The 57671-nt window shown below is 43.0% G+C and carries 57 protein-coding genes, 2 tRNA genes and 3 pseudogenes (2 of these 62 running past the window's edge); 28 read left to right on the top strand and 34 right to left on the bottom strand.

The features are described from left to right. From HWN40_RS08200 to HWN40_RS08180, 5 genes are all read right to left on the bottom strand, one after another. Positions 1-242, bottom strand: the start of a protein-coding gene (locus HWN40_RS08200) for an NAD(+)/NADH kinase (RefSeq protein WP_176965278.1). 592 nt of this gene lie to the left of the window's left edge; 242 of the gene's 834 nt are visible here — the first part of the coding sequence; the start codon lies at positions 240-242; the stop codon falls past the left edge of the window. 1 nt (position 243) lies between these two features. Then, positions 244-1047 (bottom strand): bifunctional fructose-bisphosphatase/inositol-phosphate phosphatase, encoded by an 804-nt coding sequence (locus HWN40_RS08195; protein ID WP_176965277.1) that lies wholly within the window; start codon positions 1045-1047, stop codon positions 244-246. A 16-nt stretch (positions 1048-1063) separates the two neighbouring features. Further along, the gene (locus tag HWN40_RS08190) at positions 1064-2071 is read right to left on the bottom strand and encodes a type II glyceraldehyde-3-phosphate dehydrogenase (protein WP_176965276.1); all 1008 of its coding nucleotides are present in this window, start codon (positions 2069-2071) and stop codon (positions 1064-1066) included. A 98-nt stretch (positions 2072-2169) separates the two neighbouring features. Then, positions 2170-2358, bottom strand: coding sequence for a CooT family nickel-binding protein (locus HWN40_RS08185; RefSeq protein WP_176965275.1), 189 nt, complete (start codon positions 2356-2358; stop codon positions 2170-2172). A gap of 16 nt (positions 2359-2374) precedes the next feature. Beyond that, on the bottom strand, positions 2375-3250 hold the full coding sequence (locus HWN40_RS08180) for a damage-control phosphatase ARMT1 family protein (protein WP_176965274.1): 876 nt from the start codon (positions 3248-3250) through the stop codon (positions 2375-2377). 157 nt (positions 3251-3407) lie between these two features. Here HWN40_RS08180 and HWN40_RS08175 point away from each other — a divergent pair, with 157 nt between their 5' ends. From HWN40_RS08175 to HWN40_RS08155, 5 genes are all read left to right on the top strand, one after another. Continuing rightward, positions 3408-3932 (top strand): VIT1/CCC1 transporter family protein, encoded by a 525-nt coding sequence (locus HWN40_RS08175; protein ID WP_176965273.1) that lies wholly within the window; start codon positions 3408-3410, stop codon positions 3930-3932. A gap of 112 nt (positions 3933-4044) precedes the next feature. Next, the gene (locus HWN40_RS08170; RefSeq protein WP_176965272.1) at positions 4045-4686 is read left to right on the top strand and encodes a PEF-CTERM sorting domain-containing protein; all 642 of its coding nucleotides are present in this window, start codon (positions 4045-4047) and stop codon (positions 4684-4686) included. Between the two features lie 124 nt (positions 4687-4810). Next, entirely contained in the window at positions 4811-5758 is a 948-nt protein-coding gene (locus HWN40_RS08165) for a calcium/sodium antiporter (protein ID WP_176965271.1), read from the top strand. Positions 5759-5812: 54 nt separating this feature from the next. Further along, entirely contained in the window at positions 5813-6280 is a 468-nt protein-coding gene (locus HWN40_RS08160) for a hypothetical protein (protein WP_176965270.1), read from the top strand. Between the two features lie 107 nt (positions 6281-6387). Continuing rightward, positions 6388-6945: a CBS domain-containing protein gene (locus HWN40_RS08155; RefSeq protein WP_176965269.1), complete on the top strand. Its 558-nt coding sequence runs from the start codon at positions 6388-6390 to the stop codon at positions 6943-6945. 6 nt (positions 6946-6951) lie between these two features. Here the strand turns inward: HWN40_RS08155 and HWN40_RS08150 are convergent, their stop codons facing one another. The 4 genes from HWN40_RS08150 to HWN40_RS08135 all read right to left on the bottom strand — a co-directional run bounded on the left by HWN40_RS08150 (position 6952) and on the right by HWN40_RS08135 (position 9736). Next, a complete protein-coding gene (locus HWN40_RS08150; RefSeq protein ID WP_176965268.1) occupies positions 6952-7743 on the bottom strand; it encodes a helix-turn-helix transcriptional regulator in 792 nt (263 codons plus the stop codon). Positions 7744-7834: 91 nt separating this feature from the next. After that, positions 7835-8434, bottom strand: coding sequence for a transcriptional regulator FilR1 domain-containing protein (locus HWN40_RS08145; protein ID WP_176965267.1), 600 nt, complete (start codon positions 8432-8434; stop codon positions 7835-7837). Positions 8435-8517: 83 nt separating this feature from the next. After that, the gene (locus HWN40_RS08140; protein WP_176965266.1) at positions 8518-8658 is read right to left on the bottom strand and encodes a hypothetical protein; all 141 of its coding nucleotides are present in this window, start codon (positions 8656-8658) and stop codon (positions 8518-8520) included. Between the two features lie 148 nt (positions 8659-8806). Continuing rightward, complete coding sequence (locus tag HWN40_RS08135; protein WP_176965265.1) at positions 8807-9736, bottom strand: 1-phosphofructokinase family hexose kinase; 930 nt, start codon at positions 9734-9736, stop codon at positions 8807-8809. Positions 9737-9972: 236 nt separating this feature from the next. Here HWN40_RS08135 and HWN40_RS08130 point away from each other — a divergent pair, with 236 nt between their 5' ends. The 11 genes from HWN40_RS08130 to HWN40_RS08080 all read left to right on the top strand — a co-directional run bounded on the left by HWN40_RS08130 (position 9973) and on the right by HWN40_RS08080 (position 21494). Further along, positions 9973-12813, top strand: a complete 2841-nt coding sequence (locus HWN40_RS08130; RefSeq protein ID WP_176965264.1) for a type I restriction endonuclease subunit R — start codon at positions 9973-9975, stop codon at positions 12811-12813. A gap of 3 nt (positions 12814-12816) precedes the next feature. Continuing rightward, positions 12817-13974, top strand: a complete 1158-nt coding sequence (locus tag HWN40_RS08125; RefSeq protein WP_176965263.1) for a restriction endonuclease subunit S — start codon at positions 12817-12819, stop codon at positions 13972-13974. 67 nt (positions 13975-14041) lie between these two features. Next, positions 14042-14263, top strand: a complete 222-nt coding sequence (locus tag HWN40_RS08120) for a type II toxin-antitoxin system HicB family antitoxin (protein WP_176965262.1) — start codon at positions 14042-14044, stop codon at positions 14261-14263. After that, positions 14264-14506 carry a type II toxin-antitoxin system HicA family toxin gene (locus HWN40_RS08115; RefSeq protein WP_176965261.1) on the top strand — a complete coding sequence of 81 codons (243 nt, stop codon included), beginning with the start codon at positions 14264-14266 and terminating at the stop codon, positions 14504-14506. A 53-nt stretch (positions 14507-14559) separates the two neighbouring features. Then, the gene (locus tag HWN40_RS08110; protein WP_246275873.1) at positions 14560-16053 is read left to right on the top strand and encodes a type I restriction-modification system subunit M; all 1494 of its coding nucleotides are present in this window, start codon (positions 14560-14562) and stop codon (positions 16051-16053) included. A 163-nt stretch (positions 16054-16216) separates the two neighbouring features. Beyond that, positions 16217-17242 carry a hypothetical protein gene (locus tag HWN40_RS08105; protein ID WP_176966342.1) on the top strand — a complete coding sequence of 342 codons (1026 nt, stop codon included), beginning with the start codon at positions 16217-16219 and terminating at the stop codon, positions 17240-17242. Further along, positions 17229-17984 (top strand): hypothetical protein, encoded by a 756-nt coding sequence (locus HWN40_RS08100; RefSeq protein ID WP_176965259.1) that lies wholly within the window; start codon positions 17229-17231, stop codon positions 17982-17984. Before HWN40_RS08105 ends, HWN40_RS08100 begins: the two co-directional genes overlap by 14 nt. 233 nt (positions 17985-18217) lie before the next feature. Further along, entirely contained in the window at positions 18218-19369 is a 1152-nt protein-coding gene (locus HWN40_RS08095; protein ID WP_176965258.1) for a pyridoxal-phosphate-dependent aminotransferase family protein, read from the top strand. 26 nt (positions 19370-19395) lie between these two features. Then, positions 19396-19860, top strand: coding sequence for a riboflavin synthase (ribC, locus tag HWN40_RS08090; RefSeq protein ID WP_176965257.1), 465 nt, complete (start codon positions 19396-19398; stop codon positions 19858-19860). A gap of 44 nt (positions 19861-19904) precedes the next feature. After that, positions 19905-20309, top strand: coding sequence for a 6,7-dimethyl-8-ribityllumazine synthase (gene ribH, locus HWN40_RS08085; RefSeq protein WP_176965256.1), 405 nt, complete (start codon positions 19905-19907; stop codon positions 20307-20309). A 42-nt stretch (positions 20310-20351) separates the two neighbouring features. Beyond that, on the top strand, positions 20352-21494 hold the full coding sequence (locus tag HWN40_RS08080; protein ID WP_176965255.1) for a pyridoxal phosphate-dependent aminotransferase: 1143 nt from the start codon (positions 20352-20354) through the stop codon (positions 21492-21494). Here HWN40_RS08080 and HWN40_RS08075 read toward each other — a convergent pair. Continuing rightward, on the bottom strand, positions 21487-21939 hold the full coding sequence (locus tag HWN40_RS08075) for an FAD synthase family protein (protein ID WP_176965254.1): 453 nt from the start codon (positions 21937-21939) through the stop codon (positions 21487-21489). The genes HWN40_RS08080 and HWN40_RS08075 overlap by 8 nt on opposite strands. A 275-nt stretch (positions 21940-22214) precedes the next feature. Here HWN40_RS08075 and HWN40_RS08070 point away from each other — a divergent pair, with 275 nt between their 5' ends. Next, positions 22215-25139, top strand: a complete 2925-nt coding sequence (locus HWN40_RS08070) for a CHASE4 domain-containing protein (RefSeq protein WP_176965253.1) — start codon at positions 22215-22217, stop codon at positions 25137-25139. A 60-nt stretch (positions 25140-25199) separates the two neighbouring features. Here HWN40_RS08070 and HWN40_RS08065 read toward each other — a convergent pair whose 3' ends face one another. The 4 genes from HWN40_RS08065 to HWN40_RS08050 all read right to left on the bottom strand — a co-directional run bounded on the left by HWN40_RS08065 (position 25200) and on the right by HWN40_RS08050 (position 27236). After that, the gene (locus HWN40_RS08065) at positions 25200-25436 is read right to left on the bottom strand and encodes a cytochrome b5 domain-containing protein (RefSeq protein WP_176965252.1); all 237 of its coding nucleotides are present in this window, start codon (positions 25434-25436) and stop codon (positions 25200-25202) included. A 106-nt stretch (positions 25437-25542) separates the two neighbouring features. Continuing rightward, positions 25543-26046 carry a peptide-methionine (S)-S-oxide reductase MsrA gene (gene msrA, locus HWN40_RS08060; protein ID WP_176965251.1) on the bottom strand — a complete coding sequence of 168 codons (504 nt, stop codon included), beginning with the start codon at positions 26044-26046 and terminating at the stop codon, positions 25543-25545. Between the two features lie 139 nt (positions 26047-26185). Continuing rightward, positions 26186-26998, bottom strand: a complete 813-nt coding sequence (locus HWN40_RS08055) for a DUF1638 domain-containing protein (protein WP_343044075.1) — start codon at positions 26996-26998, stop codon at positions 26186-26188. Between the two features lie 64 nt (positions 26999-27062). Beyond that, complete coding sequence (locus HWN40_RS08050) at positions 27063-27236, bottom strand: DUF8147 domain-containing protein (protein ID WP_176965250.1); 174 nt, start codon at positions 27234-27236, stop codon at positions 27063-27065. Between the two features lie 158 nt (positions 27237-27394). On the opposite strand from HWN40_RS08050, the gene HWN40_RS08045 reads away from it, so the two are divergent. Then, positions 27395-27892 carry a GNAT family N-acetyltransferase gene (locus HWN40_RS08045; RefSeq protein WP_176965249.1) on the top strand — a complete coding sequence of 166 codons (498 nt, stop codon included), beginning with the start codon at positions 27395-27397 and terminating at the stop codon, positions 27890-27892. Between the two features lie 138 nt (positions 27893-28030). On the opposite strand, the gene HWN40_RS08040 is transcribed toward HWN40_RS08045, so the two are convergent. The 5 genes from HWN40_RS08040 to HWN40_RS08020 form a co-directional block, all read right to left on the bottom strand. Then, positions 28031-28309: a hypothetical protein gene (locus HWN40_RS08040; RefSeq protein WP_176965248.1), complete on the bottom strand. Its 279-nt coding sequence runs from the start codon at positions 28307-28309 to the stop codon at positions 28031-28033. 266 nt (positions 28310-28575) lie between these two features. Continuing rightward, positions 28576-29475: a glycine betaine ABC transporter substrate-binding protein gene (locus HWN40_RS08035; protein ID WP_176965247.1), complete on the bottom strand. Its 900-nt coding sequence runs from the start codon at positions 29473-29475 to the stop codon at positions 28576-28578. Next, on the bottom strand, positions 29438-30271 hold the full coding sequence (locus HWN40_RS08030) for an ABC transporter permease (RefSeq protein WP_176965246.1): 834 nt from the start codon (positions 30269-30271) through the stop codon (positions 29438-29440). The genes HWN40_RS08035 and HWN40_RS08030 overlap by 38 nt, the downstream gene beginning before the upstream one ends. Beyond that, entirely contained in the window at positions 30271-31404 is a 1134-nt protein-coding gene (locus HWN40_RS08025; RefSeq protein ID WP_176965245.1) for a quaternary amine ABC transporter ATP-binding protein, read from the bottom strand. Before HWN40_RS08025 ends, HWN40_RS08030 begins: the two co-directional genes overlap by 1 nt. A 431-nt stretch (positions 31405-31835) precedes the next feature. Next, positions 31836-32378, bottom strand: coding sequence for a pyruvoyl-dependent arginine decarboxylase (locus HWN40_RS08020; RefSeq protein WP_176965244.1), 543 nt, complete (start codon positions 32376-32378; stop codon positions 31836-31838). A 255-nt stretch (positions 32379-32633) separates the two neighbouring features. Here HWN40_RS08020 and HWN40_RS08015 point away from each other — a divergent pair, with 255 nt between their 5' ends. Both HWN40_RS08015 and HWN40_RS13725 read left to right on the top strand, forming a co-directional pair. After that, entirely contained in the window at positions 32634-33344 is a 711-nt protein-coding gene (locus HWN40_RS08015) for a queuosine precursor transporter (RefSeq protein WP_176965243.1), read from the top strand. Positions 33345-33379: 35 nt separating this feature from the next. Then, positions 33380-33526: pseudogene (locus tag HWN40_RS13725) on the top strand (DUF72 domain-containing protein); the annotation flags it as partial. Between the two features lie 25 nt (positions 33527-33551). Here the strand turns inward: HWN40_RS13725 and HWN40_RS13545 are convergent. The 3 genes from HWN40_RS13545 to HWN40_RS07995 all read right to left on the bottom strand — a co-directional run bounded on the left by HWN40_RS13545 (position 33552) and on the right by HWN40_RS07995 (position 38782). Continuing rightward, positions 33552-37031, bottom strand: a complete 3480-nt coding sequence (locus tag HWN40_RS13545) for a nitric oxide reductase activation protein NorD (protein WP_246275872.1) — start codon at positions 37029-37031, stop codon at positions 33552-33554. A gap of 9 nt (positions 37032-37040) precedes the next feature. Beyond that, entirely contained in the window at positions 37041-37871 is an 831-nt protein-coding gene (locus tag HWN40_RS08000; RefSeq protein ID WP_176965242.1) for a CbbQ/NirQ/NorQ/GpvN family protein, read from the bottom strand. 119 nt (positions 37872-37990) lie between these two features. After that, positions 37991-38782: a ribonuclease HI family protein gene (locus HWN40_RS07995; RefSeq protein ID WP_176965241.1), complete on the bottom strand. Its 792-nt coding sequence runs from the start codon at positions 38780-38782 to the stop codon at positions 37991-37993. 153 nt (positions 38783-38935) lie between these two features. Here HWN40_RS07995 and HWN40_RS07990 point away from each other — a divergent pair, with 153 nt between their 5' ends. Beyond that, positions 38936-41740: a DEAD/DEAH box helicase gene (locus tag HWN40_RS07990; RefSeq protein ID WP_176965240.1), complete on the top strand. Its 2805-nt coding sequence runs from the start codon at positions 38936-38938 to the stop codon at positions 41738-41740. 84 nt (positions 41741-41824) lie between these two features. On the opposite strand, the gene HWN40_RS07985 is transcribed toward HWN40_RS07990, so the two are convergent. Then, positions 41825-42250 carry an FKBP-type peptidyl-prolyl cis-trans isomerase gene (locus HWN40_RS07985; protein WP_176965239.1) on the bottom strand — a complete coding sequence of 142 codons (426 nt, stop codon included), beginning with the start codon at positions 42248-42250 and terminating at the stop codon, positions 41825-41827. A 176-nt stretch (positions 42251-42426) separates the two neighbouring features. On the opposite strand from HWN40_RS07985, the gene HWN40_RS07980 reads away from it, so the two are divergent. From HWN40_RS07980 to HWN40_RS07970, 3 genes are all read left to right on the top strand, one after another. After that, on the top strand, positions 42427-43122 hold the full coding sequence (locus HWN40_RS07980) for a 4Fe-4S binding protein (RefSeq protein WP_176965238.1): 696 nt from the start codon (positions 42427-42429) through the stop codon (positions 43120-43122). A gap of 73 nt (positions 43123-43195) precedes the next feature. Then, a complete protein-coding gene (locus tag HWN40_RS07975) occupies positions 43196-43399 on the top strand; it encodes a CDGSH iron-sulfur domain-containing protein (RefSeq protein WP_176965237.1) in 204 nt (67 codons plus the stop codon). Positions 43400-43497: 98 nt separating this feature from the next. Beyond that, on the top strand, positions 43498-45420 hold the full coding sequence (locus HWN40_RS07970) for a sensor histidine kinase (protein WP_343044106.1): 1923 nt from the start codon (positions 43498-43500) through the stop codon (positions 45418-45420). A 45-nt stretch (positions 45421-45465) separates the two neighbouring features. Here HWN40_RS07970 and HWN40_RS07965 read toward each other — a convergent pair whose 3' ends face one another. Then, the gene (locus HWN40_RS07965; RefSeq protein WP_176965235.1) at positions 45466-46482 is read right to left on the bottom strand and encodes a GNAT family protein; all 1017 of its coding nucleotides are present in this window, start codon (positions 46480-46482) and stop codon (positions 45466-45468) included. 541 nt (positions 46483-47023) lie between these two features. Between HWN40_RS07965 and HWN40_RS07960 the strand changes: the two genes are divergently transcribed. Continuing rightward, the gene (locus tag HWN40_RS07960) at positions 47024-48076 is read left to right on the top strand and encodes a polysaccharide deacetylase family protein (RefSeq protein ID WP_176965234.1); all 1053 of its coding nucleotides are present in this window, start codon (positions 47024-47026) and stop codon (positions 48074-48076) included. A gap of 248 nt (positions 48077-48324) precedes the next feature. Continuing rightward, positions 48325-48462, top strand: coding sequence for a hypothetical protein (locus HWN40_RS07955; RefSeq protein WP_176965233.1), 138 nt, complete (start codon positions 48325-48327; stop codon positions 48460-48462). Positions 48463-48930: 468 nt separating this feature from the next. Here HWN40_RS07955 and HWN40_RS13540 read toward each other — a convergent pair. Next, positions 48931-49143, bottom strand: a pseudogene (locus HWN40_RS13540) (IS5/IS1182 family transposase); the annotation flags it as partial. After that, a pseudogene (locus HWN40_RS13720) lies at positions 49143-49298 on the bottom strand (IS5/IS1182 family transposase); the annotation flags it as partial. The pseudogenes HWN40_RS13540 and HWN40_RS13720, both read right to left, overlap by 1 nt. A gap of 304 nt (positions 49299-49602) precedes the next feature. Between HWN40_RS13720 and HWN40_RS07950 the strand changes: the two are divergent. Next, positions 49603-49902: a nucleotidyltransferase family protein gene (locus HWN40_RS07950; RefSeq protein WP_176965232.1), complete on the top strand. Its 300-nt coding sequence runs from the start codon at positions 49603-49605 to the stop codon at positions 49900-49902. A 10-nt stretch (positions 49903-49912) separates the two neighbouring features. After that, a complete protein-coding gene (locus HWN40_RS07945) occupies positions 49913-50251 on the top strand; it encodes a HepT-like ribonuclease domain-containing protein (protein WP_176965231.1) in 339 nt (112 codons plus the stop codon). 530 nt (positions 50252-50781) lie between these two features. On the opposite strand, the gene HWN40_RS07940 is transcribed toward HWN40_RS07945, so the two are convergent. The 8 genes from HWN40_RS07940 to HWN40_RS07905 all read right to left on the bottom strand — a co-directional run. Continuing rightward, complete coding sequence (locus HWN40_RS07940) at positions 50782-51552, bottom strand: alpha/beta fold hydrolase (RefSeq protein WP_176965230.1); 771 nt, start codon at positions 51550-51552, stop codon at positions 50782-50784. Continuing rightward, positions 51530-52798, bottom strand: a complete 1269-nt coding sequence (locus HWN40_RS07935) for a radical SAM/SPASM domain-containing protein (RefSeq protein WP_176965229.1) — start codon at positions 52796-52798, stop codon at positions 51530-51532. The genes HWN40_RS07940 and HWN40_RS07935 overlap by 23 nt, the downstream gene beginning before the upstream one ends. 29 nt (positions 52799-52827) lie before the next feature. Next, on the bottom strand, positions 52828-53562 hold the full coding sequence (locus tag HWN40_RS07930; protein ID WP_176965228.1) for a hypothetical protein: 735 nt from the start codon (positions 53560-53562) through the stop codon (positions 52828-52830). Between the two features lie 436 nt (positions 53563-53998). Then, positions 53999-54073, bottom strand: a tRNA-Ile gene (locus HWN40_RS07925). A gap of 22 nt (positions 54074-54095) precedes the next feature. Next, positions 54096-54168, bottom strand: a tRNA-Asn gene (locus HWN40_RS07920). A 242-nt stretch (positions 54169-54410) separates the two neighbouring features. Next, entirely contained in the window at positions 54411-55424 is a 1014-nt protein-coding gene (gene amrS, locus HWN40_RS07915; protein ID WP_176965227.1) for an AmmeMemoRadiSam system radical SAM enzyme, read from the bottom strand. Between the two features lie 108 nt (positions 55425-55532). Continuing rightward, complete coding sequence (locus HWN40_RS07910; protein ID WP_176965226.1) at positions 55533-56432, bottom strand: hypothetical protein; 900 nt, start codon at positions 56430-56432, stop codon at positions 55533-55535. 8 nt (positions 56433-56440) lie between these two features. Further along, positions 56441-57671, bottom strand: the 3' portion of a protein-coding gene (locus tag HWN40_RS07905) for a type II secretion system F family protein (protein ID WP_246275870.1). The gene runs 716 nt beyond the window's last position; only the last 1231 of its 1947 coding nucleotides appear in the window; its start codon lies beyond the right edge, outside the window; it ends in the stop codon at positions 56441-56443.

The following is a 57671-nucleotide window of genomic DNA, read 5'->3' as shown; positions in this document are numbered from 1 at the left end:
TCCATCTTGGAAATGCTGCGAAGTACTGTACCGTCGCCTCCCACGGACACAATGAGCTCCACACCCGCATCACGCATATCTTCCACAGGCATGCACTTATCATCTATATCAAGGTGCTGTGCGGTTCCCGGGGACAGGACGATGTCGACTTTGTCCTCAAAAGCCTCCATGATATTTTTGACCATATCCAGGGCTTCCTGGTTATCAAAGCGTGATACAATGCCTATCTTTTCAACCCTCATCTTAATCTTCCTTTGAAATGTTTAATATTGTTTCGTGCACATGTCCGTTGGAAGCTACCATGTATACTCTGTTAAGGATACTGTCTTCAAGCTCAAGAGGCTCACCAAGGCTGTCGGTAACTTTTCCTCCTGCCTCTTCGACCATCAGCTTTCCTGCAGCTACGTCCGTCAAACGCAGGGATCCCCTGACATCGACAAATGCGTCAAACTTCCCGGCTGCGACATAACAAAGTTCAAGTGCAACGCTTCCCAGGACCCTGATTCTTCTGACATTCCTGCAAAGTATAGCGGTTGCTTCTATGTGGGGCCTGTAACCATAGACACTTATACATAACTTGTTAATTTCTTCTCTACCGGATATTTGTATTCTCTGATTATTTAGGAATGCCCCTTTCCCCCTCACAGCATGGAATGTATCTCCTGTTGCGAGGTTTCTGACATATCCGAAACATATGTCCTTCGGACCGTTGGTTGATATTGCAAGGGATATGCTGTAGAAGGGAATCCCGAAGGATGCATTGTAGGTTCCGTCTATGGGGTCAACGATTATGGTGAATTCAGGATAACTGCCTATTAGTTTCTCGCCGCATTCCTCACTGAGTACCCTGACAGACCGTCCTTCCTTTTCAAGCACATCCAGTATAACTTTCTCGGATATGTCATCTATCAGCTTAGTGGGAGTACCGTCGGCACCCATATACACCACGTCATTTGCATTGAAGGTCCCGACAATATCCTTTATTCTTTCATAGACAGCATCCGCTATCCTGTTACTGAGTTCAAGAAAGTAACCATTTTGCGGCATAAAAAAAGTATGGGTATCAGATACCCATTGTCTTGTTTGTCTTTGCTATGGATTTTGCGCCATCGCTCTCAAGTTCCATCATGGCACGGATAGCATCGACATTGTCAGGAATCACGATTGATTCCTGGTGGATTCCCTGGAAGAAGTAGAGTTCGCCTTCATACATGGTGACTGAATCCTTCCAGACACAGTTCTCCCACATGTCTCCTCTTGGACGTCCGAGGTCTCTGCCAAGCTCCATTATTTCAGCAGTTGAGCCAATTCCTTTTTCGATGAGCATTATACGGGACTGCTTCTCGAACAGTTCCTTCACATCATCCGTACTGCAATCCTTTTCAAGCTCCATGTTCACCGTGTGCACGTGCATCAATGTTGTCGGAAGCTTGACTGCGGTGGTTGCAATGTCTATGTGTGGCATAACGGTCTTGATGTCCGGACCGTGGTGTGATGGCAGGGTTATAGGGTTTGGTACGATCGCGTTGATCGGTCCCTTCTTAACATCATTGGGGTCCGCTGCCCTTCTCATAAGTGTGACCCTGACCTTCTTTACTCCATATTCCTGGTCCACAGGGTAGATCACCCTGGAAAGACCTGTTGTGTTACAGGAGACGACCCTTACGAAGTCTTCACCAAGAGCTTCTTCGTAGTTGGCGGATGCGTTGAATGAAACACCTGCAAGCTCGTGGTCCTCGCCACCCTGCCAGATAGCCTTGACCCCTGCCTTCTCATAGAGTGGTTTGTTCTTCTCCCCTATGCCACCGGGAGTACAGTCCACAACAATATCCGCACTCTCCACCATGTCTTCAACGGTACCTGCGGCAGATATTCCGCCCTTTTTCATTGAATCCACCTTTTCTGCAGGTGCGTATACCGCATAGCCCTTGTCGACTGCGATGGATGCTTCGAAGTTAGGCCTGGTCTTGGAAACTCCTACTATTTCCATGTCATCCTGCAGGCTGACAGCATCTGCCACTCTTTTACCTATTGTACCGTAACCGTTTATCGCGACTTTTACCTTTGACATCTATTGTCCCTTCCGTTTGATCTGAAATTCCGATTGCCGTTTGAATGAAAACAATACAGGATCAGTAAACCAATTTACAAACTTTTTCGTCCTGTATACTATTTTCCAAGTATTATAGTTTCCCCTTTCGAAAAATCGACCTCTTTTATTGAACCCTCTACGGTCTCTTTTTCTCCGAGCATACCATAAAGCAGGATAGAATCCCCCTCCACAACCATCTTTGTGACGGATTCCATAACAGTTTTACGCTCATCTCCCTTTACCAGTATCGCATTTAATTCACACATTCTATCTTTCTCCTTTTTATTCAAGTAACTTGGCTACCGAGCAGCCCATCGGAGCGCCTATATCTTCCCCCACAGGATCGCACTTTACCTTTAACATATAGACTATGGGCCTATAATTTTCTTCTGACAGAGTTTCGTAATTGGCCATTCCTTTGCTGATTATAAGTGAGGCATTATCAAGAGCTTCTTTAAGTTCTTCCGGGGCTTCGTCAAAACATACACCTATTGCGTTGGAACCCGTTGTAAGAACCCTGTCAACCTTATCTTCAATACCGAACTGTTCTATCTCTTCCATTGTTACATCATTGAGTATGGGGGCACCGCGAACTACAAGAGTTATTTTCCCGCCCATTTTTCTTATCATTTCAAAGACAAGTGTATCGATCAGTATCTCCCCACAGTTGTCGGCCAAGTAAAGCACATTATCCAGTTTGTCCAGCATCCTGTCGGTGTCGTCTATATCCAGCCCGCGTTTGAAGTGTTCCCTGAAGGTCTCATCAAACACATCTATGGGTACCTCAAGTCCCATTACTCCGTAATCGAAGTAATTGCCTATGACAGCTGCCAGTACCGCACGCTTGAACGTGGCAATATCATCTCCGTCCCCGTCGAATACATATGAGCGTATTGTGGGAAGGAACCTCTCTGCAACTTTGCTGCTCAGCTCTTTCTTTTCCCGGTAGGGATCATTGTCGTTGAGTATCTCATATGCTTTTCTGTGCATGGGAGTTGAGAGGGCAGCAGCGGGCATATCTGGGGTGTAGATGCTATTGAGAACTTCTATGCCTCCTCTTACCGCTTCGTGCATGAGCTCAACATCATCGGTTGACAGTTCCGCTTCCATATGTACTCTTGAGAGCAGGCAGTATGTGCATCGTGGGTGAACTTTCATTGATCAATTCCTCTTAAGCTGTGAAGGTATCCTGTGAAATACATAAACGTTTACCTGCTAATATCCGAAAAACTAAAAAAGCTTTGTGTGTACATTTATCTAGTTTAGTGGCTTATCATAAAATAACCATAAAAAACTATTTTCCGGAAAATTTGATATGAAACTGAAGACCGAACAGGGTCGCTATATAATACTGGGCAGCATAGACGGTATTCTTGCTGTTCTGGGAGTCGTTATCGGAACAACCCATGTATCGGACGACCCTTCAATCGTCATTAATGCTGCACTGGGCGGCGCCGTAGCACTTGCACTGACTAACGGTGTGGGTTCCTATCTTGCGGAAAGTGCCGTTGAGTATGGCAGACTTGCAGAACTGGAAAAGCCCCTGATGAGAAGTCTGGGACGCACCAAACTGGAACAGGAGACCAAAAGTAAGATCTGGAGTGATTCGTTCTTCCACGGCGGTGCCAGTTTTGCAGGCTCACTTGTGCCTATTCTGCCTTTTGTGTTCCTGGATGCCTACCAGCTTGAAACTGCTATCATCTTCAGTATAATTGTGCTGTCGATACTGGGTGTATTCTCAGGAAAGCTTGCAAGGCAGAGCCTTATCCTTCATTCGGTCCGCATGGTGGGCCTTGGGATCCTGATCGTTGCGGCGGTTACCTTGCTCGGACTGGAATAATTCCTTGATGATTTTTTAACTGTTATTTTATTTTCTTATGCATAATTTAGTTTAGAAAGTTTTATATGCGGATAACTTTTTTTATGTTTAATCTAGAAAGGTGGTATTGTAAATGAAAAAAATATGTTATGTTTTGAAGTTAACCGTAGCATTGCTTGTCGTTGGCCTGCTTGTCAGCAGCGCCGGAGCAGTTGAGTATAAAAGTGTCGAATTTCCTGAAGGTGACTCTTCATTTGCCGATGAGGTAATCTCATATGATTTAAGGGGCGGCGCCACTGGCGGGGACCCCGGGAATGCTCTTTCTTCTCCTGACAATGAATATGTAGCTCTGGGATCAGGTGGTTCCGTTACCTTGAAATTCACGAATAATCTCCTGATAGCTTCAGGAGACGACAATCCTGATCTGTGTATATTCGAATACGGCTCCTCCTCAAAAGAAAAAGTAGAGGTATTCATCAGTAAGGATAATGAGAACTGGATAAAGGTTGGAGAAGCCAACAAGAAAACGCTCATAGATATAGACACAGTATCCGATGTCAATATCAATACAGGTTATACTTATGTGAGGCTTGTTGACATGGGCAGTACACGCTCCGGAAAATCGTATGAAGGTGCTGATATCGATGCTGTGGGTGCCATAAGCTCTGCAATGCCGGCTGAGAACTTACCGGAGAGTATTCCTGAGTTTCCCACTATTGCCATACCAGTATTAGTTATAGTCGGGCTGGCATTCGTAGTCAGGAGGAACAGATAAGCTTGAACACATAACTGCTATCTGGTTCCCTCAGGAGCCATTGTTCTATTTTTCCACAAATTTATTTTTTTACTTCCGCGTGACTCTTACCTTTAAATGTAATGGTGCAGTATAGGCAGTCTCAATGATACTCGAAACAATTGCATTACTGGTAGCAGGTGTTCTTATGATCACCAAGGGTGCAGACTGGTTTGTTGAGTCGGCGGTGGTCATTTCAGAAAAAAGTGGTATACCGAAGATTATAGTAGGTGCCACTATCGTGAGTTTTGCCACCACCTCGCCCGAGTTTGCCGTATCCGTGACTGCTGCGTATATAGGTCATACGGATCTCTCGGTTGGTAATGCAGTTGGCTCTGCGATATGTAACATCGGGCTTGCACTCGGGCTTGTTATTCTAATCAAGGCAGTTCCGGTTAACAGGCACAGTTTTATACGTAAGAGTGCCTTTATGCTTGTCTCCGGTGTCCTGCTTGTGCTTACAACCCTGGACCGGCAACTATCGTCTCTTGACGGTCTGATCCTCCTGGCAGTATTTGTGGCTTTCATGTACTACAATTACAAGCTCCAGCGAACCATCTTTAAAGAATCGGATGAGGATTTCGTAAGGGCTTCTGCAAAGGATATGAAAAAGGAGATTCTGCTTTTCATCGTGGGTGCCAGTCTGGTTGTGATCGGTAGCCGGATACTCGTGGATTCGGGTATCACCCTGGCAGAATGGCTCGATGTGCCTAAAATGCTTATAGGTCTTACACTTGTGGCTTTTGGTACATCCTTGCCCGAGGTCATAACAGCACTCTCATCAACCCTGAAAGGACATCAGGATATTTCAATTGGTAATATTCTGGGTGCAAACATCATGGATATCACTCTTATCCTGGGTGTGTCTTCCCAGATAAGGAACCTTGACATACTGGAACAGTCCGTTGTGTATGATTTTCCTGTGATGTTGCTTATCATGCTGTTACTGGTAATTTTCGGTATTACGGGAAGAAAACTGGAAAAATGGGAAGGTGCTGTGATTTTTGTGACATATGCAGCCTACATTGCCGGCCTTTTCATCTACTTCAGATGAATTAGGAAAACGACAGCCTTAAATCATCAAATGTTGAAACTGTAAGTGATTCATATGATGAAAAAACTTACACTTATTTTAATTTTACTCCTTGTTGTTCTTTCGGCATCAGGATGTACTGAAGACAAGGAAGATACGGTCGATGAGGTCACAGATATCGGAGATGAAAATTCAGTTGATGCGGCTGATTTTTCGGAGAACACCGAAGGCCAGTGGTGTCCTGTGGGTTCAACCATCCAGACCTCCGATCCCCAGACAGGCCAGGCCTATACTGTGGATATAGTCGGCAAGGAGACCATTGAAGGAATTGAGATGTGCCATGCAACAGCGGAGTTAGATGAATCTGAGAATGGTGTTTCCAGCCTTGAATATTTCTGGTCCGAAGATGAGGAGAATATGATTATGAAGTTCTATGATGATCAGAACACCGTTATCTCGGAAATGAGGGTAGTAGACGGCAAGGTCTCAATCAATGCTGCCAATGGATTTTCCATGGAGTTTGATGAGAATTCCCAAATGTAATTCCCTTTATTTTTTCCATCTAGCCGATTAACTGTATTTTTCAATCTTCCATCTGGTTTTTAAATAGAAGGTATGTCTTATATATGATAATTACCATGGGTAATATTATGCAGCTTCCAACACCCGAGGAATTAAAAGATAAGAGAACGGAACTTGGACTCACACAAAACGATCTTGCAAAACGTGCAGGTGTCAGTCAGCCTCTGATAGCCAGGATAGAATCAGGTGACGTCGATCCACGGTTATCGACGCTCCGTAAGATCATCAGCGTTTTTGAGGATGTTGAAAGGGAAGATATACACGTCGTAAATATCATGCATACGAATGTGATCTCTGCCGCACCGGAAGACCATATTGATATTGCAGTTCAGATCATGGAAAAACATAATATCTCTCAGATTCCCGTACTTTCAAATGGTGTGCCGGTGGGAAGTATATCCGAGGAAATGATAGTAAGGTCCATGGCTGATAAGAAAAAGGCAGCAGTATCGCATATGCTGATAAGGGAACTGATGGGCGATTCCTTCCCCACGGTCTCTCCGAACACGGATATAAACATGGTCTCTCACATGCTGGAAAGAAATCCAGCTGTCCTTGTGCTGGAAAAGGGACAGGTTGTCGGGGTTGTGACAAAGTACGATGTTCTAAAACTACTAAGTGAATAAAAATATTCAGATTTTAGTTATTGGTGTGGAGTTCTCTAAGTAGTAAGCAAAGAGGTCTTTACCCCACTCAATTGCGGAATCACTGAAGGATATAAGTTCTTTGTTATCATACCATCCTTCTTTTGTGAGCATTGTCATCAAGATACAGTAGTCGTTCAACGCAAAATAGACAAAGTTGAATGGTCTGTCATACAGATAAAATTTTATGTACTCATTATCCAGTAAGTTCTGAAAATCATCTTGATCATGTGTTCGGAGCTTTTCATAAAGCTCTCTGGATATGACCATCGTAATTTCTGTTTTATTTTCGGTCCACAGTGCGAACAGGTCCACAAAGTTAGGATGGAATATGGTGGTAACGGCGCACATCCTGCTTGATCTTGCGGACTCTTCTGTAAAATCCCTGTTCAACTCATGGATGTTGGATATGGGTGGTTCATTTATCTGGTAATCACCCAGTTCCCTGATCCTGCTCAGCAGCTCCGGCGGAATGAAGTCAAGATCACGTTCCCCCCAGAAATCGCTGTTTGTATCCAGTACATTTACCGTATCAAGCAGAGGCACCATTTCATCGACAACCCTCTCTCCAATAGTGGTCAACTGGTAACTGTCATCAATATGTGAAACAAGGTGGTGATCTTCCAGTATTCTTATCTGCGGAAGTAACGCCTGGCGTGTTGTATTCAGGGACTTAAGGATCTTTTGCATTTCCTGGGGGCCGTTTTGCAGCATCAGAAGTACGTTCTTTCTTTTGTCTGATGCGAATATCACGTCAAGCAAGGTTTTCTTTGCCGCCATACAATTTCCCCGAAAAAGATTCTTCTTCACATTTAAGTATGTGTGAAGTATTACTTAAAATCAATGTAAACCATTTAATTAATAGTGATCATTATAATTCCGTCACAGCTGTGGCATCTTCATGATAATATTCAAAGAGCTCTTTTGCCCATCGAAGTGCATCTGAATCTGAGCCTAAGATATACTTGCTATCGTACTTCCTTTCTTGTTCAACAGACGCATAAGAAAGCAAGAGTTGGTATGTGCAAACGAAAGGAAGCCTGCTTCTTTGCCTGAAAATAGAAATGGAATAACGGGTTTTTGAGGAATTTTTTGAAAGGTGTATAGAATTCAGCGTATATTTATCCATAAGGTTTTCAGCAACTATTAAATTGACGTCTACTTTATTGTCAAGCATTTCAGCTATTATCTGATTGCTATTCGGATAAAGATATGTAGTAACTGCACCGTAGTACTTTGATTCGATCGAATCTTCTGTTACTTTCTCTATTTTCGAAGATGATTCTTGCACCGTTGAATAAATCTCTTGAGGAGCATTGTATAGATCCCAATGACTGGGCTTAATGACCTCACACTTACCTAGCCTGTGAATCGTTTTCAGAAATGGGGGTGGAATTCGCTCAAGACTTCGTTTTCCCCTGTAATGTATATTGTCGTCAAAGAGATCTACAGTAGCTATAAGGGTCTTCATCTTTCTGACAATAACCTTGCCTATAGCTGTCAGTTCGTAGCTGTCATCCAGCTGGGATATGAGATGATGACCTTCAAGTACTCTTACCTGAGGAAGTAGTGATGTCTTCTTGTGTCCAGTAACTCCAGGAGTGTTTCCATTTCCTGAGGACTGTCCTGCAATAGCAGGAGTACTTTTTTCCTTTTATCTGATGCAAATATCACGTCAAGCAGGCTTTTCTTCATGCAGACACTATTCCCAAAACCAGTTTTTTCCTACTTTTGGTATGTTCGTTGTATTTACTAAATTAATGCAAGTTTCCCACTATAATTTAGTGGGAAAATTGAGAATATTTTAATTTTCTGTGTTCCGCATTTTGTATTGGATGAATGGTCATTCCATCATTTTTGCATACAGGCGCTCTGTGTCTTCCTTCCTGCACAGCTCCGTGCCGGGGGTCATGACTGCGGCAGAACCGGCAGCCAGTCCGTAGAGTACTGCCTCCCTTAACGGTTTACCTCTTGACATTGCCAGGACTATTCCTGCGACCATGCTGTCACCTGCACCCACTTTGCTGCTGATGGGCACTGCAGGTGGGATCATGCGCTCGACAAGTTCATCCGAAAGAAGCAATGCACCTCCGGCTCCCAGGGATACTACAATGATCTCGCATTTGCATGCACTGACTATTTTCTTGCCCTTGTCCAGTATCTCCGACTCCCCTATCTTTTCCTGACCAAGCAGCCTGCTAAACTCGCGTATATTTGGCTTTATCAGATAGACTCCTTCCTCAAGTGCCATCTTCAGAGCATCACCTGATGCATCTACAATAACCCGCGCCCCGATATCTTTTCCGATACGTGCCACTCGTGCATAGAAATCAACGGGCACGCCGGGAGGCAGGCTTCCGCTTGCAACAATGTAATCAGGCACCGGATCCAGTGAGGACAGTTCTTTAATACAGCTCTCCCATTCGTTCTCTTTAAGCTCAGGTCCCGGCATACCGAAACGGTATTGCCTTTCGGTGGACCTTTCAAAAACTACGAAGTTCTCCCTTGTCATACCTTCAATGAGCAGGGGTTGCTGAAGTATATCTTCCTGATCCAGAAGATTGTGCAGTCTCTGTCCTGCCATACCACCTGAAGTGTACATCAGCAATGATTCTCCGCCAAGCTTCTTTATTGCTCTTGAAACATTGACGCCTCCTCCTCCGGGTTCAAAGCTCGGGGGATCGCAACGTATCTTATGCTCGGCCATTACGTTATCCGTACTTGTACTCTTGTCGATGGTCGGGTTCATTGTCAGTGTGACGATGTTGCTCATAGAAGTTCTCCTGCTGTATTAGTATGAGCTTGGTGTTTATATATGGGTTAGAAGCGCGTTTTGACATAATATTGTTAGCATTTTTAATTCCGGGTAATTGAAATAGTCACTCGATCTCATTATGTGGAAAATTCAGACTTCACCGATCTCTTTATAGCATTTCACTATCAACTTATTTATATTAATAAATGGAATATGTTCTAAAGTTAGTTATATTCTATCTTTGAGGACTCCTCATGCTCAATCTCAACGAGTTGCAGACCCGAATACAAAAGATCGATGCTCTTCTTAAAGAATATGGATGGGATGTTTCTGACAGGTCAAAAGTTATCGATGAGGTTGATACAAAACAATCTGATTTTCAAAAACAACTCTATAAACAGGTCACTGAAACCAGAAGAAATGATTTAGAGAGCAAATATGCAGATTATCTTTTACTTGACAGCCTGGGAAAACCTCTTGCAATTATTGAAGCTAAAAGGACGTTAAAAGACCCTGTTCTGGGACAAAAACAGGCCGAAGAGTATGCTGACGACATAAAAACCCAGACTGGAAAGGATGTTTTTATCTATCTTTCCAATGGATATGAAATTTGGTTCTGGGACAGGGAACGGTATCCTGTCAGACAAATTAAGGGTTTCCATTCTCAAAAAGACCTTGAGAATATGGATTACCAGATTCAGCATGGTCAAATAGAGCATGATATTGAGATTAACAGGAGTATTGTAGACCGTCAGAAAAGCGTTGAGGTTGCAAAAAGAGTTGTTGAACATATTCACAAAGGACACAGGAAGGCTTTGATTGTCATGGCTACGGGAACTGGAAAGACCCGTGTTTCAATGGCTATTATTGACCAGCTTATGCGTGAAGGACGTGTTCAGAATGCCTTGTTCCTTACTGATCGCAAGGCACTCAGAAAACAGGCTTTTGATGATGGCTTTATGAAATATTTCCCGGACGAGTCAAAAGGGAAAATTCTTTCCGGAAACTATGATTCTAACAAGAGGCTGTATGTTTCCACGATCCAGACATTTCAGGAGATTTACAACCAGAAAGACAGCAATGGAGTATACAGGATTTCTCCAGGAGAGTTTGACCTCATCTTTTCAGATGAGGCTCACAGGTCTATTTATTCTAAGTGGAAGGGGATTTTTACATATCTGGATGCCATACAGATTGGGTTGACCGCAACACCTGCTGATCTGGTTGACAGGGATACTTTCAGGTTCTTTGAGTGTGATGATGGTTCCCCAACTGCTCTTTATTCTTATGAAGAGGCTGTAAATGATGGAGTTCTTTGTGATTTCCGAAAGAATGTTTCGGGTGCGAGGACATATTTCCAAATCAAAGGTATCAGGCCAGATGATTTGACAGAGAGTGAACGTGATGAACTTATACAGAAGGGAATCGATCCTGATGCCATTGACTTTGAAGGTACGGAGCTTGAGAAGAAGGTTGCTCTGAAGGGAACTTCAGAGGCTATAGTCAGGGAGTTCATGGAAAACTGCCTTACCGACCAGTCGGGTACAATGCCGGCAAAGACCATTTTCTTTGCAATATCAAAGCTTCACGCAAAAAGAATCTGGGAAGCCTTTGAAAGACTATATCCTGAGTATAAAGGTAAGCTTGCAAAGATGATAATCTCCGAGGATTCAAGGGCATTGAATTCGATCGAGGATTTCAAAACAAAACCTTTCCCGAGGGTTGCAATCTCTGTGGATATGATGGATACAGGCATAGATGTACCTGAGGTTTGCAATCTGGTTTTTGCAAAGCCTGTTTTCTCGAAGATCAAGTTCTGGCAAATGCTTGGAAGGGGTACGAGGGCCGATGCCGCGTGCAAACACAGAGAATGGCTTCCGGAAGGCAGGAAGGAATACTTTAAGGTCTTTGATTTCTGGAACAACTTCGAGTATTGGGATATGAACCCGGAAGGTGTGAAGAACGAATCACCTGAGGCTATTACAAACCGTATTTTCCTTTTTAAACTCAAGCAACTGAATGAATTGCAGAGCCGTGGAAATGACGAACTTGCGGAGAAGGTGAAGGAGAGTCTCATTGAAGATGTCAAAACCCTGCCTCAGGATTCCGTAACTGTCAGGGAGCATCTGCAGGATGTGGAAAAGGCATTGTCTCCAAAACTCTGGGATAATGTGGGACTCGACCCGATTGATTTCCTACAGAAGAATATCATGCCGCTGATGAAGTTCAAACCCGGTGTGAACCTGAAAGAAGCTACTTTTGCCCTGAAATGTGAGAAGCTTGCCTTTGCGGTGCTCCAGAACAATACCAATGAGATAGAGCGCCTGAAAGAATCCATTGCCGGGATGGTGGAGCGCTTGCCAAGGACGCTGGACAGGGTGCGTGAGAATGAAACGTTCATTGATGAGATACTGTCCCATGCTTTCTGGAATGAAGTAAGCTATGAGGATGCCAAGAGAATGGTTGATGAGATTGCACCTCTTATGCCCTATATGTCCAGGGAACCAAGGGATACTATTGTTATCGATATGAGCGATAAGATCGCAGAGAGAAAGCAGTGGGTTATCAATGAGGATGAAGCAGAGTATGTGACAACATACAGGGAAAATGTTGAGAACTGGATCAAGGAACTGGCAGAAACCCATCCTGTTGTCCACAAGATCAAAAATGACGAGATCATCACCGAAAGCGACCTCCAGCAACTTGAAGACACCCTTTTCAACTCGGAACTCACCCTAAACGAATCAAGATTAAAGCAGATATACCATAGACAGAACACAGACCTTGTGGAACTTATCAAACACATCCTCGGCCTCTACGATTTCCCATCCCCCGAAGAAACAATAAAAGACGCTTTCCAGACTTTCATCATCGAAAACAACAAGCACTACACAGCCGACCAGCTCAATTTCATCCGTACGCTCCAGACCGTATTCCTGAGAAAGAAACACATCGAGTTCTCAACCCTCTGGAATGCTCCCTTCACAAATTTCGGCACAACCGCCCCCATGCCCATGTTCTCTCAGGAAGAGTTAAATGCCTTCATCGATATCTGCAACGGAGTCGAAAGAGAGATTTTTGGTTCAGAGGCATGATGGATGAAAAATGAGTTACCTGAGGGATGGGAATGGAAGAAGCTGGGGGACATTGCTGAAATAAAAAAAGGCAGCACCATCACTAAAAATACAATCGTCGAGGGAAATGTTCCCGTTATAGCTGGTGGAAGAGCACCTGCATATTTCCATAATGAAGCAAACAGGGATGGTGAAACGATTACAGTTAGTGCTTCTGGCGCTTATGCTGGCTTTGTTAATTACTTTAATAATCCTATTTTTGCATCTGATTGCAGTACTATAAAGCCAAAAGAATCAGAAAACTTGTCTGCTAAATTTCTGTACTGGAATCTGAGAGCACATCAAAATCAAATTTATGCCTTGCAGAAAGGTGGTGGTCAGCCACATGTGTATCCTAAAGATTTACGTACTTTGAATTTACCAATTTCTACTCCCCAAATCCAACACAAAATTGTTTCAATCCTAGAAAAAGCCGAAGAAACTAAGAAACTGCGGGCACAGGCTGATGAACTGACACAGCAACTTCTGCAAAGTGTATTTTTGGAGATGTTTGGTAATCCTGATGAAAATTGGCTTGTGACTACTGTTGAAGAAATCGTTCATCCAAATAAAGGATCAATACGTACAGGCCCTTTTGGGAGTCAACTATTGCATAGTGAATTTGTTGAAGAAGGAATAGCAGTTTTAGGAATAGACAATGCAGTCAAAAATGAATTTGAGTGGAGTAAAAGGCGGTATATTAATGAATCTAAATATCAGGAACTAAAGAGATATACGGTTCACCCAGGTGATGTTATCATTACTATAATGGGTACATGTGGTCGTTGCGCTATTGTACCTGATGATACTCCATTGGCAATAAACACTAAGCACCTCTGTTGTATAACTCTTAATCAAGAAATGTGTTTACCACCTTATTTGCATGGTTACTTCTTGCAACATCCAGTTTCAAAGCAGTATCTTTTGTCAAAAGCAAATGGTGCTATCATGGATGGCCTAAACATGAAAATAATTAAAGAAATGCCGATTATCATACCGCCACTTAATCTACAAAGAAAGTATGCTGCAATTATACAGAAAATTAACAAAACGAAGCAGCATCAAAGCTATTCTTCTACTGAACTAGAAACTCTTTTCAACGCCCTCATGCAAAAAGCCTTCAAAGGAGAACTGATAGCATGAGAGATGGGATTAACTCTTAATATCTTGCAATTATATCTTATTTTTAAGAAAGACTTGAGGAATAAATTTGGTCAGAGAGTTTACTGTTGTTATTGAGCAGGATGAGGACGGCATATATGTTGCTTCCGTGCCTGAGCTTGAAGGATGTCATACGCAGGCCGAGACACTTGATGAACTCAATGTTAGAGTCAGAGAGGCAATAGAGCTTTATCTTGATGTCATGTCGGAAGAGGACAACGAGAAGCATCTTGACTTCATTGGTATACAGAAGGTCAGAGTTGGCGTTTGAATGAAAGAGATAAAGCCACTTCCTGCGAAAAAGGTAGTCAAAGCACTTGAAAAGCTGGGATTTGAGCAGGTGAGGCAGAAAGGCAGCCACCTGTTCATGAGACATCCTGACGGCAGGGTGACAGTGGTTCCTGTCCACTCGCAGGAAAGGATTGGTAAAGGGCTGATCAAAAAAATAATGAAGGATACAAAAATAACGCGTGATGAATGGATAGAACTGCTAAAGCAACTGATTATCTTCTGACAACATTCATCCGTATAAAAACGTAATGTGATATCATGAGACTCTCACCTGAAATGAAATCAAAGATAGATTCACTCTGGGACAGGTTCTGGAGTGGTGGTTTGTCAAATCCCCTGCAATCCATAGAACAGATGTCCTATCTCATATTCATGAAAAGGCTTGAGGACATGGATGTTCTGGAGCAGAGGCGTGCTAATTCCATGGGGAAGGAGTACAGGTCAATCTTCGAGGGTAATGAGGAATGCAGGTGGTCTGTGTGGAAGCACAAGTCTGCCGAGGATATGTTAAAGCATGTAAGGGAAGTTGTGTTTCCTTTTGTCAAGAACATTCATGACGGGGAGAAGACGCTGTTCTCCGAGCACATGAAAGATGCTGTGTTCATCATTCCAAAGCCTACGCTTTTGCAGGAAGCTGTTAGCATCATCGACGAGCTCAACATCTCGGCTCAGTCGGCAGACGTGCAGGGTGATCTTTATGAGTATCTGCTGAGCCAGCTTTCAACAGCCGGAAAGAACGGGCAGTTCAGGACTCCAAGACACATTATCAGGATGATGGTGGAACTTGTAGACCCGGACATCAATGACCGTATTTGCGACCCTGCCTGTGGCACAGGTGGTTTCCTTTTCTCAGCCTACAAGTCTATACTCAGGAAATATACCTCTCCTGAACTCATCGAGCAGGATAAAGAAGGAGACTATCATAATCTGATTGGAGATCACATTGTAGAAGATGAATACTGGGAGAAACTTCATGGTGATGCTTTCTATGGTTTTGATTTTGAATCGACTATGGTGAGAATTGCACTTATGAACATGGTGCTGCACGGAATCAAATCCCCGCATATCAGACTTACAGACACTCTTTCAAACCTATATAATGAAGAAAACCGTTACAATGTAATCCTTGCCAATCCGCCTTTCAAGGGCAGCATAGACAAGGATGATATCAACGACAAACTGACACTTAACACAAAGAAGACCGAACTGCTCTTTGTGGAGAACATGATTCGCCTGCTTGAGATGGGTGGAAAATGTGGTGTCATTGTTCCCGATGGTGTGCTCTTTGGCAGTTCCAAAGCTCATAAGCAACTGAGGAAAATGTTACTTGAGAACTGCCAGCTTGAAGGCATAGTTTCCATGCCATCAGGTGTATTCAAGCCCTATGCAGGGGTTTCGACTGCTGTGCTGATATTCGTCAAGGGTGGCAGCACAGAAAAGGTCTGGTTCTATGATATGGAGGCAGATGGCTATTCTCTGGACGACAAAAGGGCTCCCACTGATATGAAGGGAGATATTCCTGATATAATCGAGAGGTACAGGAGCAGAAAAACAGAAAATCCTCAGGACAGGAAGGGTAAATGCTTCTATGTTCCATTCACTGAAATAAAGGAAAATGGCTATGATCTCTCGATTTCCCGGTATAAGGAAATCGAATATGAAGAAATAGAGTATGAGGAGCCAGAAGTCATTATACAGAAAATAGAGGAACTGGAAGATCAGATAAAGACTAATGTTGCTGAACTCAAAGAGATGTTGAAGCAGGGCTGAACAAAAATAATTTTTGTTTTTGATGTCACTACTCTAAATATTTAATCATTTTTTATGGTATCTGGTTTCTCCTATCACTGATACATTCATATACTTATCATAATAGTATGATACATATCACTGATAACTTTATATAGTTATCACTATATAGTGATAAGTGCAAATGACAGAACCGGACCCACTTGAATATGAACGGATACTGAATTATGTAAGTGACTCTCTTGGAATCTCTTCTAAAGTATCTGATAATGGAATCGATGTTCTGCGTGAAAACTCCTCTGGTGATTTTTCTTTTAAGCCGGATGCAGTACTGGAAGATTTCAATACAATATATCTCGTTGAGATAAATCCAAAGGCCACCCTTGATGCAATTGCATGGCTGAATCTGCTCAGGGATATCTGGTCAGAGAACGAGGATCTGAAAAAGGACATTCGCACCGTTTTTGCCGCAAAATCATTTCCTGAAAGGGAAAAGAAGATCCTGCAACAGCTGGACATCACCATGCTCAAACTTCCATGGTCTTTCAAAACTTCATCTCAGAGGAGTTCGAGATCCGGAACCCACAGGATCACATCTGAGAAGTCCTGGAAGATTGTATCCCGACTACTTAAGGAAAAAAGAACTTCTATACGACAACTATCACTGCTGGAGGATGTCTCATATGGCTGGGCTCACAAGACCGTACAGGCACTGGTCGGGCAGCAGATCATAAAACAGGAGTATGGAAGCGTTAGCATCTCAAACACCGACAAACTGCTTAATGGGGTTGCATGGGAAAGACCTCTGGCGAATATTAAGGCAGCCGAGATAAACATCTCTTTCAGTGAATCGATGAGTGCGGCAAAGGAAATAACACAGGCCTTTGAAATGCAGGATGACCTGGATATTGGATTTACCTCATACACTGCTGCCGCGCTTTACACGGGCTATGGAGTAAGACATGATGCAGTGTATTTGTATCTTAAAGATGAGCATGTCGACTACTTCCGTGAACTGTTCGAGACTTCTTCTGAGGAGAGCATCAAAGCAATGATCTACAGGCCTGACAGGGAAGTATTCAAAGGAACCCTGGAAAAAGAGGGAATCAGAATAGTATCCCCTTCACAGACACTTCTGGATCTCGCAGGAATGGGATATTCTGCAATGGACATCACAAAAGATATGGTATCCAAATATGACAGGCTATGAACTGAACAGTAGCAGTGCTATCATCAGATATTCTCTGGATGAGTTGCAGGAGATCAGTCACTACCTTATGGAAAAAGAAGACTTCAAACATCCTGTTACAGTGCTCGTCGGAGGCTGGGCAGTTGATTCTTATAATCCCTGGTTCGGATCTGTTGATATAGATCTCATAACAAACAGCAGTACAAGACAAAGCCTCAGTTATTATCTCAGGGATCAACGCGGTTTTATGCCTTACAGGTTGACAGGACTGCCAACGAGTGTGAAAAAGGAAACAGAGGCTGGTGCTATAATTATTGATTTTGCAACGAAGCAGAAGCCGTTTCCCTTTGAAGGAACTGATGCAGATCTGGATTTTAATATTCTTGAAGGGAACACCGAACTAAGAGAGATCAGGGGAGGTACTGAGATCGCAGTTCCCAACAGAGCAACACTTCTGGTTTTGAAACTGAAGGCCATCTGGGATAGAAGTTATCGAATTGAAAAGCAACTATCTGCTGATCTTGAATGGGAAACCGGGAAACTGATAAAAGATCATGCAGACATTCTGGCTTTGATCGACCCTGAGCATGGTGGAAATCAGATTGATATTTCCGTTTTGGGTAAATTAATGGAAAAATATCCGTTTCTCAAAGAGTCCTTAATATCTGTATATAATTCCAATGAAGGGGTAGAAAAATACAATAGAATATCATATGGTGATGCCAGAATTATCATTGACCGCACAATTTCTCTTATAAGCTGATAAAATACCTGTTCAACAGTGGATAGAAGAAAAGACGGCTATTTCTCAAAAGTCCTCATATACGTGCCATCCTAATACATTTAAATAATAATGTTACATATGGGGCACGAATCCTAATAGTTAAAATGGCCCGCAACACAATATACATATCAGTTATCTGTTCAGTCGTCAAAGATTTTAATTATGAGAGATTCTGTCATTCACATATATTATCAGAGGATTAGGAGATTTGCATGGAAATTGAAGATACACTTCTTATGATGCCGGGACCGGTTCCTGTAGCACCTCGCGTTCTTCGGGCGATGTCAAAGCCCATGATCAATCACAGGGGAGCTGAATTTTCGGCAATGTATGATGACTGCTGTGAAGTTCTGGCCGATGTTTTCCAGACAAAGAACGATATATTCATTTTAAGCGGTTCAGGTACCGCTGCAATGGAGGCTGCAGTTGCCTGTACCGTAGGCCCCGAAGACACGGTAGTTGCCCTTGAGAACGGTAAGTTCGGAGAGCGTTTCAAGGACATTATCGCAAGATACGGAAAAGTAAACCCTCTGGAGAACGAATGGGGTCACTCCTTTGATCTCGAAGAGGTTGAAAAGAAACTCGAAGAAGGCGCTGAAGCCATTACCCTTGTTCACAACGAGACCTCCACAGGAATACAGAATCCTGCAAAGGAGATCGGTAAGCTTGCAAAGAAGCATGATGCACTCTTTATCATGGACGGTGTGACAACCCTTGGCGGGGATACTGTCATGACCGATGACTGGGGTGTGGATGTAGCTGTAGTTGGTTCCCAGAAATGTCTGGCAGCACCACCGGGTCTTTCCATGATCTCCGTAAGTGAGCGTGCCTTTGAAGCAATGGAAAAGAAGGACAGTCTTCCATACTACCTTGACCTCAAAGCATACAAAAAGAGCGGTGGCAAATCACAGACTCCTTATACTCCGGCAGTACCTCTCTTCTTTGGTCTGCAGGAAGCCCTGCACATCGTAAAGGAAGAAGGCATGGATGCCAGGATCAACCGCCATGCAACCGGGGCTAAGGCCATACGTGCAGCAGCAGATGCAATGGGCATCGAGATGTTCCCGCAGCTTAATGATGATAACAGCCACTATTCAAACACCGTCACCGCAATGAAAGCTCCTGAAGGAGTTTCAGGTAATGATATAAAGAAGGATATGATTGCAAGGGGTATCACCATTGCCGGTGGCCAGGCACATCTCAGTGGTAAGATATTCAGGATAGGCAGCATGGGTAACGTGCAGCCAAAGGATATAATGCTCACAATACAGGAACTTGAAGTTGTCCTTAAGAAGAGAAACGTTGTATCTGATATTGGAGCAGGTGTTGAGGCTGCCAGCGATGTGCTGGATACCCTGCTTTAATACTTTTCAGGTGATTTGAGAAAACCATGCCAGTGATCGGAATTGTGGACACGACCTTCGCACGCTTCAATATGGGGAAGGCTGCGGTGGATGAGATACAGAAGCACGCTTCTGCTAAGATCATCCGCAGGACCGTGCCGGGAATCAAGGATCTCCCGGTGGCAGCCAAGAAACTCATCGAAGAGGAAAAGTGCGACATAGTCATGGCCCTTGGCATGCCCGGTTCCAAGGACAAGGACCGAATGTGTGCACATGAGGCATCCACCGGGATAATTCGGGCACAGCTCATGACAAACACCCATATAATAGAGGTGTTTGTGCATGAGGACGAAGGAAAAGATGAAAAAGAACTTGCTTTTTTGATGGAACAGCGCTCCAGGGAACATGCACTTAATGTAGTCAAAATGCTTTTCAAACCCGAGCAGCTGATCAAAGAAGCGGGTACAGGACAGCGTCAGGGATTCAGGGATGTCGGACCTGCAAGGGTTTGACCAGGAATAAAATCTGTTATTTATGAAAAATTAAAGTGATCGATATGAGCATCAAATTGGGATTTGTAATAGCCGAATTCAACAGGGACCTCACCTACCAGATGGAACTTCTGGGTGAGGAACATGCAAAGTTCCTCGGAGCCGAAGTTATAGACAAGGTACTGGTTCCGGGAGTATATGATATGCCGCTGGCGATCAAGAAACTCTGTGAGAACAATGAGATCGATGCAGTGGTAACTCTTGGTATAGTGATAGAGGGAGCCACCGAGCATGACGAGATTGTCGTGCAGCATGCAGCAAGGAAAATCACCGACCTTTCTCTTGAGTACAACAAGCCTGTGACCCTTGGTATCGCAGGACCGGGCATGACAAGAATGGAAGCACACGAGCGTGTTGACTACGGAAAGCGTGCCGTGGAAGCTGCAGTAAAACTTGTCCAGCGCCTTTAATCTGAAAAAGTTTATATATAAAGCGAACCGGTTAGGATTTCCATGGCATCATCAAGGCTAAAAAGAGTGGAAGAATCGGCGACTATAAAAGTTGCTAACATAGCTAATAAGTTAAGACAAGAAGGCACAGATGTCATCAGTTTCAGTCTGGGTGAGCCAGATTTTGACACACCCAAAAATATATGCGATGCAGCTGCCGATGCTATGTACCGGGGTGAGACTCACTATACTCCCTCTGCCGGAATTCCACAACTCAGGGATGCAATAGCAGAAAAACTCAGGACAGAGAACGGACTTGATGTAAACGGATCTGACGTACTTGTGACACCGGGTGCGAAACAGGCTATTTTCGAGATCATGATGACCGTACTTGACGATGGTGATGAGGCCATCCTCTTTGATCCGGCCTGGGTCTCATATAACTCTGCAATCAGATTCGCAGGCGCCGATACTGTCTGGGTACCCACGGACACCCATGATAATTTCAAACCACTTGACCTCGAGGAGTATATTACTGATAAAACACGTATAATCGTGGTCAACACCCCCGGCAATCCCACAGGTGCTGTATATGACAGAGATACTTTAAAGAATATCGCTGATATTGCCATCGATCATGATGTTCTTGTATTGTCCGATGAGATATACGAGAAGATAATCTATGACAGGGAACATATAAGTCTGGGTTCCATGGAAGGCATGCAGGATAGGACAATTACGGTAAACGGCTTCTCCAAGGCCTATGCCATGACAGGCTGGAGACTTGGTTATGTATGCGCTAGACCGGATATCTTCCAGGGAATGCTCAAGATACAATCCCATTCAGTAAGCAGCGCAACAAGCTTTGTTCAATATGGAGGTCTGGAAGCTTTGCAGGGTCCGCAGGAACCTGTAACTGAGATGGTTAATAAGTTCAAGGCAAGACGTGATGTCCTGGTGAAAGGCCTGAACGATATAGGAATCAAGTGTCAGACGCCCGGCGGTGCATTCTATGCATTTGCGGATGTGAGCGAGTTCGGCAACGGTGATGAGATCTCAGAAAAGCTTCTTGTGGATGCACATGTTGCAGTGACCCCTGGTTCTGCATTCGGTGATAGTGGCAGGGATTTCATAAGGATATCCTATGCAGCATCAAAAGAAAGGATAAAAGAAGGACTGTCGCGGATAGAATCCGCACTTACCTGATTCTTTTATTATTTTCAGAAGATTCCTGGTCGCAACGCTCAATTATCTTTTTTATTATTTTTCCTGTACTGCATAGCGGACAGGTTCTGGAATCCTTCACACGCACAACCCTGGCATGCAATCCACGCTTGTGAAGTTCACTTTGGAGTTCTCCGATATCGAATGTCTGGTCATATCCTATTGCTATGATATCAGGTTTTATCTCTCTAATGGGTTCGAATATATCCGACTCGCTTCCCAGTACTGCTTTATCAACCACAGCAAGTGAGCCTACCATACTTACCCGTTGTTCGTCAGGGATGACAGGCTTTGGCTTATGCTTGACCATTGATTTTCTGGCAACTATTACGTACAGCTCATCCCCGAGCTCTTTTGCTTTAGTGAGATAGAATATATGGCCCGGATGAAGCAGATCGAATGTTCCTGTAGCGAGTACCCTTACCAAAAAATATCACCTGTTCGATTGATGCTATACAAGGCTATTATAAATAAACCTAGCTCCTCTGGTTTGAATATAATTTCTGACATGTATATTATGGCGGAAGTTAATATATATGCTATATTTTTATATATATCCTATATCAAATAATATGCTACATGGTTTATTCGTCCCGGAAAAATAATCTTGCCCGGCCAGCATCGACTCTTAAAAACGCAAAACTCAGAAAATCTTATTATCGCAAGTTAATTTTGGCAACTTAAACATCCTGTGGTGGATCCATGAAGGTTTATAATAAAACAATGATCACCCTTGGTGTGGCTTTTCTGATTATGCTCTTAATGATCACTGCTACTGTCAACCATTTGTTGCTTGATGGCTATGAGCAAATAGAAGAGCAGGAAATGGAAGACAATGTCATAAGAATAGAGAGGGCTATACAGTCGGATATCTCCTATCTTGACACCACTGTCTATGATTGGGCTGCATGGGATGATACATACCGTTTTATTGAAACTAATAATTCGGAATATATTGAATCAAATCTTGCGGATGAAACCTTTTCTCTGCTTGACATAAATTTCATGTTATTTTTCGACTCTTCCGGGAACATTGTCTATAGTAAGTTCTATGATCTTGAGAAAGAGGAAACTATCACTCCTCCTAAAAACCTTGTGGAACTTTTCCAGCCAGGAAGCTATCTTCTTGAGCATTCCGATACACGTTCAAACATATCAGGTCTGCTAATGTCCTCAACATCACCAATGATCGTTGCTTCCCGGCCGGTGACAGGAACCAATAAACAGGGACCTATCAAAGGGACCCTGGTCATGGGAAGGTATCTTGATGAGTCCATGATAATGTCCTTAGAGGAAAATACCCTGCTTCCCGTGGAGTTGCTATATTACCGAAATACTGACCTGCCGGACAGACTCGAATACGATATAGTTGAAGTATCCAACAATAATTATTCCGTAAGCGTTTCTGAAAATAGCGAAACCGTGTCCGGCTATGGTTTAATGTACGATGTTTTCGGGAACCCTGCTCTGATCCTGCGGACTCAGATGGACAGGGATATCTATTTTAGCGGGCTTCGTATTATGGATTCGATTTTCTATCTGGTTATAGGTATTTTCCTTATAGTAGCTCTTTTAATTTCATGGATATTAAAGAAAAACCTGTTTTCACGTCTGAACCTTCTGGGTGAGAGCGTAAATGCAGTTGGGTCTCAGGGTGACTTAAGTTCTCGTCTGGAAATAGGCGGTGATGATGAACTTAGCACACTTGCCGACAATATAAACGGGATGCTCTCTTCACTGGAAGATACTTCATTGCTATTGAACTCGACCATCGAAACAACAGTAGATGGAATAATAATAGTTGATAATGAGCAACATGTGCTTTTGATCAATTCTTCTTATAAACAGATATGTGATCTGCCTGTTGAATTACAATTCGAAAGAGATGCCTCTAAAGTGCTGGCTCATTTTCTTGAATTAGTAGATAATAAAGAAGACCTTCTTGGCAAAATCAATGATAGGAGAGGATCAGATCTTAAAGGCAAAACTCTTGTAAAATTCAAAGATGGAAGATCATTTGAAACTTACTCTCTCCCGATCGTGATGGAAGGGGATGTTGCGGGAAGAATGCATATCCTCCATGAGATCACTGAAGTTATCCAGCGGGAGGAAGAACTCAAACAGCAGATTATGATTCGTGAGAAGATCGAGAAAGAACTCCTTATAAGTGAGGAGAAGTTCTCAAAGATAGCCACATTCGCATACGATGCAATGATCATGATCGACAGCAAAGGCAAGACCATCTTCTGGAATCAGGCAGCTACACGTATTTTCGGGTACAAGGGAAGTGAGGTAGCGGGCAGGGATATCCACTCACTGTTGTCACCTGAAAGATATCTTAATAACTTCAGGAAGAACTTCGATAAATTTGTAAGTACGGGTGAAGGTAATGCAGTCGGCCACACCCTTGAGCTGGAAGCCAGAAGAAAGGATGGTACCGAGTTTCCAATCGAGCTTTCACTTTCCTCTATAAAGCTCTCCGACGGAAGCTGGAATGCTGTGGCCATAATACGTGATATCACTGAACGCAAACAACTGGATTCGATGGAGAAGGAGATTCTTGAAAGGCTGACCACCATTATCAATAACGTAGATAGTGGTATCATGATGATCGATGCGGTCACAAAAGAGATTGTTGATGTGAATCCGGTTGCTGCAAGACTCATCGGTTTGCCTAAAGAGGAAATAGTTGGAAATCTCTGTCACAATTTCGTATGCCCTGCAGACAAAGGTAAGTGCCCGATCGTAGACCTCAATCAGAAAGTTGACAAATCAGAACGTATCCTCCTCACAAGGGATGGTGAACAGTTACCTATAGTCAAGTCTGTTGTTTCAGTAAAAATGCATGAGAAGGAGTACCTGATCGAAAGTTTCTATGACCTTTCCGTAAGAATGAAAGTTGAAGAGACTCTAGTAAAGGCTAAGATCGCTGCCGAGGAATCCAACCAGTCAAAGAGTGAATTCCTTGCCAATATGAGTCATGAACTCCGTACCCCTCTAAACGCGATAATCGGCTTTTCGGACATGTTGCAGTTAAATGAGGATAGGTTTACTGACAAAGAGAAGCGCTACATAGGAAATATATCCAGCAGTGGCAGACATTTACTGGATATCATTAATGACATTCTTGATCTTTCCAAGGTAGAAGCAGGAATGACCAGCCTGAACATTGAAGAGTTTAATGTGTCCGATGTTGTGGATGAAGTGTTAAAGTCACTCATACCTATTGGCAATAAGAAAAACCTTGGGATCAATGTGGAAGCAGATGAAGGTATTATTATAAACGCTGACAGGCTGAAATTCAAACAGATACTCTATAACATCATAGGTAATGCTGTCAAGTTCACTCCGGAAGATGGTAATATTGACATATCTGCTCATGTGTCCGGTACCAGCTTGCATATTATTATAAAAGACGATGGAATCGGTATTCCCTCTGAGGATCAGAAATATCTGTTCGAACCATTCAAACAGGTGGATTCCGCCCTGAACAGATCATATGAGGGAACCGGGCTGGGTCTTGCTATAGTTAAAAGGTATATAGAGATGCATGGTGGCAAAATAAGGGTTGAGAGCGAACCCGGAAGAGGTTCTTCGTTTATTCTTGAGCTTCCGCTGAATTATTAGTTTAGCATCTGAACTGCAAAACCCTGTGATCCAGAAAAGTAAAGATTGAATTCAGAATATTTATTTTTTGATAACACCTACGAGTGGATATCTATCAAGTGACTCTGCTTCATGGGGAGCTTCAAGATCCAGGCTTTCGGTAAGGTCCGCTCCTGCTTCATGGAGTCCCATGTGCTCTCCGTCATCCCAGAAATCGCTATCTGTTACATCATAGACTTTACCGGAGTAGACAACATAGGCTCTTTGCCCGTCTCTACCATTATACTGTGCAACTTCTTCCAGTGTGAATTCCTGCATATCTTCACCAACTCAAGGCTATTAACTTCTATGTAGAACTTAAGCTAGTATCTGGCTTTTCGTCCTCTTAAAGATATTGACTGAAATTTTTTTTTTATCCTGCTAATTATATCCCACAAGCTCCTCTTCCGGTCTTTTCGAAATACTGCTGATGGTATTCCTCTGCACGATAGAATGTTCCTGCCGGAACGATCTCGGTGACGATTCCTGATTTATACTCACCGGATTTCTGCTGGTTGGTCCTGGATGCCAGGGCGGCGTTTTTCTGTTCTTCATTGTGATAGAAGATCGCCGATCTGTACTGGGAACCTATGTCGGGACCCTGCCGGTTAAGTGTTGTAGGGTTATGCATGGCCCAGAAGAGCTCAAGCAGCTTTTCATAGGACACTTCCTCCGGGTCAAATATAAGCTCAACTGCTTCCGCATGACCGGTCTTTCCACTGCATACATCTTTGTAACCCGGGTTTTCGTAGTCTCCGCCTGTGTATCCTACCTGTGTATACTTCACACCTTTTACCTTTCTGAATGTAGATTCAACTCCCCAGAAACAGCCGGCTGCAAAGGTTGCGATCTCGTTTCCCTCACTCAGTAATTCTTCTTTTGTTGTCATATTATCCCCCAATGAACCGGCAGAAACATCTGTGTGTCCTGAAACCCGATTCTGCCTTTTTTTTAAGATGAAACTAAGTCTGCTCAGATGATGTATATATTTTTCTCAGATTCTGTGCATTAACCGGGGATGAATTTGCCTAAGTATCTGTCAGTCCCATTTCTTTTTTCATGGAAGAGTAGCAATTTGTAAATACATCCTGGTTACCTTCGATCTCAAGTATCTCGAAGTCGAATATACTGGCAAATTCCTCTACCTTCTCATCGAATCCGGCGGTGTATCCCAGATTGGTATGCACCTTAGCCACTCTCTTATATCCGGTAATATCGTTCACTTTTTTGAGCATCTTCAATGTCTTTTCAGGATTTTCCGGGTCTACCCTCATGATCTCTCTCCATGAATGGGCATACATGGGTGTAAAAAGAAAGGTTCCCTGGTCACTGAATTCTTTAAGGGTTTTAAGGTATTCATCACAGCCACCGAGGGTTGCACCAACACAGTCATCAACTATTCGCTTATCGTCCCTGAGTATCCTTACAGGACATGTGGATTCCTGGTCCCTGAAGTCTTCTTCAACCTTATCCAGTACATTGCCGCACAGGCCATAAAAGAGAAGTATTCCATCTGAGTAAGGAGTGACTTTTTCAAGAAGCTTGTATATCTCTTCCCGGAGTATTTTTGGGAACTCATGAAGTGCAAGTTCAACCAGATAGATCATGACCGTGTATTTACTATCATCTCTTTCGCTGACTGGAGGAATATCGTTCAAAACTTTCAAATCATAATCCAGACCAACATTATCCATTTTAGCAGCAAACTCCTTCTCCTCGTTATTTTTTACGACAACAACGTTATCTATCTGAGGATCGTTCTCAAGCAGGTGGATAATTTCATCCTGTAAAATCTTGCATGATAATATTGTCATTACCGGCATGTTCTCATCTTCATTCAATTAGTCTTGATATCTTCTCTGGTTTTCATGCCAGATATTATTTATCTGTATTCAGAACCCAGTTTTATTCTTCACTTTGTTTACTCAGAAGTATGAATGTGACAATAAAACTCAGGATTCCGGCCGGAATTCCCGCAAAAAGAGAGAAGAAAATCCTGTCTGCAAGTGACTCGGTCACAATGATCGTTATCATTATCAGGACTATGAAACTGATTATAAATCTTAGGAACAGTTGCATATTTTACTTTTCTTCCTTCCATATTTATTGTTTATGCTATATTTACTAATTCTGCCAATACTTTAATAAGATTGTTCATTGTGCAGATAGTTGTCATATGACGATAAAACACTACAATGATAAAACAATACATTTTACAAATAGACCCGGGTGCAAAAATGGCAAAGAATGTCAATGATATAACAGTTAGTATCAGGCCGACAGATGAAGAAGATGTTCCGCTTATTATGGAATTTATAAAAGCTATTGCTGATTTTGAAGACCTGGGTGACAGTGTGCTTGCAAGCGAGGAGGATATAAGGAAATCACTCTTTGGTCCGAAGCCCTTTGCCGAGGCTGCAATCGCAGAAGTGAATAAGGAACCCGCCGGTTTTGTCACCTATTTCCATAATTTCTCTTCCTTTGTAGGAAAGCCGGGTCTTTATGTAGAGGACATCTATGTTCATTCCGAATACAGGAAACAGGGAGTTGGCAGGTTATTAATGGCTTATTGTGCCAGGATTGCAAAAGAGCGGGGATGTGGCAGGATGGACTGGAGCGTTCTTAACTGGAATCCTGCAAGGAAATTCTATGAAAACCTGGGTGCAGAGGCCCACGAAGAGTGGATAGTATACCGTCTTGGTGAAAAGGAATTCTTAGAGCTTGCAAAAAAATGATGCTCAGAGCATTTTGCTGAAGAAAGGTCATGTGAGGGAAGGATTGAAATGCTGGAAAAATCCAGGCAGATCCAAAATTGTTTTGTAAAAGAGATAATGCCACTAATCCACAGGAATAGCGGCAGATAAAAAGCAGGATTATTCTTCGACTTCCTCTTCAGTCATCTCTTCTTCGGTTACGTTTGTCTCCTCATCGGTGACATTCATATCAGTCATTTCCTCGGTGGCGTTCTCATCTACGACAACTTCCTCGGTCATGTTCTCGTCGGTCATATTGTCTTCAGTAACTTCATCCTCACCAGCATCTTCTGCAGGTTCTTCTTCGGTTACATCTTCTTCAGCTGTATCTGTGCATCCTGATACGGCTACAAGTCCGATCATCAGGAAAACTAATAGTATGCTCAGCATTTTTCTCATAACGTATTCTCCTATATATTCTATATATTCTATAGGTGCCTACTGATTTCCTATATTTTATTTAACTCTTTCGATATAGTGGAGCAGTCATATACGCTTTCAATAATGGAGTCAACAGCGTTTCTGATGGATTCTGAGAAAAAGGTGAGGTTTTAAAGATTGAACCGTTTTCAGGAATTAACGGCCAGTAGTTTGTCTAAATGTAATGTAAAAAAATAAATTACAGCCACCGTTATCTTATATAGGAACGGTGACCGGCAGAGAAATTACTCAGTAATTTCCTCTGTTGATGTATTTTCTGTTGCTGCATCTTCGGGCATTTCCCCGGTGATCCAGTAGTTTACCTGTTCAGGGTTGTTCTCTACCCATGTTCTGGCAGCTTCCTCTTCAGGCACGCCGTCAGCAAGGTCTTCCATTACGGACTGTATATCATCATGTGTCCACTGGAATCTGCTTATGATGCCATAGAGTTCGGGATCATCTTCTTCAAGTCCCTGCCTTGCAAGGGTTTCAACATGGTCTGCTTCACCATATACTCCCTGTGGATCTTCAAGGTATTTCAGATCGAACTTGTTGAATGCCCAGTGTGGTGACCATAGGGTTACAACTGTCCATTCCTCGTCTTCGACTGAGTTTGTAAGTGAGGCAGTCATACCTGCACTGCTGCTGGATACGAGGCTATAGTCAAGGTCGTATTCCTCAATAGCAGTCTCTGTTGTGGACATAATACCTGCACCAGGATCGATACCAATGATCTCGCCATTGAACTGTTCCTGGTTATCATTGAGCTCCTCAATAGAGTCAATGGTTACATATGTAGGAACAACAAGTCCGATACGGCAGTCCTCAAGGTTTACTGCAACGCTGTCAATGTCTTCTCCATACTGTTCCCAGTAGTTCTGCTGGGTCTGGGGAAGCCATGCGGATGTTGTAAAGTCGAACTGGCTGTCAGCAAGTCCCTGATAGAGTGCACCCGCATCGACGGCAATTATCTCAACGTCATATCCTGCTTCCTCAAGGACAAGTTTCATTACATTGGTACTGGCAATCTCGCCATCCCAGAGAACATATCCTATTGTAGCTTCTTTATCTACGTTCTCATCTACGGTATCTGTTTCCGTATCTCCTTTATTTTTTTGGTGTGAGGTTCTGGGTAAGCCTGTCAAGTACTATGGCAATTATTACAATAGCCAGACCTGCCTCGAATCCCTGTCCGATATCCACCCTCTGGATACCCACGAGCACCTGGTAACCAAGTCCGCGTGCACCGATCATGGCGGCAATAACTACCATTGAAAGGGACAACATGATACACTGATTCACACCGGCCATTATTGTGGGAATGGCTACGGGTAGCTCAACCTTCATAAGTTTCTGCATTGGAGTGGTTCCGAACGCGTCGGAAACCTCTACAAGTTCCACAGGAACCTGTCTTATACCAAGGTTTGTCAGGCGTATAGTGGGAGGCATTGCAAACACAACGGTTGCAACCAGTCCGGGTACATTACCCAGTCCGAAGAATATTACTGCAGGAATCAGGTATACAAATGAAGGCATGGTCTGCATGAAATCGAGAACCGGTTTTGTTATGTGGTAGATTACCTCATTCTTGGCAGCCAGGATACCTAAAGGTATTCCGATGGCAAGTGCTATCAACGCTGATGAAAGCACAAGGGCCAGTGTCTCCATTGCAAGACCCCATAGTCCCATGGAATCAATTACCAGAAATCCCACCGCAGTTCCAATTGCCAGTGCAGCTTTGCGCTTTGCCAGGAAATAGACCAACAAGGCTGCGATCACTGTAAAGGCCAGTGGAGGCAGAAATAACAGTGCATCCCTGAGTCCTGATATCAGTATATCAACGAAGTTACTGAAAAAGTCAAGTAGAAATCCGAAATAATCATCGATCCAGTAAACTATGGATTCAACGCTTTCTCCAATCTGAAGATTCGGTAAAACCATTACTGAGCAACCTCCTCTATCTTCTCTTCTGCTTCTTGATCTGTCATAGCCAGTGCTCCAAGCACACTTCCACGAACAATTATCCCCCTGAGCTTATTGGCATCGTCTACAACCGGAAGAGGATACTGACTTTCAGCAACTATTGGAATTATGTCCTTTACAGGAGTATCCAGCTGCAGCTTTGGGAAGTCCCCGATCATTATATCAACAATCTTTTTCTTTTGTTTCATTGCAGATACAGCATGATCTATAAGCACTATTCCCTGCAGGACCTTGTCTGGATTCACAACAAAGATCGATGAAATCCCATGCCTTTTCATCAACTGAACGGCAACTGTCAGCTCGGAGTTGATCGACACTACCGGCTCAGGACGTTTCATTACATTATCAGCTGTCAGGATCTTTGCACGGTCAACACCGGCAACGAATTCGGAGACATAGTCGTCAGCCGGGTTTGTAAGAATCTCTTCAGGAGTTCCTATCTGGGCTATGTACCCGTCCTTCATGATAGCGATCCTGTCCCCGAGCTTCAGAGCCTCATCCAGGTCATGGGATACGAAGACAATGGTCTTTTTCATCTTGTCCTGAAGGGCCAGCAGCTCATCCTGCATCTCTGTCCTGATGAGAGGGTCAAGAGCACTGAAAGCTTCATCCATTAAGAGTACGTCAGGGTCGGTTGCAAGTGCTCTTGCAAGTCCCACACGCTGCTGCATACCTCCACTCAGTGAAGATGTGGTACTTTCCCCGTGTCCTTTAAGTCCAACTTTGTTTATGGCATCCTCTGCACTTGCATAACGTTCCTCTTTTGACACACCCTGTATCTCAAGTCCGAAGGCTACATTGTCGATGACCGTCCGATGTGGCAACAGGGCAAAGCTCTGGAATACCATGGTCATCTTTTTCCTGCGGACATTGCGCAGTTCTTCGGTATTCATGGCTGCGATGTCATCGCCATCGATGAGTATGTGCCCGTCTGTGGGCGATATAAGTCTATTGAGACATCGGAGAAGGGTAGACTTCCCGGAACCCGAAAGTCCCATGAGTACGAAAGTCTCTCCATCATAGACATCGAAGTTAACATTGTACAGACCTACTGTCTGATTTGTTTTTTCGAAGATCTCTTGTTTTGACATGCCTTTCTCTACCAGTGAAAGGGCTTTCTGGGGTTGTTTCCCAAAAATCTTAACAAGATTTCGTACTTCTATTTTTTTTTTTCACGAATGGTAATACCTCAGTATGAATATCCTGATATGGTTTTTGTATAATTAGAATGAACGATTTTGTTATTCTATAAGAGGGTTTCGATTTATTATTATAAAAACCTACCCTAATAGAACTCTTTTTGAGCAATGAGGGTGTAACATGACATTTATTTCTACTTATAGTTTAGGAGTAAAGTATTTATATCAATTTAATTTCGAACAATTAAATATTTTGATTGTATCAACTGATCTAAATCAAAAAAAGCTATTTGAAACGATAGCCTGTGCTGATATGAGGCACGAATTTAAAAAGAAAAAAGAAAAGTTCAAAAATTTATCTGCTTAAATACTCTTTTCCTGAATCATTCAATGAACACCATTGCTGCCACGACCGTTGTCCACTTACCATCAGGATCTCCGTGAGCTGTCTGACAGTAATGGGTCGTGTCTATTATATGACCGCTTGTCTTGTAAACATTTTCTCTGTCTTGCCAGGCAGAATCAATATCGAATTCGATTCCCAGGGTGGTTGCAAGCATTGTTGCAGCAAGGTCTTCAGCATATTCTCCCGCCGTCTCTTCATCTTCCCCGTATGAATGGTGCTCGGAGATATAGCCATAGTTCTCCTCATTTACAGGAACGGCAGTTCCAACTGCAGCAGCCACCAGTCTGTGTGGTTCGTTCGTATCGTTACGTGCAAGGACGCAGTGGACGATCTCACCTGCTCCTAATTGTTTTACTCCCTCATCCTTTGGGATTATCTTACAGTTTGGAGGAAGTATACTGGATACACTGACAAGATTGAATTTTTCTATCTGTGCATCACGTAAAGCAAGCTCGAATGAAGCCAGTCTGTGTTTGTGAACGCCAAAGCCTTTGGTTAAAAACGCCCTTTTAGGTGCCATCTAATATCATCCTTTATTTAGATCACGCAGATTTATTTTCTATTGCCGGATACTGACTCCATCCTATACATGAAACTGTCTTATCAAACTGATGGTTGTCCAGGTCGGAAATGACTAACAAGGTATACACTACTTAGATCGTTTAATTATAGTTGTTGTGTTTACTGTTTCTAGAAAACCTTATATACGATTTACACTTCTCATTGCATCCATCTCAAACTTCTATTATATAATTTCAAATTCAAGGTCGATATCATGGCAATACCTGTTGTATGGATTTACTGGATCTTCAGTCTTACAGTTGTTACATATGTATCGGCTTTCATTATCAACAGATACAGGGAATATGGCTTTGCAGCACTTGTGGCTTTCTATACTATCTATCTGACCGCCTCCCAGATAGTGGCAGCCCGCCTGATCGAGTTCGACCTCGGCTTCTATACATTCTTTGCACCTGCTGCAGTATTTTTGTATCCTTTCCTCTCACAGGCAATTGATATGATAAACGAGGTCTACGGTGAAAGGAAAACTCACATCGCTATAATCATAGCTTTTATCACACAGGTGCTTTTTGTAATATTTATCTTTATGACAAACAGCCTCTCTCCAGCTCCTTTCTTTGCATACGAGGATGCATGGCAGGGAATATTTTCCCAGAGTATAAGAATAATCATAGCATCCTGGCTTTCATTCCTTGTATTCCAGAATCTGGATGCCTATGTGTTTGCCTGGCTGAAAAGAAAGTACCCCAAACAGGTATTCCTCAGGAGTGCTTCAAGTGATGTGATCAGTCTCACCTTCGACAGTCTGATATTTGTAGTGCTGGCATTCTATGGGGTAGCTCCCGTTGTCCCGCTTATCATTGGACAGATAGTGGCCAAGAACCTGATAGGTCTGCTTGACACACCCTGGTTCATATGGTACAAGAGATATCTTGAAGATAACCCGGTAACTGACAGGCAGTAACCGGATTTTGTTTTCAGTATCAAAAACAGTGGTACCAGTATGATTATTCGGAACAGGAACTAACAGATCTTGCAGACCATGTAAAAGAGATAAATCCTGATAGAATTCACATCTATTTCAACAACAATCATAATATGCTGAACAATGCAAGAAGGATGCTGACATTAAATTTAGGAAAATAATATCTGTCATCTTTTAGTCTGATATTCACGTAGTTATGCGCTTGTACAACACCGGAAGCCTCTCCGGCAGCGACCTGGCATCATCTATTATAGTATATCCCACATCGGAGAATATGTTATCCAGGTACTTTCCGGGATTCGAGTCCACTGTGATACAGAAGAATTGTATCCCTCGGGCATTTCCTTCCTCGATTGCTACCCTGGTATCTTCTTCCGCAACACTTCCCTTGTAGGCGCTCTCTCCCCTGGATGTATCGAATGGCTCACCGTCTGAAAGCAGTATGAGTAACTTTGTTTTAGCGGCAACCTTCTCCAGTTTCCTGATGGAATGCCGGATTGCGGGTCCGAGCCTTGTGTTTGATACGGGCTCCAGCAGGCTTATCCTGCGGGCAACGTCTTCTGATAGTTCCTCGTCGAATTCCTTGATGACAAAGTATTCCACATCATCCCTTGTCTGGCCTGAGAATGCGTAAATGGAGTACTTGTCGCCAATACTTTCAAGGGCCTGTATCATGATGGTAAGCGAGTCTTTTTCCACATTGAGTATGCTCTTTCCCTCGTATCCAACCATTTTCCGGGTCGAGTAGCTGACATCTATAAGGAAAAGGGCTGCAACATCCCTTTCGTGCTTATCCCATCTAAGATACAGCCTGTCATCCGGGTTGATACCGCACTGCTTCTGTATCAGGGAATCGATAAAGGCGTCGATATCTATCTCCGTGCCATCGGTCTGCTGCTTCATCTTTCGGAAGGTTTCGGGTTTCATCCTGTTGAATACTCTTTTGATAAGGGCTATCTCGTTCCTGTACTGTTTCGATGCTTCCCTGTAGTATTCACTGGACATCCCGCTGGGCTCGACCTCATTGACCGTGACCCAGTCAGCCTTGTAATCACCGATAACAGCATCCCATTCATCATACCTGTAGCTGCCAAGTATCTTCCAGTGCTTATCCGCAGCATAGGTGGACTGGCGCTGGACCTTTTCCTCTTTTGGCCTTTCCTGCTCTGCTGTCAGGTCCACCTCGCTTTCGGGAATGAAGTTCTTGATGATATTCTCATGTGACCTGGATGAAAGGGGATCCTTCTTACCGTAGGCGCCAATACCCACACCACGGTAGTCCAGGTTTTTCATAACTTCATATTCTGTCTGACTCAGGGGTCCCATTTTCTCATCAAGCATGGTGTATATCCTGAAGGTCGCATCAAGGGAGTCGAGAATCGAGGATTCTTCCCTGAATATCATTTCCCGCAGTAGATTCTTGGCAGGATCCAGAAGGCTCTCCGTGTCTTTGCTGAAACTGTATGCAGGTTCATGACCTGTGGAGATCCAGAGCAGGGATTCCATGAATTCCTCAAGTTTTCCCCCTTCCGGGACAGGCCGTTCCAGAAGCATCTGCTGTCTGATTCGTTCAAGCTCCTGACGTACTCCCTTATAGTTCTCCATGATCCTGTACTCGACCCTTGCATCTTCCAGTATCCCCAGAGTGGTACCTGCAAGTGCCTCGTTCGGGAACATGGCTATTATATCTGAAATATCAACAATACCTTCGGGTTTCTGTCCTGAAAGATAGCTTCCCTTCTTTCTGGTAGTATATTTTTTCCTAATATCGGCCATCAGTCCTGCTGCATCTTCCAGTGTAGCTGTGTGTGAGCTGAACTGCACATGGCCGACCTCATGCATTATGCTCAGCTTGTATATTTTGAAATTATCTTCAAAATCAGTATATTTCCTGATCCTTGGTGCAAGATAGATGCTTCTGCCTGCAACCACCGGATTTATACCCTCGGGTTCTGCTTCCATTTGAAGAGTCCTTCTGGAAAGTATGTTAAAACTGACACCGGAAAGCCCGAGTGCATAGTATCTGAGCACTCCGGCAAACTCTTTGAGAGCTGCAGATCCTGTAAGATCCTCGATGAATTCCTTTGAGCTCTTTGATTTCAGTGAAAAATAAGGCTTTCCAAGCGGAGGATTCTCCTCGAATATACCGATACCGTTCAAAGCCCATTCTTCAAGTTCGCTGAGATCCAGGTCCTTCAGGAGTTTAGCGGAGTAGGAAAAGAAATCGATTGCCAGATCCTTATCCTGATCGTATATCTTTATTCCTGTACCCGCCCATTTCCTGATTCCCTTGGGACCGGTATACTCTGCCGCTTCGGGCAGGTTCTCAAAGAACACACCAGCAAGTGTTCTGTCCTTATCGAGCAACATATTGGCGGTTCTGAGCAGTTCTCTATGGTAAGCTGAACTGCTTTTTCTCAGAACGAAGGTGAAATTACTGTAAAAGGCTGTTCCGAAGTTGCGACCTTCCTTTGACACTTCCTCTCCGATACGTACCCATTCGTAGAATTTGTCCTTTGTAAGGATTTTCAACGCCTTTGGAGCATGTTCAAAATAGCTTTCCACACAATCCGGATTTATAAGTGCAAGATTCGTACCGGTATCAAGTAGAAGCCTCCTCTCCCCACGGCCTTTTATTCCCTCATGGCTCTGAATTCCGTAGTGGTTTACCAGTCCCTTGAAACTTCCATAGATGAAAGCCTCAAGGGCAACTTTATCAGAGGCTAGCGAAGCCAGGGCTTTATCGGTCCATTCCTCCATTTCGCTAACATCGATGGAACCAAGCATATCAGGACTTCTGTTCATGAACGACACAGATGCCGCTTCATCTGTCTTCGCTATCTTACAAGCTTCTTTCACCCATGCTTTATATTCATGATCACTAAGTACCTCCATTGAATGGGGTGAATTTTTGAAAAATGCAAAGACCGTTTTCCTGTCATGTTCCGCAAAAGAGTCCAGCGCTTCAAGGAATGTGCTGACCCTGCGCGGTGGAATCTGAAACAGTACCTCCACGCTTGAATCTATTATATCCACAGCAGTGATCCAGTTCTTTTCAAGTATAGTTACTATGATGCTGCACCATGAACGAAAATTATTGACGGATAAGAGTGAATACAGATGTGGAAGGTTCCTAAAATATTCCTCGGCAACGTTTACGTCCGAATCCGCAAAAGCACTGCCTGCTGATACTAGTTGCTCAAAGGTATCAAAATCAGTTGTAACCACTACATTACCAGTGTACTTGAAATAAGCTATTGAGAGCCACTTGCTTTTTTCCGTATAGGACATACCTTTGTCTGTCCATTTTTCAAGAAGCTCTATACCTCCCTTTTTTAATATAAGCACTGAATAGTCGAAAAAGCCCTCGCAGCAGGAAACACTTAAAGACGAGGCTCTATAGGCAAGTTTCAGCCATCTCCTGAAATCTTCATCCGTACTGAAACTATAGACCAAAGGTGATGTTCTGAGGTAGGCAAGGATTATTCTTTTTCCGCTTTTACCAAGCGGTTCTCCGGCCTTCAGTATGTCTTCCACTTCGCTTTGCTGCAGCCCTTTAAACTGTTCAGTCACCGAAGCCAGATCATCTCTGTCCAGTTTGGAGAATCTGCTTTCGATGAGTTCGAATAACTCTTCCTCAGCAGGCTCTGCAGTATCCTTTGGCAAGGTATGCTTTCACTCCATGATGGCATTAATGATCTCGTCGATGCTCTGCTGCAGGTCAGAGTTATCGGTTATCGGCCGCGCCATTGCTATCCTGCAGGCTTCCCTGGGTTCTATGCCTTCATGTATGAGCTTGCCGGCATATATCAGAAGACGCGTACTGACACCTTCCTCTAGTCCGTGGTGTCTGAAGTTGCGTATCCTCTGACCGATTTTCACCAGGTCCTTTGCCATTTCTCCGTTCACCATGCTTTCATGGGCAACGATCTTCCTTTCAAGTTCGGGAGGTGGATAGTCGAAGTCAATTGCTACGAACCTCTGCCTGGTACTCTGTTTCAGGTCCTTTACAGCACTCTGGTAACCCGGATTATATGAGATGGCAAGACTGAAATCAGGTGGTGCCTGAAGGATAACTCCCAGCTTATCAATAGGGATTATACGCCTGTCATCAGTTAACGGATGTATGACAACGATGGTATCCTTCCTGGCTTCCACAACTTCATCAAGATAACATATGGCTCCGTTCTTGACAGCTTTTGTGAGAGGTCCGTCGCTCCACTCCACCGACTCTCCTTTAATAAGATATCTTCCCACAAGATCGGTTGCAGTCAGGTCCTCATGACAAGCAACGGTTATTAAGGGCCTTTTCAATTTGTAGGCCATATACTCCATGAACCTTGTTTTGCCGGACCCTGTTGGTCCTTTCAGGTTTACGGGTAATAGGTTCTTGTAAGCGGCAGTGAATATTTCTACTTCATTACCTACCGGAACATAATATGGCTCGTCCTCAATGATATACTCCTCAACAGGTAACTCTCTGGATAAAGAACATTGGGCTGTCATGCATTGGTCCTCTTCTACACCAGTGAATTTTGTTCTTTCTTACATATATCTGCTGTGCAGAATTATGTGTAGACTGTAAAGGTCAGGGATTGTTAAAATCAAGGTTGTTTTGTTAAAGATCAACGTTTTCTCATTTTTTTCTCACGCTTCTTACTTATCTCAGCATCCACTTTCACTTTTTGTACAGCAAGGTCCGCTGCCAGCCCCCTGAGCATCCATCTGAGTGCTGAAGCCTGATTCTTTAAATCACTGGAAAACTCTTTTTTGACAAGCTTTGTAGCATCCTTGCCTGCAAGTTTTTCCAGTTCCTCTATCCTTTTGCTGGAGAATGAATCCCTACCTCCGACCTTAAGTCGGGCAAATTCCTTGAATCCGGGCGATGGATTGGTATTCAGCTCGTTTATCTTTACCCTGAGTCTTGGTGAGACAGAAGCTGTGTTCGTATCGGCTATTACCTTCCTGTCGGCGGGTTTTACTTCCCGTATCTTTGCCTGCTGCTTGCCTGCGGGCATTGCCAGTCTGTCTGCATCTGCATTCTGGTTTCTGGGTACCCACTTATATTTTATTTTCAGATCGTTCTTTTTGATGATCTCATTTATCTGACCGTGGATATCTGCAAGCTTCTTGTTATTTATTTTCCACTTTCCTGACATCTGGTTGATAACCAGTTTACTATCCCCGCAGACCTGAAGCGGTCCTTTGCCTTTGAGTTTCAGGTAGTTTAAGATGCCTTCTTTAAGTGCGGTATATTCGGCAACATTATTGGTGTTTGTGGGTGACTTCCTTTTCTCTTTACTTCCCTCTGTAGGAGATCTTTTCGTTTTCCAGGTGATGACCCATCCAAAACCCATCCTACCTCCGGGATTGGGATCGCAGGAGCCATCAAAGTTCAGTCGGTCCATATAGTCCATGAGACGTTGTCCTCTTTTTTTAATTTACCCATATTCTGACAGGACATTCAGCTGAGGAAAAGGTTTTTCCGATAAGAGTTACAGGTGGAAGACAAAATTCAGAACAATTGCAGTTTAAATCATTTTTCTCACACATAACGGAGCTTTAGATCAATGGACGTCCCTGAACTTATAAACCGTGTCAGGTCATCTACGAGGTATGAAGGACAGATAGTACACGTAGAAGATATTCCTGAAAAAGAGCCCGCCTACGCTTCAGTGGAACTCAAGCCCATGATAAACTATGCACTGGATGAGAAAGGCATAACTAAGCTCTACGTTCACCAGGCAGAAGCTATACAAAAGGTACGTGAAGGGAAGAATATCGTACTATCCACAAGCACAGCCAGTGGCAAATCCCTGTGCTATATGTTACCTATATTCGAAACCATGCTTGAAGACCCTGCAGCAACCGCACTCTACATCTCTCCTCTGAATGCCCTGGTAAACGACCAGCTCCAGACGTTCCGGGATTTTTCACACCTCATGGGTCAGGATATAAGGATCGAGAAGTTCATCGGAACCATGTCCCGGAAAGAAAAAAGCGATGTCAAGTACGGAAATCCCCGCATTGTTTTCACAAATCCTGACATGCTTCACCTGAGTTTCTTGGGCTGGAAGCACCAATGGAGAGGTTTTCTTGCAAATCTGAAGTTCATTGTACTAGATGAGAGTCATTCCTACAGTGGTGTGATGGGCAGCCACATGGCAAATCTGCTGAGAAGGCTTAACCGGGTATGTGAGTACTACGGCTCGAATCCGCAATACATCTGCTGCACGGCTACCATCGGAAATCCCGAAGAACACACTTCGGCTCTGATCGGTAAGGATGTAAGTCTTGTGGACAGCGACAGTTCGGGACGGGGAGCACAGAAATTTCTTTTCTGGAATCCTCCTCTCTATGTAAAATCTGCGAACTTCACTAGACGCAAATCCAGTTTCGGTGAAACCGTTAATCTATTTTCAAATTTTGTCCAGAGCGGCTTTCAGACCATTGTTTTTGCCAGATCAAGGCAGAAGGTCGAAAGAATGTACGTTGAAGCCAGGAACATGCTCTCAAACAGAGGAGCACAGCATGCTATCAGCTCGTATAGGGGAGGATACTACGGGGAAGAGCGCGAAGCCATAGAAAAAAAGCTATCTGAAGGATCCATCGAGGGTGTGATCTCTACCAATGCCCTTGAACTTGGTATCGATATTGGCGGACTTGATGCCTGTATCATGGATGGCTTTCCGGGTACTATCATGAGCGCAAGACAGCAGGCAGGTCGTGCCGGACGTGGAAGCGGTGAAAGTATTGTGGTCCTTGTAGCGGATTCCAATGCCCTTGATCAGTATTATATGCGAAATCCCGCAGACTTCTTCCGTCGCGAATGTGAGGAAGCGGTGGTAAATGTCTCGAATCGCTATATTCAGGCCGGACATCTCTTGTGTGCTGCCAGGGAGATTCCCTTGAAACCGGAAGATGCGGATTATTTTGGAAGTGAGTATCATACAATTGTAACTGTGCTCGAGGAGGAAGGCCTGCTGCAGGGATCCTTTGCAAAACAGTGTCTTGATCCCCATCCACATGGTAAGGTCTCTATTCGGGATATTGATAATGATGCCTACACGATGCTTGAAAAAGGAAGTCGAAAACCCATTGAGAAGGATCTTACACGTCTTCAGGCCTACAGGGAAGCCTTTGAGGGTGCGGTTTATATCAACAAGGGAATCCCGTACTGTGTTACAAAACAGGATCACACTAAAAAAGAGATTCTGGTAGAGAAGGCCAGGGACGGTTACTATACAAGGGTGATGGTATCCTCGGATATAATTATCAGGGGCACCGTCCACAGTTCAATATTGCCTTCCTGTGAAGATGTGAAGATAGGCTTCGGTGATGTGGATGTTACCCAGCAGGTGACCGGCTACAGGAAGATTCAGCAGCGCAGTGATAAGGAACTCGGACAACATTCCCTGGAGATGCCGACATTCACTCTGCAGACCGAGGCTCTGTGGCTGGAACTTCCTCACAGGTTCACAGAAGCGGTTGAAATGCATGACCGGGATTTTGCTGGCGGTATTCATGCCATTGAACATGCAATGATAGCAATGTATCCTCTGCACCTGCTCGCTGACCGCAATGACATCGGTGGTGTTTCAACCCCTGAACATCCTGACCTTGGTGGTAAAAGTGCCATATTCGTATACGACGGACATCAAGGAGGTGTGGGATATGCCGAAAGTGGCTATGAGATAATATCACGGATTCTGGAAGTCACTTTGAAATCCATTGAAAGCTGCTCCTGCCTGGATGGATGCCCGAGCTGTATCCAGTCTCCGAAATGTGGTAATAACAACAATCCTCTGGATAAGGACGCTGCGATCATAATACTTCGTAAGATACTGGGCAAACCTGATTATGTGCCTGTTAAGAAGAAGAAAACCGTAAAATCCGGAGAAAAGAAATCATCATCCAGTGGCGATGATGCTATGGGAGGCAAAATACGGGAAAAACGTTTTGATCCCGTAACTGCCCTTGGCAGAGCAAGGCGAAAACTCAGGCAGAGAGAAAACAGAAGTACCGGAGAACTGATAAAAGAAGGCATATCTGCCGGCAGGGAAAAGAAAGATCATGCTACTGCCTATGAATGTTTTGAGGCTGCTCTGCAACTTGAACCGGATAATGCAGTTGCTATTATGAACAAAGGAATTACATGTATGCATCTGCATCGCTATCAAATGGCTCTTGAATGTTTCAACAGACTGATTGGTCTGGGACACAGGCAGGCTTCCGTCTGGGTACAGAAAGGTATTGCACTATATTATCTTGGGGACTACGTAAACTCGATAAAAGCTTATGATGAGGCTTTGAAACTAAAGCCGGATGATGCTAAGATATCAGAACTTCGAAAAAAGGCTCAGAAAGAAATCTAATCTGTAGTCAGAACAGAGAATAGTCAAAAAAGGTTTTATCCCGGAAACACAGCCAGTAGGCTGTAAAACCGGGTGAAATGTATTTTATGCTTCAACAATCTTGATGTTGAAGTTCAATGCTTTACCTGCAAGGGGATGATTCATATCCAGTGTGATCTCCTCATCTCCCATCCTGGTTACCTTGGCAGGCATTTCCCTTCCGTCAGGGGTTCTTACAAGTATCATCATCCCTTCCTGGATATCCATGTTGGCCTGAATGGCATCTTTTGGAACCTGCTGGGAAAGGTTTTCATTGTACTCGCCGTAAGCTTCGGATGGTTCGATTCTGAATTCCTTCTCATCTCCTTCGTCCATGCCTCTTACAGCTTCCTCGAAACCGGAAATTACCTGTCCTTCACCTACTGTGAATTCAAGAGGTTCTCCATGTTTCTCGGAACTATCAAACACTGAACCGTCGTCCAGCTTACCTGTGTAATCAATTTTTATTGTGTCGCCATCTTTAATTGACAATATATCAACTCAAATATTAGTTAAAACAAGTCTTAACTCATTCCGTGTAACAGGAGGTTGCCAACCTTACTTAGGTGTTTTGCTTGCAAGAAAATGCTATCTGCTGTCATTGTAATATATAAATATTGTATACATTTATGTATCACAGTAAAGTTTTGCTACAAAGGAGATGTAAAATGAAAGATCCTCTAGATAAAACGCTGAAAAAAACTCTTCAGGACACTGCCACGGAAATGAACGCAGATCTCATTGGATTTGCTGATCCGGAATGCTTCCTTGGTCCAGAATACACCGGTAATAAACCACAGGATGTGATGAAGGATCTTCAGTCGGTCATAGTGCTGGGAGTGGGAGTACCACGCGGAGCCTTCGAGCCACTTCCAAATGGCAGGGCCGAGTATACAAACACACTGATGGCGGCCACTGCCACACTAAGAGTAATTGCTTTTCAGCTGGCCAGGATTATCGAGAAGAACGGATATCTGGCAACAATTTTACCATCCGAGGGAAGTGAGTTCGGTTACTGGTATGCCGACCGTGAAACCCTGAAAGCGAACATGTCCATCAAATACGCTTCATATCATGCAGGTATTGGTAATTTCGGCCTGAACCATCTTCTCCTGACAGATGACTTTGGTCCGAGGGTACGCATGACCGCATTGCTGACAGATGCAAAGCTTGGGACGCGGGAAGAGAATCCACTTCCGTTTCTGAACAAAGCCTGCACTACCTGTAAGAAATGCGTGGAGATCTGTCCGGTTGATGCCATCTCAGAGGATGGGACAATTGACAGACAAAAATGTGCGGATTATATGTTCAATAAACTGGGCGGACTTAGATGCGGAATGTGTATAAAGGTCTGTCCTCTGTGATCATTTAATGTGCACTGATGGATAAAACACTTATATTGTAAAAAATCACAATCTTATTGGGGGAATAAACAGTATGAGTGTAATTATTAAAGTAATGGATGACGGACCTTATATGGTAATTGGTAATGTCGATCTGGTGGACATGAATGATAAGAAGTTCCAGTTCGATGAATCTCAACAGATAGCATTGTGCCGTTGTGGAAAAAGTTCCAGCCAGCCTTTCTGTGACGGAAGCCATATAACCATGGAGTATAAGTCCCGTCCGAGAGCTGATTAATTAAAAAACAATATTTTGACAACCTGGTCTATATCCGGGCTGCTTATCTTAATTTTAAGTGTATTTCATTTTTTATCCTGCAGTTGAATCTATAAAAGATAGAAATAGATTATATAATTGTTAAAATAAAAACATTTTTAATATATACGGTCATCGTAAAATACGATATTCAAAAAGATAAGGAGCTGTATTTTATAAACCTGAGTCTGTACTCTGATCTTCTAATAATTTCCGCACTCTTGTTGTTAGTGCTGGCTTTTTACATAAGGCAGTTCAGGGATACGGATGGAGTGGATGCTTTTTCACTTTTTCTGGTTGCAATTTCCGTTTATTCCGTATTTTACTCAATGGAGGTATCATTAACAGAACTGGATTCCGTCCTTTTGTCCTATAAGCTACAATATCTGGGGATATCATTCATACCGCCACTTTTCCTCTTGTTTTCCATGGGTTATACGGGAAGGAAACACCTGATCACACATTCTTTAAAAATTACTATATTCTTTATTCCTGCCATCACACTATTAATGGTTTTCACAACTGATTATCATAATTTTTTCCACGAAAGTTTTTATTTAAATGCTGATGGGCTAAGGGGTCTTGTATTCGAACCGGGAATCTATTACTGGATCCATCAGACATATTGTATTACTCTGATTTTACTTGGTATGTATTTCTTTTTAAGAATGTGGATTGATACAAAAGCATTTTTCAGCAGACACCTATTAGTCCTGCTCATCAGCTCTTCAATCCCTTTTTCTGTTTACCTGCTTTATCTTACAGGTTTTTTTCCAAAAGGGGTTGATCCGGTTCCTTTTGTATTAATAATGGGTGCTTTAATGATTTACACTGGTATTTTACGTTACAGTTTATTTGATATAGCACCTCTGGCGCGCAGTTTTCTCTTTGATAATGTTCCTTCAGGAGTGGTTGTACTTGACAGGAAGGACAGGGTTGTTGATTTCAACCATTTTGCGACAGAACATCTTGGAACGTCCGGGAAAGGCCTTGGATTACCAGCATCCGAATTCTTTGCGTCCTGGCCACAACTCATCGATCTTGAGGATAAATGCAATGAAGAGAACAGACTGGAGTTCAAAAAGTCCGTTGGAGGAACTGAGCTCTGGTTTGCCGCAAGCCTTCTTCCTCTTCGTAATAAGTATGGTGAAATACGTGGAAAGATGATCGTGCTGGACAATATAACTGACCGTAAACTTGCAGAAGAAGCCCTTATCAGGGGTAAACTAATGGCAGAGGAGGCCAATCATATGAAAAGTGGCTTCCTTGCGAATATGAGCCACGAACTGCGCACTCCTCTCAATGCGGTAATCGGTTTTTCCCAGCTTCTGGAACAGGAAGCAGTGGGAGAACTGAATGACGATCAGATGAAATATGTCCTGAACATAGAAACCGCCGGAAAGCATCTTCTCGATCTGATAAACGATATTCTTGATATTTCCAAGATCGAAGCAGGTAAGATGGAACTCGAATGTGAGGAGTTCTCTGTAAAAGATGCAATTGAAGAGATAGAAAAACTGATAGCTCCAATGGCAGCAAACAAAGACATTGACCTGATCATAGATGCACCGGAAAATACCGGGATATATGCAGACAGGCAAAAATTCAAACAGGTTATGCTGAACCTGTTCAGTAATGCAATAAAGTTCACGCCTGAAAAAGGTGAGGTAACTGTGAATTGTGAAGACATTGGTAATGCTGTTCAGGTATCTGTAAGCGATAGTGGTATAGGAATTCCACAGAACAGATATGATGAGATATTCGAACCCTTCAAACAGATAGAATCCTCAACCAGTAAGAAATACAAAGGGACAGGACTCGGACTTGCTCTGGTCAAAAAGATTGTGGAAATGCATAATGGAAATATTGACGTGAAAAGCGAGGAAGGAAAGGGAAGCACCTTTACGTTTGTGATAGAGGATCAGAGAAATCTCAATGATTCCCGGGAATCGTGTGATGTGGACACAAAAAAAGAGATCATATCAGATAGTATTCTCATATGATTTCCGAAACATCGAATTTTAAAACCGTAAAGTTTGTTCCGGATATCATACAGGAGCACTGCTTTTTCTGTATACGTTAAGGTAAAACCATTCTGCTATGGCTCCCAGATTATTATGCCAGAATATCCGGTAGTTTGTTTCAAGTAGTGGATTGAAACGTGATTTGAACGAGCAGAGATGTTCGGTGTCGGCACCTCCTATCTCAAAGATACTATCGTTTTTTTTGGATAACTTGATCAGCTCCCAGAATATCAGTTCATTCACCGGCAGGTCCACTTCAGGTTTAGGAGTACCCAGCCATGATATTACTTTATTTTTGTAACTTACAACTATGTTCGAGCCGATAATATCGTTATTCTCATCGTGTACGTAAAAAAGTCTGATGTTATCGGGATAGAGTTCCAGCAGATCCTCGAGGTATTCCGTACTCTCAATAGGAAATTTCAGGTTCTGTTCTTCATACCGTTTAGACAGGAATTGACAAAAGGGTGCGATACTATCGCTTTCTGTCATCTCCATATTGTATTTGTTATTCTTTATACCCTTTATCAGACGCCTTGTTGAACGGCTGAATCCTTTTAATATTTCATCAAGGGACGTTTCAGTTGGAATATAATATGTGAACAGGGGCTCGACTGAGAATCCGTTCCATTTGAACTCCCTGATATCATTAAATGAAGGGGTCAACTGGACGGAAGTGTAGATGGGTGATAGTTCTTCAATTTTTTCCGTTGTAAGTTTTGTAATTTCTTTCAGACGCTTTTCTTTACCACTCTGTGTCAGGTCATCATAATCCGCGCCCAATACAAAGCCCATGTAGGGTACTCCTGTGCGTGGAGGAGGTGATAGTATGACATTCATACCATAATTCGTTTTCACAAAAGATGGATATAGGCATACAAGATCCTCTTCATCATACACAGCATATGGGAGTAATTTGTAACCTGTGTGCTTCTCTATGGTCTTTAAAAATCCCCATTTATGAAACAGAGTGCCGTAAGGACTTTGATCTACGAAATCATCCCATATTCGGGAGTCATCCATAGTTGATACTTGTATCATTCTTTTCCCCATTCTCCTGAAGATATTTTTTAGCTACTGCAACAAAGCTTCCTGCAATTCAGCCTCCCCACAAGGCCTATTAATTCGGATTTCAGAGCATTGTTGCTCTATATTCCTGAATTATCACTATCTTGCAGCACAGGCATTATTCGACTCTTCACTTAAGAACTTATTCAGTTCAAAAATGTGAGGACATTGCTGAAGGATTTATAAAATTTTAGTTGAGAAACACGGAAAAGTATTATATCTTTAGTAGAGAAATTATATCCGGGGTTTGATTGATACATGACATATGTTTGAGTGAAAGATATGCAGGTTTCCTGAGTTATTTCGACTTCACTCAATATCTATATGTAACAATGAAAATCTCTTAATATCCGGGGTTTATTAGCTTTAATAAGTTAATATTTCGGTGATATTGTACAAAAGGGGTGGAACATGGATGATAATTATTTTATTTTAGATCAGGTCCGTATTTTGAAATATGTATGGGAAAATGGGTTTATCTTCTGCTGTAAGGTATGGTTTCCGGGTATAGTGCATGTATGACTCAATAAAAAAGCATTCCAGCCTGTGGGAGAGATTTACCTCTAAAGGAGATGATTTCGATCAGTATTCCTGTGTGGACAGCTATTGTAATTTTGCAAGACATGATATGGAGGAGGTACTGTCACCTGATGTTTCAAGGAAATTAGTGGAAGAAGGCCTTGAAATGGAGTTTCCCGATGATAAAAAATTCGGTGTTTGTCTGACACATGATATAGATGACATTTACCCTCCATTTTATCATACTCTTCTGTCGGTCTACTACTCTGCCAGAAATATTGATCTGAGCGGAATCAAAACCCATTGTCTATGGAGAGTCAATGGTAAAGCTCAGTCTCCGTATCTCAACTTCAGGGAGATAATGGATATAGAAGAGCAGTTTGGTGGAAAATCATCCTTCTATTTCCTTGCTGCGGATAAGGATCCGCGAAGATTCCGCTATGATATAGAGGATACCGAGGCTTATATGGGTGAGATCGTAGACCGCGGGTGGGAAGTCGGGCTGCATGGTGGCTATTATTCCTATGCTAATTACAACAATCTCTTATATGAAAAGCAAAAGCTGGAAAGTGTACTGGGGAAAGAGGTGATAGGCTTCAGGAACCACTATCTGAGGTTGAAAATAAACGAATCATGGGAAATGCTCTCAAAAGCAGGTTTCAAATACGATACCACCCTGGGTTTTAACAATACAGTGGGTTTCAGGAATGGTATGTGCCATCCTTTCAGGCCATATAATTCAGAGGAAAAAAAGACGCTGGATATTCTGGAAATACCTCTCAATATAATGGATGTAGCACTTTGTGAGTACGCCGGATCTTTCAAGGAGGCGTGGGAACTTTCAAAGCAGATACTGGATTCCGGGGAAAAGTACAACGGTATAATCACTTTACTGTGGCACAATAATACCTTCAGTTCCCCTCATTTGAAGGATTGGAAGAAGCTGTACATAAAAATACTTGACTATTGCAACAAAAAGGATGCCTGGATCACCAGCTGTGAGGATATTTATGAGTGGTGGAACAGTGCGGATATCGACTATCCCTGAGAATCAGGCACCGTGTCTCCAATTATTTTTTGTATACATAAAAGTACAGAAGTCAGGCTTTTTCTTCTGAAACAATAAACTATGCTGTTGAAAATTTCATAGGCGTATTATTTTAAACAGGTCGATGAAGATAATAATAGGTTAGCTTAAATAAAAGTATGTAATGGTAGGTATTGTCAGGATGAAGTTCCCGGAGGCCTATATCGGTGGGGAACGGATGTATTTCCTGACAGTAGTGGGGTAATTAATTGAATCAACTAAAAGAATGTCCTGAGTGTAACGCACGCCTGAATCAGGTGGACCGGAATATACAGCATTGCGAAATATGTGGATACTGGACCGAGAAAGGAACTGCCAGACTCGACACTTTAATGGTATTTGCATAGGTGAGTGAATGAAAAGACAGGTAACAGGATCCTGTCCGGAGCGCAGAAGTATGTTCAGGCAACCAGCCGTTATGAATATGCTCAATTCACATTTGCTCTTTGGATGTTATTTGTCCAGCGTCTCTAATAAAGAACAGAATATGATCAGGAACAAGGATTCCAGGATACTCATGAGAAAGTTTACGAAAATCTGGAGCAGTAGCTAGCCAGATACCGACTAATAGGAGGTATCTGATTGGTGAATTTTAAAACTGTCCAAAATTCAGATCTAAATTTAAAATGGGGGTAAATCTATGTGTTATTGGTTTAAATTTCAGGAAGATGAAAAGAACAAAATATTGAGAGAAGTTCCTGTACATGCAAATACGGAAATTGAGGCTATGAATCGATTCCAGCAGGATTTCCCGAATGTAGGCAGATTCGAGTTGGTTCAGTTCTAAGGTCAGTATTAGTTTAATTTAATTTAATTTAATTTAATTTATGCTTTGTAGAAATCCTAATTTGAATTACATGGACAACCTTGGCACACCTGCTAAGGTTGTGCACTATTAACTTTACTTTAATCTCCTTTACCTGATTCCAGTACTTTCTTGCCTTGATTTCTTCACCATATTCCCTTTTAAGGACTGAGAACATAGTTTCAACTAGATTTCTATTATGATAGAATCCTTCATCGAACTCCTGTAATCAGTTTTCAGGTACTCTTTCAACAAAACCAATGTCAATAGCTGATGTTGCGTATATTTACTCTTGGAATACTTACAACTGTATATCTCCAAAGGTGAGTTTCCTGATGCAGCTAAAGCTGCATCGACAAACTTTAAGTACTTGTTACTCTGCCATCAAATCGAATATTTAATGGGAGTTCCAGATCTTTGATCTGGAACAAAATACTAAACATTCCCTTTGTGTTTTCGATAGCAAGCAACACTTTGATTTTTATCCATTTTAAAGAATTACGGACTAAATTAAGTAGGAAATAGGTTTTTTACAGAGCCATCTGTTGAGATCTATAAAACTAGTAGTTGAAATATTAACCACTCACATGAATTCATGGAAGTAGTCAGACAACGCCAACCAAAGAAATAATATACAAAAAGAATCCAAAATATGTAGCAGAGTTATCATAAGAGAATCAATATGATCAAGAGGGATATTGTTCTGGGGAGACTTGATGAACTGCTTCCGGAGTTGAAAAGGAACTATAAGGTAAAGGAAATAGGCCTTTTTGGGTCGGTGGTAAGGAATGACTACAAGACCGGAAGCGATATTGACTTCCTTGTTGAGTTCGAGAAAGGTGCAGATCTTTTTGATCTCGCAGCCCTTGGAATTTTTCTTGAAGACGAGTTCGAGTCAAAGGTGGATATCATCTCGAAACGTGCCGTAAGGGATGAGTTAAAACAAAAAATTTTCTCAGAAGTTATTTATGTACATGCATGAGGTGGTTTTCATGCGCGAGTACAGGTTGTTTTTAGCTGACATTGTTGAAGCGATTGATGAAATTGAAGAGTTCACTTCAGGAATGGACTTCACTGAATTTCAGAACGATAGGAAAACCCAGAAGGCAGTTGTGAAGAATATAGAGATCATCGGTGAAGCCGCTAAAAATGTGCCGGATGAAATTAAAACAAGTTATTCTGACGTTCCATGGAGAGTGATTGCCGGTATGCGGGATCGCTTAGCTCATGGTTATTTCGGAATCGATTATGTGATTGTGTGGGATGTTGTTGGCAATCGTCTGATTGGTTTAAGGGATTCTATCCGGGCAATTCTGGTTGAGATAGATTGAGCAGGCAATTTCTAACATGGAAAAATGAAATGATCCTTCCTTCTATGACTAAGTCATTAAAATATATTTTACTACTTAGAGTCGCCCACAAAATAGTCAAAATAAGTTGAACCTTTTTACAGAATAACGACTAAAAAACATAATTTAATAAATACTATCTAAAGTTTCTAAGCGTGTCTCACTGAACTATCATAAGGTGTTCCAGGCCATGAAGTTTGAAAGGCCTTTCATACTCCAAACAGAAGAGGCTCTCCAAAGCTGACCGAACCCGGGACGGCCCATTCTGGAACTTGTTCTTTAAAGGTCTATTTCGCAAATGTGTCCTGGTTGTTGTTAAATTGCCAGAAAAACCTGTCTGAAAGAACACACAGTTGTACTTTCTGTGGTCTTGTTCTGGGCAGAGTATCACAACGCTGCAGTTAATATACTCAAACTGTGGCTAAGGTCTTTAGTACAAAAAGCTTAGATGCCCTCCACTTCAGTGGAGGGAGTAATCACCCCTGCCAAGTGCAATACACATGATAAAGCCTCTAAGCCATTCGATTCAAGTATCGGAAAACAATGTTGTTGAACTTATCGTGTTGTTCGATGGAACATACATGCCCGCAGTTTTCAATTATTTCTACTCTGGAGTTGCTAAATCTTTTACTATACTTGAGAGTGTCCTTTAAAAAAAGATAGTCCTGGTTACCTGAAACATACAGGATGTCAATGTCATCGCTTATACTTTCCAGCCAGTTCAGACTTTGTTTCGTTTGAGGGATTATGTCGACCCATTTACAGAACTCAACATATCCCAGTTTCTCTGCTTCCTTCACAAATATGCTTCGTGACCTTGAATGGTTCTTTCTCGGCATTATGATGTAAGCAAAGAATCTGTAGAGGAACATGTAATTGATGCATTTTTTAAAAGTGATTGCCAGGGAAAGCAGGAATCTTGTTTTCAGGTTGAACTTTATGATCCCTCCTCCCATGATCATTGAATCCACCTTCTCCGGGTAGAGCACGGCAAACCGCAAACAGATCAGCGAGCTGAAAGAAAAACCAACAAAGTAAGCTTTCTCAATATTATGGTGGTCCAACGTATTGCTTATTATCTCACAGACCTTATCGACATCAAGATACTCATCGTCCATATCCTCGTGCATTTGTGGCACAAGCAGGTTATAGTGCCTGGAAAAGAACTCTACCTGTTTCTTCCAGGTCCTTGCACTGCCTCCAAAACCGTGTACCAACACCAGCCATCTGGAAGTATGACCTACTTGGTGAACTTCACAACTAAACCTTCTTTCTCCTGCCATCGGTTATTCCTTTCTTAAAAGCAAGGTACTTTAAGAACAGGGGGAAGTTCTTCCTGTTATGCTCAGGCATTTTACGGAACAGGTCTTCGGAGATCCTTTCCCACTGCTTTGCACGCTCATAGCTTTTACTTGCAAGTTCCTCTGCGGATTCCGGGTTGGCCATATGGGTCGATCTTGCTCCTGTATTCCTGACCACATCAACTAGCGCCTCCGGATTATCTATTAGAGGACATGGCCTTAACGGATTCTGTGAAAATGGTTGAGCATTTCTGAATGTGGTAAAGAACTTGGACCTGAGAGCTTCAGCAAGCGATACTTCGTATATATTCGAATCGGAATAATGGCAGAAAGCACAGGGTTCAACGTCACCTTTAGCGTTGATGTGGGCAAAACCAACACCCGCACCGATGCAACCAAAAGAAAGATGCCCGTTATTCCAGAAATCTATGATCATATAGTCATGTTCAGTACAATAATCCCGGATCTTCTCCTGCACGTATGCCCTTTGCTCAGGAGTGCATACAAGGGAGGTATCGGCATTGCTTCCCACAGGGATATACTGGAAAAGCCATCCGAACCATGCTCCTCTCTCTCGCATACGATCCAGGAATTCATCGCTGGCTATGGTCTTGTAGTTCCTGGAATGGTAACATGCCGAAAATCCGAAACCTATGTCCCGGGATCTCAGGATATCCATAGCCCTGATAGCTTTATCGTAGACTCCCGGCCCTCTTCTGAAATCTGTTTCCTCTTTTGTTCCCTCGATACTTACGAAGACATTCAGATTTCCCAGTCTTGCCATGTCATCGGCGAGTTCCTCATCGATCAAAGTTGCATTCGTAAATGCTCCAAAGGTCATGCGATCATGCTTTTTGCACAGTTTCAGGATATCATCCTTGCGAAGTAAGGGCTCTCCGCCCGTCATCAGACAATCCATGATCCCCAGCTTTTCAGCCTGATCCAATATATCGTCAAACTTCTCATAGGAGATATTATGACCACTCTCATAGTCCTGTGACCAGCAGCCCTTACATCTCAAATTGCAGTCACTCGTAGGATCCACCAGCAGAACCCTTGGGATGGAACATTTGTTACTGAATCCCTTATATAACTCTTTGAGCGTGATTAAATTGCCCATGGTCAGGTGGGTGGTTATCCCACTTGCTAAAAAGAACTGTTTACTCCTGTAGATGTAAGCCTTGTGATGCGGGAACGGAGGGATCTTCTCCTTGTTCCCATTGATCATCAGATACCTCAAGTGCAAAACCCCAAATCTTATTTTTTGGTCACGGACACCTTTTGAGGGATGACCCCATCAAAGACGAACTCGCCATTGGAATTGGAAGTAAGGCTTGTTATCTCCAGTCCCGGGACGACTGTATAGATTCTGGGGAAATAATCCTCCATGGTGTTCACGCTTTCTTCTTCCAGATATTTGTCGGGAAGCTGGACTGCTCCAAGATAGAAGTTTTCCGGGTCTCCGCTCAGCTGGTTGTTAACAACGCTGACCCTGCCCTTACTGTAGATGTTCAAACTGTCCGGAAGCGGGAGCGGGACATCGTCCGCAACATCTGAATACAGGTCTTCCTTAAGCCGTTTTATGTCAGCCGTGCTAGACCCTTCCATGGTTCCATCAGGCAGGACCTTCACCTGCAGATCATCAAACCACCAGAATCCGGGAGCTATTTCGTTGAGCAGGGCAGTTGACTCAGCTGCCGTCAGAGTGAATTGTTTTTGCTCATAATCCGAGAACTCAAAATTGTAATCGTGAATAGATTTCTTTTCAGCATTCAACTTGTACTCTTCAAGCTCCTCGCCGGTCATGCCTTCGTATTCTATCTGGATTCCGGTCTTTTCTAAAGCATTTACATAATCCTCGTGGGTATACTCGACTCCCAGATCTTTTGGTCCCAAAAGAGAAAAACTTGCATATACCCAAAAAACGCTACCTAAGACCAATATGGCAACTGTCAACAGTACTAACTTTGTGTTTCCTTTTTTCGCATTCATCTTACCACCTGTTTATAATCCTGGTCCAATCATATGATTTCCTAATCAATGTATAGATACTATTAGAGTAAATAGTATAAAAATTAGGATGCCAATCAAATACTCATGCCTCTAGGTACAGAAATATTAACAAAAACAGAAAGTATATCGACTGTGATCACCTTATCTGTCCATCCATTGCCAGAATATCACTTCACAGGGCTACTTTCACACTTGAAGAATGGCTTAGGGGAAGTTAAGAATTCGTTAGTAATGCAATGTTTAAGGTAATTCAATTGTGGCAGGAACAAGATAGAGGAAAATTAGAGAACTACTGGATTAAGTTAGTTAAAGCTCATTCTTTGAGTTGCCCACAAAATAGCCAAATGAGTTGAACCTTTTTACAGAATAACGACTACAAAACGTAATTAAGTCAGCAATATCTAAAATTATTTAGTGGGCCTAACCGGATTCGAACCGGTGACCGCTCGGTTATGAGCCGAGCGCTCTAACCTGGCTAAGCTACAGGCCCATCGAGAAAAGGAAGTTTTGAGCGCCGCAAACAGGGCTCGAACCTGTGACATTCTGGTTAACAGCCAGACACTCTACCAACTGAGTTATTGCGGCTCTTTCGTGGCGCCAACGCGCGAATCCTCTTAATGCACTTATTGCTTTTAAACCTTTTGATTGCCTCTGTTTCAGGAAGGCTTCCGGCCAGATATTGCATCCATCATTATCATGAGTATAATATATGCTCGGAGATATGCTTTCCAGTGGAAGTGCAGGGGTGGACTCGATTTGCATTTTTTGTGTCATCGTTTTTTGTTACATGCATAATTTGTCTGCTGCGTCGCTTTGACCATAATAGATCAGTCATTGATAACATTAATTGATGCTCCGCAGGCGGGGCATTTATTATCTTGCGTAACCGTACAGGCGAGTGTGTCGAATGCCCCTCTTCTTATCAGCATCTCATCACAGCTCGGGCAGAATGTATGCTCTTTCTCGGTTCCCATTACATTTCCAAGATAAACATATTGCATACCCTCTTCCCTGGCAATGTCATATGCCTTTTCCAGTGTTTTGAGAGGTGTTGATGGCACATCCGTCAACTGATAGAAGGGGTGGAAGCGTGTGAAATGAATGGGCGTGTCCGCGCCAATTTTGTCGTGGATCCATTTTACCATATTTCTTATCTCTTCCGGGTCGTCGTTCATTGTCGGTATGATAAGGTTCACGACCTCTATATGCATTCCAAGTTCCTTTGCAAGTATTGTGGACTCCAGCACAGGCGCAAGTTTTGCACTTGCAATTTTTCTGTAGAAGTCCTCGTTGAATGCTTTTATATCAACTCTGTAGGCATCCAGGTAGGGTGCTATTTTTCTGAGAGCTTCGGGTGTAATGTATCCGTTGGTGACGTAAATGGTAGCAAGTCCAGCTTCTTTTGCCAGTTTTGCACAGTCATATGTGTACTCGAACCAGATACTTGGCTCATTATATGTCCAGGCGATAGACCTTGCACCCAGTTCTACTGCTCTGGACACTGCCTGCTCAGGGCTGAGCTCAAAGGCATTTGCCGAATCAATTTCTACCTGGGATATTGTCCAGTTCTGGCAATGCTTACACCTGAAATTACAGCCTATGCTTCCCAGGGAATATACCGGGGACCCTGGATAGAAATGAAATAGCGGCTTTTTTTCCACAGGATCAAGTGCCTCACTTGAAACGACACTGTAATTCAGGGCGTAAAGCGTTCCTTCCCTGTTCTCCCTTACTCTGCAGAATCCCCTCTTTCCCGGTGAGATCCTGCATCTGTGGCTGCATATCCTGCACTGGACCTTATTGTCTTCCAGCTTATCATAAAGCATTACTTCTTTGATCACAATGTGTCCCCGGATTAAAGATTGACCGTATCATATATGGGAATGTTGGAAGACAGTTATTTTATCAGACATCACAAAAAAGCTTCAGAGTTCAAGGTAAGCGAATGTTCAGCTTCCATAAACGTTCAGCCGTACATCAAAGACATCCTTCCGGATATTTGCCTTTATATCCTCGCCCGGAGAGCCGCTAAGTGTAAGTACCACGGCTGTGGAATTCGAATTCAGTGAATATTCTGAAGTCTTAAGTCCTGCGTCGCTGATGAGTTTTTCAAGGAACCTTTCCCATGATACAGGATAGTCTGTATCGATCGTCAGAATCATTTCTGTAAAAAGCTGCTCTCCTGAGTAAAGTGTGGACGAAGAATTATACCGGATATGCAGCTCTTCCATGGAGTTGCTGCTTATACTCCTGACGGGTCCCCTGATTTGTACGGCGTTGATATTCAGGCTTATATTCGAATTATTGTCCGCTCTTCTGATATCAAAGGACGGTGACTGCTTCATCAGGGAATATTCCCCCTGTGCGAGGATAAGTGCTCCGTTTTCGTACTCGTACTCCTGGTCAACAAAGTAACTGTTGTCTGAGCGATAGCTGACAGATCCCAAGTTTTCCAGGAAATCCCCGCTGCTATAGTTAAGAGTGGAATCACTGGCTGATGTCCGCATGCTGATGTCATTTATTCCGACACCCAGTACACCACCGGACTTATCCGGACTAACTACCGGTATGCTGCCACCTCCGGCTCTAATGGGTACATTGATAGCTACCGGGGATGAGGACTGATCATCAGCAGTTGCAGACAGTATGTCAATATGTGATTTCAGGTTTGACATATCAAACAAAACCTCATCCATATGTGCCTGCTCTGCTCCGGTCTTCCATTCGGGAATATAGCTTACATTTACAACTGTTATGACCGACACGATTATTCCGAGAAGCAGCACAGCAGCTACAACAGAGGAGACCGCTGATTCCGATTCCTTGAATGTATATTGTGCTACCTTCATAATACTCCTCAGATGAACATTGTAAAGATAATATATGCGATCGACATCATCAGCAATGAGTGTTTGAGTCCTGAATAGACTTTTCCGCTTCCCATCTTCCCTGCAACTATGCCTGAGCAGAATCCCTGTATCATTGCAGCATGGAAGAAAAGCATGGTATAGGCTTCAAGATCGAACTCTGATATCAGTGGCATGCCTGCCTGTATATCGTTAGTACCCGAGGGCATCGCAGGCAGGAAATAGGCCGCAAGGATGTATACTATGAAGAGGAATACCATGAATGCAATGTAGATGATAAAAACATACACGAACATCTCGGCATTGCGTTCCTTCTTGAGCTGTTTCTGGACGTCTGCATCATGGGCTGCTATGGTCAGGACGCTCTTGATATCGCTTGTAGCCTCGTTAGCCTTGATGATAAGGGTGATTATACGTCTTGTCATATCCGTCCTGATGCGGTACTCGAATTTCTTAAGGGCATCATCGATTTTTGTACCCCAGGACAGATCGTTAACAAGTCTTTTGACCTCAGCATGTAGCACACCTATTTTCAGTTTTGTGCTCATCTCGATCGCATCAACAAGCATTATACCTGCCTCGTTTATGCTGGCAAGGTTCTTCAGGAATTCAGGGATATGGGATTCTATCTGTTTTACCCGGTGATTCCTGATTTCGTCAAAGATCACAAATGGTACAAAAAGTATAAGCAATGCCATGAACACATGATCATCTATAACTGCAAGTTTTGCTGTGTTTATGGTCTTAAAAGCTGTAAGATTGAAACTGTTAATGTAATCCTGTACTGTAAACAACAGATACAACAGGGCGAGTGGCAGACTTATGGCAAACACATAAGAAGGCCTGCTTTTCAGGAAATGGAATGGATGGAAGACTGTATTACGTACTTTGATGAAGTTCTCATAAAAGCGCATCTTTTTACGTAGCTCATCCTCGTTTTCCGGCCCGGCTCTGATCCTGACATGTGAGAATACATCAAGCTTCTTTTCACGCACATAGATGTTCTGAAAGTTTGCATTCTCCCCTGTTATCGAACTTAGCAACAGTACGAAAATAACGGTACTGATAGGGATCACGATGTAGATGATGAAATTAAGTATGGCTATGGATCCGGAGTTTACCAGTCCGAGTACTACAAGTATGGTAATAAGGAAAAGCGGACCGGCAACAAAGGCTGATATATATACCTCGGCAAGTACTCCGAGGGTTTCGAAGAATATC

Origin of the sequence: Methanolobus zinderi, assembly GCF_013388255.1 — an archaeon.
Lineage (GTDB): Archaea > Halobacteriota > Methanosarcinia > Methanosarcinales > Methanosarcinaceae > Methanolobus > Methanolobus zinderi.
The sequence above is the reverse complement of the archived record's forward strand: the minus strand, read 5'-3'. Positions and strand labels throughout refer to the sequence as shown.

Excerpts from the sequence above, each read along its gene's own strand:
- HWN40_RS08195 (WP_176965277.1), bottom strand. The coding sequence starts at position 1,047 with ATGCCGCAAAATGGTTACTTTCTTGAACTCAGTAACAGGATAGCGGAT.
- HWN40_RS08190 (WP_176965276.1), bottom strand. The coding sequence starts at position 2,071 with ATGTCAAAGGTAAAAGTCGCGATAAACGGTTACGGTACAATAGGTAAA.
- HWN40_RS08185 (WP_176965275.1), bottom strand. The coding sequence starts at position 2,358 with ATGTGTGAATTAAATGCGATACTGGTAAAGGGAGATGAGCGTAAAACT.
- HWN40_RS08180 (WP_176965274.1), bottom strand. The coding sequence starts at position 3,250 with ATGAAAGTTCACCCACGATGCACATACTGCCTGCTCTCAAGAGTACAT.
- HWN40_RS08175 (WP_176965273.1), top strand. The coding sequence starts at position 3,408 with ATGAAACTGAAGACCGAACAGGGTCGCTATATAATACTGGGCAGCATA.
- HWN40_RS08170 (WP_176965272.1), top strand. The coding sequence starts at position 4,045 with ATGAAAAAAATATGTTATGTTTTGAAGTTAACCGTAGCATTGCTTGTC.
- HWN40_RS08165 (WP_176965271.1), top strand. The coding sequence starts at position 4,811 with ATGATACTCGAAACAATTGCATTACTGGTAGCAGGTGTTCTTATGATC.
- HWN40_RS08160 (WP_176965270.1), top strand. The coding sequence starts at position 5,813 with ATGATGAAAAAACTTACACTTATTTTAATTTTACTCCTTGTTGTTCTT.
- HWN40_RS08155 (WP_176965269.1), top strand. The coding sequence starts at position 6,388 with ATGCAGCTTCCAACACCCGAGGAATTAAAAGATAAGAGAACGGAACTT.
- HWN40_RS08150 (WP_176965268.1), bottom strand. The coding sequence starts at position 7,743 with ATGGCGGCAAAGAAAACCTTGCTTGACGTGATATTCGCATCAGACAAA.
- HWN40_RS08145 (WP_176965267.1), bottom strand. The coding sequence starts at position 8,434 with ATGAAGACCCTTATAGCTACTGTAGATCTCTTTGACGACAATATACAT.
- HWN40_RS08140 (WP_176965266.1), bottom strand. The coding sequence starts at position 8,658 with ATGAAGAAAAGCCTGCTTGACGTGATATTTGCATCAGATAAAAGGAAA.
- HWN40_RS08135 (WP_176965265.1), bottom strand. The coding sequence starts at position 9,736 with ATGAGCAACATCGTCACACTGACAATGAACCCGACCATCGACAAGAGT.
- HWN40_RS08130 (WP_176965264.1), top strand. The coding sequence starts at position 9,973 with ATGCTCAATCTCAACGAGTTGCAGACCCGAATACAAAAGATCGATGCT.
- HWN40_RS08125 (WP_176965263.1), top strand. The coding sequence starts at position 12,817 with ATGAAAAATGAGTTACCTGAGGGATGGGAATGGAAGAAGCTGGGGGAC.
- HWN40_RS08115 (WP_176965261.1), top strand. The coding sequence starts at position 14,264 with ATGAAAGAGATAAAGCCACTTCCTGCGAAAAAGGTAGTCAAAGCACTT.
- HWN40_RS08110 (WP_246275873.1), top strand. The coding sequence starts at position 14,560 with ATGAAATCAAAGATAGATTCACTCTGGGACAGGTTCTGGAGTGGTGGT.
- HWN40_RS08105 (WP_176966342.1), top strand. The coding sequence starts at position 16,217 with ATGACAGAACCGGACCCACTTGAATATGAACGGATACTGAATTATGTA.
- HWN40_RS08100 (WP_176965259.1), top strand. The coding sequence starts at position 17,229 with ATGACAGGCTATGAACTGAACAGTAGCAGTGCTATCATCAGATATTCT.
- HWN40_RS08095 (WP_176965258.1), top strand. The coding sequence starts at position 18,218 with ATGGAAATTGAAGATACACTTCTTATGATGCCGGGACCGGTTCCTGTA.
- ribC (WP_176965257.1), top strand. The coding sequence starts at position 19,396 with ATGCCAGTGATCGGAATTGTGGACACGACCTTCGCACGCTTCAATATG.
- ribH (WP_176965256.1), top strand. The coding sequence starts at position 19,905 with ATGAGCATCAAATTGGGATTTGTAATAGCCGAATTCAACAGGGACCTC.
- HWN40_RS08080 (WP_176965255.1), top strand. The coding sequence starts at position 20,352 with ATGGCATCATCAAGGCTAAAAAGAGTGGAAGAATCGGCGACTATAAAA.
- HWN40_RS08070 (WP_176965253.1), top strand. The coding sequence starts at position 22,215 with ATGAAGGTTTATAATAAAACAATGATCACCCTTGGTGTGGCTTTTCTG.
- HWN40_RS08065 (WP_176965252.1), bottom strand. The coding sequence starts at position 25,436 with ATGCAGGAATTCACACTGGAAGAAGTTGCACAGTATAATGGTAGAGAC.
- msrA (WP_176965251.1), bottom strand. The coding sequence starts at position 26,046 with ATGACAACAAAAGAAGAATTACTGAGTGAGGGAAACGAGATCGCAACC.
- HWN40_RS08050 (WP_176965250.1), bottom strand. The coding sequence starts at position 27,236 with ATGCAACTGTTCCTAAGATTTATAATCAGTTTCATAGTCCTGATAATG.
- HWN40_RS08045 (WP_176965249.1), top strand. The coding sequence starts at position 27,395 with ATGGCAAAGAATGTCAATGATATAACAGTTAGTATCAGGCCGACAGAT.
- HWN40_RS08040 (WP_176965248.1), bottom strand. The coding sequence starts at position 28,309 with ATGAGAAAAATGCTGAGCATACTATTAGTTTTCCTGATGATCGGACTT.
- HWN40_RS08030 (WP_176965246.1), bottom strand. The coding sequence starts at position 30,271 with ATGGTTTTACCGAATCTTCAGATTGGAGAAAGCGTTGAATCCATAGTT.
- HWN40_RS08025 (WP_176965245.1), bottom strand. The coding sequence starts at position 31,404 with ATGTCAAAACAAGAGATCTTCGAAAAAACAAATCAGACAGTAGGTCTG.
- HWN40_RS08020 (WP_176965244.1), bottom strand. The coding sequence starts at position 32,378 with ATGGCACCTAAAAGGGCGTTTTTAACCAAAGGCTTTGGCGTTCACAAA.
- HWN40_RS08015 (WP_176965243.1), top strand. The coding sequence starts at position 32,634 with ATGGCAATACCTGTTGTATGGATTTACTGGATCTTCAGTCTTACAGTT.
- HWN40_RS08000 (WP_176965242.1), bottom strand. The coding sequence starts at position 37,871 with ATGACAGCCCAATGTTCTTTATCCAGAGAGTTACCTGTTGAGGAGTAT.
- HWN40_RS07995 (WP_176965241.1), bottom strand. The coding sequence starts at position 38,782 with ATGGACTATATGGACCGACTGAACTTTGATGGCTCCTGCGATCCCAAT.
- HWN40_RS07990 (WP_176965240.1), top strand. The coding sequence starts at position 38,936 with ATGGACGTCCCTGAACTTATAAACCGTGTCAGGTCATCTACGAGGTAT.
- HWN40_RS07980 (WP_176965238.1), top strand. The coding sequence starts at position 42,427 with ATGAAAGATCCTCTAGATAAAACGCTGAAAAAAACTCTTCAGGACACT.
- HWN40_RS07975 (WP_176965237.1), top strand. The coding sequence starts at position 43,196 with ATGAGTGTAATTATTAAAGTAATGGATGACGGACCTTATATGGTAATT.
- HWN40_RS07965 (WP_176965235.1), bottom strand. The coding sequence starts at position 46,482 with ATGATACAAGTATCAACTATGGATGACTCCCGAATATGGGATGATTTC.
- HWN40_RS07960 (WP_176965234.1), top strand. The coding sequence starts at position 47,024 with ATGTATGACTCAATAAAAAAGCATTCCAGCCTGTGGGAGAGATTTACC.
- HWN40_RS07950 (WP_176965232.1), top strand. The coding sequence starts at position 49,603 with ATGATCAAGAGGGATATTGTTCTGGGGAGACTTGATGAACTGCTTCCG.
- HWN40_RS07945 (WP_176965231.1), top strand. The coding sequence starts at position 49,913 with ATGCGCGAGTACAGGTTGTTTTTAGCTGACATTGTTGAAGCGATTGAT.
- HWN40_RS07940 (WP_176965230.1), bottom strand. The coding sequence starts at position 51,552 with ATGGCAGGAGAAAGAAGGTTTAGTTGTGAAGTTCACCAAGTAGGTCAT.
- HWN40_RS07935 (WP_176965229.1), bottom strand. The coding sequence starts at position 52,798 with ATGATCAATGGGAACAAGGAGAAGATCCCTCCGTTCCCGCATCACAAG.
- HWN40_RS07930 (WP_176965228.1), bottom strand. The coding sequence starts at position 53,562 with ATGAATGCGAAAAAAGGAAACACAAAGTTAGTACTGTTGACAGTTGCC.
- HWN40_RS07910 (WP_176965226.1), bottom strand. The coding sequence starts at position 56,432 with ATGAAGGTAGCACAATATACATTCAAGGAATCGGAATCAGCGGTCTCC.